The organism is Streptococcus australis (assembly GCF_040226615.1).
Lineage (GTDB): Bacteria > Bacillota > Bacilli > Lactobacillales > Streptococcaceae > Streptococcus > Streptococcus australis_E.
This window is the reverse complement of record NZ_JBCOAT010000004.1, coordinates 1-57,671: the sequence shown is the minus strand read 5'-3', so window position 1 is coordinate 57,671 and position 57,671 is coordinate 1. Positions and strand designations below refer to the sequence as shown.

At 43.8% G+C, this 57,671-nt stretch carries 44 protein-coding genes, 1 tRNA gene, 1 other RNA gene and 3 pseudogenes (1 of these 49 running past the window's edge); 8 read left to right on the top strand and 41 right to left on the bottom strand.

Features of this window, described 5'->3' with window-relative positions; genetic code table 11:
- The 21 genes and pseudogenes from dapD to ABT997_RS05030 form a co-directional block, all read right to left on the bottom strand.
- A protein-coding gene (gene dapD, locus ABT997_RS05130) for a 2,3,4,5-tetrahydropyridine-2,6-dicarboxylate N-acetyltransferase (RefSeq protein WP_350018898.1) crosses the window boundary here: on the bottom strand, positions 1-255 show its start. The gene continues 444 nt to the left of window position 1, outside the view; only the first 255 of its 699 coding nucleotides appear in the window; it begins with the start codon at positions 253-255; its stop codon lies beyond the left edge, outside the window.
- 209 nt (positions 256-464) lie between these two features.
- Positions 465-1,379, bottom strand: a complete 915-nt coding sequence (locus ABT997_RS05125; protein WP_129822539.1) for a hypothetical protein — start codon at positions 1,377-1,379, stop codon at positions 465-467.
- A gap of 69 nt (positions 1,380-1,448) precedes the next feature.
- Positions 1,449-2,117, bottom strand: coding sequence for a hypothetical protein (locus ABT997_RS05120; protein WP_129269862.1), 669 nt, complete (start codon positions 2,115-2,117; stop codon positions 1,449-1,451).
- 260 nt (positions 2,118-2,377) lie between these two features.
- Complete coding sequence (locus ABT997_RS05115) at positions 2,378-3,124, bottom strand: hypothetical protein (RefSeq protein WP_343093943.1); 747 nt, start codon at positions 3,122-3,124, stop codon at positions 2,378-2,380.
- Between the two features lie 10 nt (positions 3,125-3,134).
- The gene (locus tag ABT997_RS05110) at positions 3,135-3,866 is read right to left on the bottom strand and encodes a hypothetical protein (protein ID WP_343093944.1); all 732 of its coding nucleotides are present in this window, start codon (positions 3,864-3,866) and stop codon (positions 3,135-3,137) included.
- Positions 3,867-4,075: 209 nt separating this feature from the next.
- Positions 4,076-4,870, bottom strand: a complete 795-nt coding sequence (locus tag ABT997_RS05105; protein WP_343093945.1) for a hypothetical protein — start codon at positions 4,868-4,870, stop codon at positions 4,076-4,078.
- Positions 4,871-4,891: 21 nt separating this feature from the next.
- Positions 4,892-6,037: a hypothetical protein gene (locus tag ABT997_RS05100; protein WP_350018897.1), complete on the bottom strand. Its 1,146-nt coding sequence runs from the start codon at positions 6,035-6,037 to the stop codon at positions 4,892-4,894.
- Positions 6,038-6,219: 182 nt separating this feature from the next.
- A pseudogene (locus ABT997_RS05095) lies at positions 6,220-6,696 on the bottom strand (glucose-6-phosphate isomerase); the annotation flags it as partial.
- Between the two features lie 196 nt (positions 6,697-6,892).
- Positions 6,893-7,264, bottom strand: a complete 372-nt coding sequence (locus tag ABT997_RS05090; RefSeq protein ID WP_008808177.1) for a PTS glucitol/sorbitol transporter subunit IIA — start codon at positions 7,262-7,264, stop codon at positions 6,893-6,895.
- A 98-nt stretch (positions 7,265-7,362) separates the two neighbouring features.
- Positions 7,363-8,343 (bottom strand): PTS glucitol/sorbitol transporter subunit IIB, encoded by a 981-nt coding sequence (gene srlE, locus ABT997_RS05085; protein ID WP_038804194.1) that lies wholly within the window; start codon positions 8,341-8,343, stop codon positions 7,363-7,365.
- Positions 8,344-8,356: 13 nt separating this feature from the next.
- Positions 8,357-8,902, bottom strand: a complete 546-nt coding sequence (srlA, locus tag ABT997_RS05080) for a PTS glucitol/sorbitol transporter subunit IIC (RefSeq protein ID WP_001015684.1) — start codon at positions 8,900-8,902, stop codon at positions 8,357-8,359.
- Entirely contained in the window at positions 8,899-9,396 is a 498-nt protein-coding gene (locus tag ABT997_RS05075) for a transcriptional regulator GutM (protein WP_033585448.1), read from the bottom strand. The genes srlA and ABT997_RS05075 overlap by 4 nt, the downstream gene beginning before the upstream one ends.
- Positions 9,396-11,222, bottom strand: a complete 1,827-nt coding sequence (locus ABT997_RS05070) for a BglG family transcription antiterminator (RefSeq protein ID WP_080639548.1) — start codon at positions 11,220-11,222, stop codon at positions 9,396-9,398. Before ABT997_RS05070 ends, ABT997_RS05075 begins: the two co-directional genes overlap by 1 nt.
- 62 nt (positions 11,223-11,284) lie before the next feature.
- Entirely contained in the window at positions 11,285-12,085 is an 801-nt protein-coding gene (locus ABT997_RS05065) for an SDR family oxidoreductase (protein ID WP_001000838.1), read from the bottom strand.
- Between the two features lie 183 nt (positions 12,086-12,268).
- Positions 12,269-13,618 (bottom strand): glucose-6-phosphate isomerase, encoded by a 1,350-nt coding sequence (locus tag ABT997_RS05060; RefSeq protein ID WP_195412497.1) that lies wholly within the window; start codon positions 13,616-13,618, stop codon positions 12,269-12,271.
- A gap of 485 nt (positions 13,619-14,103) precedes the next feature.
- Positions 14,104-14,199, bottom strand: an RNA gene (gene ffs / locus ABT997_RS05055) — signal recognition particle sRNA small type.
- Positions 14,200-14,237: 38 nt separating this feature from the next.
- A complete protein-coding gene (gene tadA / locus ABT997_RS05050) occupies positions 14,238-14,747 on the bottom strand; it encodes a tRNA adenosine(34) deaminase TadA (protein ID WP_350018896.1) in 510 nt (169 codons plus the stop codon).
- A 302-nt stretch (positions 14,748-15,049) separates the two neighbouring features.
- Complete coding sequence (locus ABT997_RS05045; protein ID WP_003016812.1) at positions 15,050-16,627, bottom strand: ATP-binding cassette domain-containing protein; 1,578 nt, start codon at positions 16,625-16,627, stop codon at positions 15,050-15,052.
- 144 nt (positions 16,628-16,771) lie between these two features.
- Positions 16,772-17,050: a hypothetical protein gene (locus ABT997_RS05040; RefSeq protein WP_003009004.1), complete on the bottom strand. Its 279-nt coding sequence runs from the start codon at positions 17,048-17,050 to the stop codon at positions 16,772-16,774.
- Between the two features lie 118 nt (positions 17,051-17,168).
- The gene (locus tag ABT997_RS05035; RefSeq protein ID WP_031575622.1) at positions 17,169-17,813 is read right to left on the bottom strand and encodes an HAD family hydrolase; all 645 of its coding nucleotides are present in this window, start codon (positions 17,811-17,813) and stop codon (positions 17,169-17,171) included.
- Positions 17,814-18,027: 214 nt separating this feature from the next.
- Complete coding sequence (locus tag ABT997_RS05030; RefSeq protein ID WP_350018895.1) at positions 18,028-19,320, bottom strand: adenylosuccinate synthase; 1,293 nt, start codon at positions 19,318-19,320, stop codon at positions 18,028-18,030.
- Positions 19,321-19,616: 296 nt separating this feature from the next.
- Here ABT997_RS05030 and gshAB point away from each other — a divergent pair, with 296 nt between their 5' ends.
- On the top strand, positions 19,617-21,872 hold the full coding sequence (gshAB, locus tag ABT997_RS05025; RefSeq protein WP_003002066.1) for a bifunctional glutamate--cysteine ligase GshA/glutathione synthetase GshB: 2,256 nt from the start codon (positions 19,617-19,619) through the stop codon (positions 21,870-21,872).
- Between the two features lie 252 nt (positions 21,873-22,124).
- Here gshAB and ABT997_RS09820 read toward each other — a convergent pair whose 3' ends face one another.
- Positions 22,125-22,253 carry a hypothetical protein gene (locus ABT997_RS09820; protein ID WP_006595453.1) on the bottom strand — a complete coding sequence of 43 codons (129 nt, stop codon included), beginning with the start codon at positions 22,251-22,253 and terminating at the stop codon, positions 22,125-22,127.
- Between the two features lie 111 nt (positions 22,254-22,364).
- Between ABT997_RS09820 and hslO the strand changes: the two genes are divergently transcribed.
- Positions 22,365-23,237: an Hsp33 family molecular chaperone HslO gene (gene hslO, locus ABT997_RS05015; protein ID WP_006597306.1), complete on the top strand. Its 873-nt coding sequence runs from the start codon at positions 22,365-22,367 to the stop codon at positions 23,235-23,237.
- Positions 23,224-24,204: a tRNA dihydrouridine synthase DusB gene (dusB, locus tag ABT997_RS05010; protein WP_006595451.1), complete on the top strand. Its 981-nt coding sequence runs from the start codon at positions 23,224-23,226 to the stop codon at positions 24,202-24,204. The genes hslO and dusB overlap by 14 nt, the downstream gene beginning before the upstream one ends.
- A 366-nt stretch (positions 24,205-24,570) precedes the next feature.
- Here dusB and ABT997_RS05005 read toward each other — a convergent pair whose 3' ends face one another.
- The 10 genes from ABT997_RS05005 to ABT997_RS04960 all read right to left on the bottom strand — a co-directional run bounded on the left by ABT997_RS05005 (position 24,571) and on the right by ABT997_RS04960 (position 42,941).
- A complete protein-coding gene (locus tag ABT997_RS05005; protein WP_195324221.1) occupies positions 24,571-25,368 on the bottom strand; it encodes an NUDIX domain-containing protein in 798 nt (265 codons plus the stop codon).
- A complete protein-coding gene (pnuC, locus tag ABT997_RS05000; RefSeq protein WP_195324222.1) occupies positions 25,369-26,151 on the bottom strand; it encodes a nicotinamide riboside transporter PnuC in 783 nt (260 codons plus the stop codon).
- 12 nt (positions 26,152-26,163) lie between these two features.
- The gene (locus tag ABT997_RS04995) at positions 26,164-27,222 is read right to left on the bottom strand and encodes an AAA family ATPase (protein ID WP_023027352.1); all 1,059 of its coding nucleotides are present in this window, start codon (positions 27,220-27,222) and stop codon (positions 26,164-26,166) included.
- 203 nt (positions 27,223-27,425) lie between these two features.
- A complete protein-coding gene (locus ABT997_RS04990; RefSeq protein WP_023024639.1) occupies positions 27,426-28,160 on the bottom strand; it encodes a hypothetical protein in 735 nt (244 codons plus the stop codon).
- A gap of 162 nt (positions 28,161-28,322) precedes the next feature.
- A complete protein-coding gene (locus ABT997_RS04985) occupies positions 28,323-28,727 on the bottom strand; it encodes a DUF4430 domain-containing protein (RefSeq protein WP_350018894.1) in 405 nt (134 codons plus the stop codon).
- Positions 28,708-29,196 carry an ECF transporter S component gene (locus tag ABT997_RS04980; RefSeq protein ID WP_350018893.1) on the bottom strand — a complete coding sequence of 163 codons (489 nt, stop codon included), beginning with the start codon at positions 29,194-29,196 and terminating at the stop codon, positions 28,708-28,710. The genes ABT997_RS04985 and ABT997_RS04980 overlap by 20 nt, the downstream gene beginning before the upstream one ends.
- Before the next feature lie 11 nt (positions 29,197-29,207).
- Positions 29,208-31,637, bottom strand: coding sequence for an ATP-dependent Clp protease ATP-binding subunit (locus ABT997_RS04975; protein WP_350018892.1), 2,430 nt, complete (start codon positions 31,635-31,637; stop codon positions 29,208-29,210).
- Positions 31,638-31,644: 7 nt separating this feature from the next.
- On the bottom strand, positions 31,645-32,103 hold the full coding sequence (locus tag ABT997_RS04970) for a CtsR family transcriptional regulator (protein ID WP_006597009.1): 459 nt from the start codon (positions 32,101-32,103) through the stop codon (positions 31,645-31,647).
- A 229-nt stretch (positions 32,104-32,332) separates the two neighbouring features.
- Positions 32,333-36,028, bottom strand: coding sequence for an alpha-L-fucosidase (locus ABT997_RS04965; protein WP_350018891.1), 3,696 nt, complete (start codon positions 36,026-36,028; stop codon positions 32,333-32,335).
- Between the two features lie 106 nt (positions 36,029-36,134).
- Positions 36,135-42,941 carry an Ig-like domain-containing protein gene (locus ABT997_RS04960; RefSeq protein WP_350018890.1) on the bottom strand — a complete coding sequence of 2,269 codons (6,807 nt, stop codon included), beginning with the start codon at positions 42,939-42,941 and terminating at the stop codon, positions 36,135-36,137.
- Between the two features lie 393 nt (positions 42,942-43,334).
- Here ABT997_RS04960 and ABT997_RS04955 point away from each other — a divergent pair, with 393 nt between their 5' ends.
- Positions 43,335-43,805: a COG2426 family protein gene (locus ABT997_RS04955; RefSeq protein ID WP_350018889.1), complete on the top strand. Its 471-nt coding sequence runs from the start codon at positions 43,335-43,337 to the stop codon at positions 43,803-43,805.
- A 232-nt stretch (positions 43,806-44,037) separates the two neighbouring features.
- Here ABT997_RS04955 and tsf read toward each other — a convergent pair whose 3' ends face one another.
- The gene (tsf, locus tag ABT997_RS04950; RefSeq protein ID WP_350018888.1) at positions 44,038-45,078 is read right to left on the bottom strand and encodes a translation elongation factor Ts; all 1,041 of its coding nucleotides are present in this window, start codon (positions 45,076-45,078) and stop codon (positions 44,038-44,040) included.
- Positions 45,079-45,156: 78 nt separating this feature from the next.
- The gene (gene rpsB, locus ABT997_RS04945) at positions 45,157-45,939 is read right to left on the bottom strand and encodes a 30S ribosomal protein S2 (protein WP_042507486.1); all 783 of its coding nucleotides are present in this window, start codon (positions 45,937-45,939) and stop codon (positions 45,157-45,159) included.
- 312 nt (positions 45,940-46,251) lie between these two features.
- Between rpsB and ABT997_RS04940 the strand changes: the two genes are divergently transcribed.
- A tRNA-Cys gene (locus tag ABT997_RS04940) sits at positions 46,252-46,322 on the top strand.
- A gap of 119 nt (positions 46,323-46,441) precedes the next feature.
- Complete coding sequence (locus tag ABT997_RS04935) at positions 46,442-47,161, top strand: hypothetical protein (protein WP_350018887.1); 720 nt, start codon at positions 46,442-46,444, stop codon at positions 47,159-47,161.
- A gap of 88 nt (positions 47,162-47,249) precedes the next feature.
- Here ABT997_RS04935 and nusG read toward each other — a convergent pair whose 3' ends face one another.
- The 3 genes from nusG to rpmG all read right to left on the bottom strand — a co-directional run bounded on the left by nusG (position 47,250) and on the right by rpmG (position 48,310).
- The gene (nusG, locus tag ABT997_RS04930) at positions 47,250-47,786 is read right to left on the bottom strand and encodes a transcription termination/antitermination protein NusG (RefSeq protein WP_006595435.1); all 537 of its coding nucleotides are present in this window, start codon (positions 47,784-47,786) and stop codon (positions 47,250-47,252) included.
- A gap of 185 nt (positions 47,787-47,971) precedes the next feature.
- A complete protein-coding gene (secE, locus tag ABT997_RS04925; protein ID WP_006595434.1) occupies positions 47,972-48,148 on the bottom strand; it encodes a preprotein translocase subunit SecE in 177 nt (58 codons plus the stop codon).
- 9 nt (positions 48,149-48,157) lie between these two features.
- A complete protein-coding gene (rpmG, locus tag ABT997_RS04920) occupies positions 48,158-48,310 on the bottom strand; it encodes a 50S ribosomal protein L33 (RefSeq protein WP_006595433.1) in 153 nt (50 codons plus the stop codon).
- 126 nt (positions 48,311-48,436) lie between these two features.
- Here rpmG and ypfJ point away from each other — a divergent pair, with 126 nt between their 5' ends.
- A complete protein-coding gene (gene ypfJ / locus ABT997_RS04915; protein WP_350018886.1) occupies positions 48,437-49,357 on the top strand; it encodes a KPN_02809 family neutral zinc metallopeptidase in 921 nt (306 codons plus the stop codon).
- A gap of 331 nt (positions 49,358-49,688) precedes the next feature.
- Here ypfJ and pbp2a read toward each other — a convergent pair whose 3' ends face one another.
- Positions 49,689-51,920 carry a penicillin-binding protein PBP2A gene (gene pbp2a, locus ABT997_RS04910; protein WP_223363404.1) on the bottom strand — a complete coding sequence of 744 codons (2,232 nt, stop codon included), beginning with the start codon at positions 51,918-51,920 and terminating at the stop codon, positions 49,689-49,691.
- 184 nt (positions 51,921-52,104) lie between these two features.
- On the opposite strand from pbp2a, the gene ABT997_RS04905 reads away from it, so the two are divergent.
- Positions 52,105-52,980, top strand: a complete 876-nt coding sequence (locus tag ABT997_RS04905; protein WP_350018885.1) for an RluA family pseudouridine synthase — start codon at positions 52,105-52,107, stop codon at positions 52,978-52,980.
- A 478-nt stretch (positions 52,981-53,458) separates the two neighbouring features.
- Here the strand turns inward: ABT997_RS04905 and ABT997_RS04900 are convergent.
- The 3 genes and pseudogenes from ABT997_RS04900 to ABT997_RS04895 all read right to left on the bottom strand — a co-directional run.
- Positions 53,459-55,586: pseudogene (locus ABT997_RS04900) on the bottom strand (pneumococcal-type histidine triad protein); the annotation flags it as partial.
- A gap of 152 nt (positions 55,587-55,738) precedes the next feature.
- Positions 55,739-56,516 (bottom strand): annotated as a pseudogene (locus ABT997_RS09815) (pneumococcal-type histidine triad protein); the annotation flags it as partial.
- 8 nt (positions 56,517-56,524) lie between these two features.
- The gene (locus ABT997_RS04895) at positions 56,525-57,460 is read right to left on the bottom strand and encodes a metal ABC transporter solute-binding protein, Zn/Mn family (RefSeq protein ID WP_350018883.1); all 936 of its coding nucleotides are present in this window, start codon (positions 57,458-57,460) and stop codon (positions 56,525-56,527) included.
- Positions 57,461-57,671: the final 211 nt, after the last annotated feature.

Sequence of the window (57,671 nt, the reverse complement as noted above, 5' to 3'; positions counted from 1 at the left end):
ATAACGCTTGTCCAGCAAAGGTACCGCCGAATTGCGACCATCTTGCTCTACGATATAGTCTTTGTTTTCTGTTAAGTTGACAAGAAGGGGCTCAATCTCTTTCCAGTCTCCAAATAGGACATTGCCTAGCTTTACAACGGATGCTGGAAGCTCTCCTGCCAATTCCCCTTCAAAGGTCACTTTTACGTTGGTTTTCTTTTCTGCATTGCCTATAAAGGCGATAATTTCTTGTGCAGTCATTTTTTGTGCAGTCATGGCGATACCTCTTGTTCTATGTAGTCAGTCCTCTAGGAAAATAGGCTCCTTTTGAACTCTTAGATTTTACTATTATAGCATAATTTGCAAGAATTCTTTCTCATCTAAAGATTTCATCAAAGCAACACGTTCTGGACCAATAGAGACAAGTAGAGAGGCCAGGATTTTTTGACAACCCCTAAATAGGAATTCTCAGATGATCTTATCGATTATGATTTATCCTCAACACTCCTTATACTTTTCAAACGGAATCTCCCCCCAGTTTCATCAAAAGACATAAAGACACTCATCTTATCCTTTGTAGTATAGACGATTGTAATTCGTTTGACTCCCCCAATAGCATAATTATTATGCATAAAGTCAGGAGTTCCTAATTCTTTTACAGCTTCTGTCAACTCTAGACCTTCTTCAGATGAAGCTTGCAAAGCCTTATAGTCTTTACTTGTTTTCGTGACTTCTCCTCTAAAACTTTTCCTAGTATAATAGGTCACACTACTGAGTTCCATAGAATCTTGTTCTTTCAGAAAATTAAGAGACAAGCGCCCTGTATCCCCGACGAGCTCATATTCTAATCCGATTCTCTGGCTACCGTCGGAGCTAGAGGACAGGTGACCAGAGACCGCTTTCCCAATCTGATCGACAATCTGCTCTGGCGTTACATTAGGTTCATTCGCTTTTCTCACTAAAGAAATGAAATCCTCTATGGACAATTCAATTCTGTGGTCCTTGTCAATATAAGGAGAATCTTCTCCAAAAAATGTAAATTCAGTTTTTACGGATGAATCTGTTGGGAGCTTCTCAGTCTTTTTAGTGGTTGAATAGGAATCTCTTTGATGGGAAAGGTATCTTACATAGTGGAGAGCCCCACAAAAGAGACACACAATGACGACAAGACCTATCCCTAGCTTCAGGAGACCACTGCGACGAGAAAACCAGGATGCTTTGAACTGGCCCATTTGGGATGCGTATACTCGATCCGATCTCGAATATTTGTCTTCCTCAAATTGATCTTTGGATTCAAATACCTCTCCTTGTGGTTGACCTTCTGAAAACACCTCCGGTACTTTTTTATTCCCCCCTGGCACTTTTGACCATTCTCGTTGAATTTTTCTACCTTTTTGCATTTCACTCTCCCTTATTCTCGTTTCTCAGGATGGAAGAAAACGGAATGAGACTCCTCCTTCTCACTTTAGTTATTCTTTTTTATCCTTTAATTTCGTCATACTTCCCAAACGGAAAAAATCTCCATCTTGATCAAAATACAAGGTAACTCGCATCTCATCACTTGCTTTATAGGAGATAGCAATTTGAGCCTCCGTCCCAGGTAAAAAACTGGAATAGAGCCAATCTGGTACTCCCAATTCTTTGATAGCTTCCATCAACTCCACCCCCTCTTGACCTGGCTGAGGAATAAGAGCACTATAATCATCACTTGTTCTTTCAGTTGATTCTCTCTGGCTTTCTAGGGTAAAATACTGAATCGAATGCAGAAGGAGGCGATTCTCCTTTTCACTAAAATCAAAGTCCAGTGCTGCTTTATTATCGGTAAGGAGATACGTCAATACACTTCCTCGACTACCATCAGAGTCTATACTCACATATCCATCTCTTGCTTTTCCTAATTGGTTGAAAATATCATCCATAGTAAGGTTGGCATCATTAATTTTTCTAATGTATGCGACAACCTCCTCTATATTGATATCAATTTTATGATTTGGGTCTGTATAGCGAGAGTTTTTATTAAAAAGATTTTTAAATTCCTTATCTGATAAACGAGCCTCTGTCCCCTTGCTTAATTTTACAGAGTGAGAATCATGCGCAGGTGATTTCACATATCGAGACACAATGTTAAAAAGGAACAAGAGGAACAGACCTCCTAGCACTAGCTTGAAGAAAATAGAGAAATGAGCTAAGTAAGACTTCTTAAGCACACTTTTTTGAAGATTCTCTCCACCATTTCGCTTCCCTGTTTTTGCTTCTTTGACCCTGCTTGGTAGTTCCATCCTATCATTCTGCAGATTACTTTTTGAAGAGAGCTCTGAAGAGATTTTATTTCCACCTGGGACCTTAGTCCATTCTCTCTGAATCTTTCTACCTTTTTCCATTCAATTTCTCCCCTCTATCAGGTAAGACTTGTAATCCCTTGAGAGTCCACCTGGCTCTTTCGCAACAAATAGCAAGAACCATCCATTATTTCAATCTCTAATAAATAAGATTTCCCCTTCTCATCCTGATAGGATAGTTGAAAACCTTCCTGATCAGGCCCGATCTGGTGTCGAACGAAGGATTGTAAGCCCTGATAGCTACCTAGAAGTGCTTTCAGATCCATCTTTTCTCCAGGTTCTAAGCTCTGGTAAACTTTTTCTGAAAAAGCTTTGTTCCCCTCCCGGTCTAGATTGGCTAGACTGGCGTCGATCTCTTCTAGCAGATAGCTCCCATCAGCCCCCTTGCTAAAAAGCAAACGGATGGAGGCTCCCTTTCCCCTATCGTCCCATCGATAGAGCAGGGAGAGACTGGGTTGCTTACTTGCTGTAGATTGAAAGAGAACTTTCTCTTGGGGGTGCCCCATTTCCTTCAGAAGGGTCTCCAGGCGACTTCCAGTCTGCTTCAGGCTACCGTTTTGGTTCTTTATCGACAGAGGGAAGCGCTCGATCTGGTCCAAGGTCCATGGCGAATCCTTTTTTTCATTCGTTTCTTTTAAGAGTCGCTCCCCTTGAAATTCTTTCGCTTTAAAAGTTGATAAGTTCCTTATTTCACTTATCGCTGTAGAACTTTTCGGCGGATGACTAAGGACCTCTAACCCCATCCCTAGGAGGAGCGCTAGCAGCAGGAGACCAGGAATTGTTAACTTCTTGATGACTGTATCCATTTACTCCTCCTTATTCGACCTTGACTAGATGATAGCGAGCATCTTTTTGGGCTTGCAAAGTGAGAAAGACGAGCCCCTCTTGTGCACGGTAGGTTAGGACCAAAACTGTCTTTCCATCCTTACGATTCAAAAGCAATGATTGTGGCAAGCCAACCTTTTGTAAAATGTCTTCTAGTTTCATGCCTGTCTTCTCTTTCCCACTAGCAAGACTGGTCAAGGCTGCCTTTTTCAGCTGTTTACTTTCTATATTCTGCTTAGAGGTTGGTTGATAGCCCTGAATAGCTGTTAGATAGTAGCCATCCTTCATATGGGTAAATTCAAATTGGTATCTATCTCGACCATCTTGTGTCGTTCCATAGCTGAGACGAAGGAGCTGCGTTCTAGTTTTTGATTCAAGCCGAGCTTGCTTGGCTCCCCCTAATTTTTTGACCAGGGTCTCTGGTGTCGTCCCCTTGGTGCTTGGTCCACCAGTCCCATCTCCCATTTTAAATTCTAGCAATTCCTCCAAATGCACCCCAACTTCTGGTCGATCTGATTTCGCCAGGAAGGCCTGCAGATAAGCTTCTTCCTTACGAAAGGTCACTTGCTGGTCTGGATTTAGCTGGTCTTGTGGCCTTCCAGAAGCAACAAGGCCGTAGCCTACGCCCAGCATTGCGAGGACCCCGAAAATAATCCCTCTTTTTTGGATGAAAGCTAAGAGGGTCTTCAGATGTTTTCTTGTTGTTTCCTTTACATTATCCATTCTGCGATCGTATCTGTATCCCTTTCCGTCCAACTGTTCACACGTGTTTCCTTTGTCAACATATCCTACTATACCATAAATAGCCAGTCCTCGCTAGAACAGAAAAAGATCTGAAAATACTATTCCAGATCTTTTTAGGGTTTTAAGTGAATGGATTTTTCCTCCCTTACATCTTTCGAAAAGAATGAATGAAGAGCCCTTCTTCATCATCATTCTTTTTCAGATAAGAGGAAATCACCATCTGATTGTCTCACAAAAGTCAACCTATATTCAGAGGAACTTGAGGATTTAAAAGATACTCTCATTGTAGTCACAATATCATGAGTTTTGTAGTCCTCTTCTGCAGACATTGAAAGACTAGAAATAGTATGATCCTTAATCACTTCCTTGTAGGATACACCATCCTTACCAGTTTTGGCATCTCCCACTTTCAGTTTATCATAGTAAGATGAGGTCATAAAATCATCCTCAGCTTCTTTATAATTTCCTGAATAATAGAGGTCTTTTAAATAATAATTGTCTCCATTCTTCTGAAACGTAAGGCGCATTTCACGAACAGTACGATAAGAAGGCAGCGTATCATCCTGATCTTCGTCTAACTCGCCCCATTCTAAATCAATTTTATCTCTTCGAAACGTGCCTTTCAAAGCCTTGCCATGTGCATCCACGACATCTTCAATGCTTGTTCCTAAATCTGGAGTTTCGTATGTCCCAAACTCCAAATCAGCTAAATCATCAATGTTCCAAGAAAATTCTGCTTCTTCCGGATTAATATACTTCCCAGACTGATCACGTTTTGATTCCCCTGCGTCAGCTGTTGGGTGAAGGGCTGGTTCGCTACTTTTAGCATTTGTTGCACCAAAAGAACGGCCAAGAAATAGACCTGCAATGACTCCTAAGACTGCAAAAACACTAACACAAGCGATTAATAGACCTTTCCCTGGCTTCTTTTGATTACCAGTTTCTGGCACACCAAATGGTACCTGTGATTGATTCATATTCATCTTTCATCTATCTCCTCTATATTAAAAACGTTCTGGACCAATGTATAAGAAGTCCCCATCTGGTTGTGCTAAGAAGCGTAATGTCTTATAATCGTCACCGACCTTAAAGTTTACGGTTGCAATAACACGAGTAGAGTCATACTCTTCTCCATCTGCAGTAGTTTTTGTTTCTGTTCCAATTCGAACAGCACTTGATTTACGCTTTTTCAAAACTTCTGATAAAGAAGTTCCACCTTTACCAGTTTTCTTATCTCCTGTTTTCAGATTTTTAAATTCTTTTGTACTTAACTCATAATCTGCAGAAGTTTCTTTATCTTCATCTTCATCTTCTTCATCTGCATGGAATTCTTCTAAATCATAAGCTTCTACAGTTTTCAAATAATAATTGCCATCAACTTTTTCAAATCGGAAATAAACATTCTGATGTTCAGCATTCTTTGCGCGATCCCAATAAAGAGTGAGGCTATTCTTATCATACTCTACACTGGAAGCCAATCCATAGGTGTCAACAATCTGATCAGCAGTCAAACCATAACCATCCTTATTGGTATAACTCAAGGAACCAAGGTCTTTAAGAGTCCAGGTGAAAACAGTCTCCTTCTTTTCTGTAATGAAGCTGTTCTTTATCTTTTTTGCTTCTTCATTAGCGCGTTCTAAACGTTTTGTTCGATTAGCATCTGCTTGAGGCTTAGATGAATTTCCCCAGAAATAGCCAGCTCCACCACCAATTAATCCACCAAGAAGGAGTGCAAGAAGGGAAAAGACAACAAATTTCGTCCATCCACGCTTCGGTTTTGGTTGAACATTCCATTGCGATTGGAAGGCTTGAGGGTTCCCTTGTTGGTAGAACGGATTATTCTCTACCTGAGGCGCTTGATTTTGGAAAAATTGTTCCTGTCCTCCAGCTTGTGGTCCTTCTACTGGAGAAGCCTGTTGAAAGGCTTGCGCTCCTGGTGCCCCAAATGGCTCATAAGCTGTTTGGCCATTTTGTGCTCCAAAAGGTTCTTGGACGGTTTGACCAGTTTGAGCTTCAAGAGGTTGCTGAACAGTTTGTTCTTCTTGTGCTCCAAAAGGTTCTTGAACAGTTTGTCCCTCTTGTGTTCCAAAAGGCTCTTGAGAAACGTTCTCCTCTTGTGTTCCAAAAGGTGTCTTGTCTTCTGTTGTCATAATCTCTCCTTTACTAACAACCTGCGCCCGTCATTCTCCCCACTTTTTGTGGCCATAGTTTGACGTGCAAAGTATAAATATAGTAGTTCTACTATATCATAAAACAGTCTATTTTTCCACCTCATTCTGAGATATTGAAAGCGATTAAAAAACGACCTCTTTCGAGATCGTTTTGTTGTCTATTATAGACGAGCGTTGAGTTCTTTGCTCAATTCTTCAAATCCTGGTTTACCAAGAAGGGCAAACATGTTGCGTTTGTATGCTTCAACACCTGGTTGGTCAAATGGGTTGATAGCGTTCAAGTAACCTGAAAGGGCGATGGCCAATTCGAAGAAGTAGATAGTGTAACCAAGAGTGAAGGCATCTTGCTCAGGAAGAGTTACGTACATGTTTGGTACGTCACCGTCAGTGTGGGCAAGAAGAACACCGTCAGTTGCTTTTTTGTTTACGAAGTCAACGTCTTTTCCTTGGAGGTAACCAAGTCCATCAAGGTCTTCTTCCAATGTAGGGATGATCACGTTCTTACGTGGTTTATCCACACGGACAACTGTTTCAAACATGATACGAGTTCCTTCTTGGATAAATTGACCCAATGAGTGCAAGTCTGTTGAGAAGTTAGCTGAAGTTGGGTAAATACCTTTTTGGTCTTTTCCTTCTGTTCAGGCACCCCTTGTGGATCCATCTGCTGGGAATTCCCTTGCACTGACTGGCTAGTTTGATTGACTTGCCAATCAACCACTGCGTCATCTATTTTTTCTAATTTAGACCCAGAAGCCTGGACTTTTTGTCCAAGCTCTGAATCAATTTTTTAGACTTTTATTTTTCTAAATTGCTTGATTTTAAATTTTGTTATGGTCAAGCAGTTTCGAAAATCTGAATGGTAGAGTCCTTTTCAATTACTACTGCTTGGTCTGCTGCAACATGGAGAGTGCCCGGCAGGCTGCCCTCTTTTGAACCATCAAAAGAAATCGTGATATGGCCCAGTCCAGTTAAATTTTTTTCTACTACATTTCCTACGGCAGTAATCGAATATTCCTGACTATCTACCACCAGCTTTCCACCTTCTAGTATTGCACCTAGAAGATTTTTGTTATCGATTTTAAAACAATACTCTGCTAAGTCTTCCGGAGCTTCTTCTCCAAACAAAATGAGCATATTGGCATCTTGAATCATATTCTGAGCTTCAGGCCCCACTTGAATTACTTTAGCTTCAAAAATTTTCTTCATCTAATTCCTATTCATCCTTTCTCAAATCTGTCATAAACTTATGCTTATAGATAAGTTTAACATAATAGTTGCTATGTTTACGTGCATCTATCAAAAGTTTACTGATAAAGGCCAATACTAGCTATCCAAGCTACTAGCACCCGCGGAACACCATTGAGAAAGCGTGAATAAAGCACAGAAGGGACACCAACCTCAACTGTTTCAGCCTTGGCTTCAGATAGACCGAGTGCTACAGGAATGAAATCACAACCGTTTTGAGTGTTGATAGCAAATATAGCTGGCAGAGCCATTTGGGGCGGAATAGTCCCTTTGCCGATTTCAACTCCAATTAAGGTTCCAATAATCTGACTGATAACAGCTCCGGGACCTAACAAAGGAGATAGGAATGGCAAGGAACAGATAAAGCCAATCAAAATGAGTCCCCAGATGTTCCCAGCTAGGGGAACCATTAATTTTGCCAGCCAATTTCCAACACCTGAACCTTGAATAACCCCAATCAGCAAGGAAACAAAGGCCATGAAAGGAATGATCGTGTTGAGCATTGTTTGGATGGCTTCACGAGCAGCCTGGTTGAAAGTCGCAACGACCTTCCCAGCGCCCATCCCAATTCTTGCTACAATACTTGTTTCAGCTTTTTGCTCTGTAATTTTTTTACTAGTATCGTAAGTTGGCTTTTCTGTTACCACAGTTGTCGCTTTTTCGTCTTCATTAGCAGCAGAAATTTGATTAAGGCCAACTGCTGACACATAGATTTCCTCGGTTATATATTGAGCTAGAGGCCCACTTTTCCCTGTAGCGACAATATTTATTGTAGGGATCCCCTTTTTAGGATAAATACCACAGCGAAGAGTACCGCCACAATCCACGATTGCTAAAGCAATTTCCTCATCTGGGATAGAAGTTTTAAACCCATTAACAGCTTCCATACCGGTCAAATCAGCAATTTTATCTACAATATCTGGCTTTTCTCCTCCGCCAGTGATATAGATGAATTTATGCTTAGCTTCACTAGGTGTAATGACCAAAGGTCCTCCGAAACCGCCATTTCCTTTAACAACTTTTATACTCTTATATGACATAATTTCACTCTTTCTATAAATCAAATGTTTTACTCAAGGTAACACCTTGCTGTTTTGCTACATAAGCAGTTGTAAAATCGGTCACCCAACCGCCTACAAAGTTCATGACAAGCCCAACAAGCATGTAACGAATGGCTAAGTCCATTTGACTTAAACCTAAAGTTTGAATTCCTGTTGCAATTCCCATCCATACAAACAATTCCCCAGGATTGATATGCGGAAATACACCATTTGAAGTGTGGCAGAACTGCATCTGAGCTGCTACAAAACTAGGTTTATAATATTCTGGTAAGAAACGTCCCATACTGATTGCCATCGGATTCCCCAGCATAAAGGCAGAAATGAAAGGTAAAATCATATACCGGCTAACAGGATTTTTGGCAGAAATCTTAGCCAGGGAATTGACCTTCTCTTCTCCCAAGAAAGCGATAAGGGTATTCATTGCAATCAATAGCATTAAGACAAGCGGTACAATATTTGTCATCCAGCTAATAAAGGTTTCTCCACCTAATTGGAAGAGTTTCATAAAACTCTCTGCAAAATTTGTAATGTGATTCATAAGGAACTCCCTTTCTTATTTTTTTTAAATAACTGTTTAATAGATAATTGTAAGTAATTCGCATAAAAGCCGAATCCCAGAAAAGAATCAGATGAACTTGTCTCTTTCTCAATACCTGCCTCATTCCAAAGATAGACTTTTCTAGCATCTTCTATGGCTGATTGCATCAACTTATTTTCTTTTCTCACAAGAGGATTATACTTGTCAAAATAATGGATGTCTTCTCCAACATAATCGTCCATATTTTGAAAACGTGCTAAGATTGTGACTCCTTGCATTTTGCTAGCTTTAAGAACCCGACCGTTTTCATCAACCGCGAACATGACAATCGTACCGGATTTGATTCTTCCGGACTTCCTGCCAATCGCTACGCGCCCCAGTTTTCGGAGCATCGTATAGGTCTTATTGAAGTCTTTGAGTTGCTGCCAGCCGAGGAACATTTGAAATATATAAGCTGCCATGACAAATACAGCGAAAATTATTAGCGAATTCATTAAAATACTCCTTTGCTCTTAGAAAATGATAGAAACTCTGTCTCTGTTTCTACAGCCCTCAATGCTTCTTTTAGAGAAGGCTCTCCTGCAATTCGAAAAATGTCGTCATACAATTCCAGCAATTCACTCTCCATTTTGCTTTCAATTTCTGAGGGAATGGCGACTAGAAAGATAAATTCAATCCAATCATCTCCTTTTTGATAAGGCTCTTCTAGCTTTCCAAACATTAAAATAGTCTTTGCATAACCCTGGTTAATTGTATGGGGGAAGGCAATTCCTCCACCAAAAATGGTTGATTGTTTTTTATCCCTATCAATTATCCGATTTCTAAAACCTTCATCAATCATCTGAAGTTTCTCTAACTCTGCAACCATATTTAGCAAGTATTGCTGATAGGTTTTTTGGGGAGTCAAACGAAGAAAACGTAAGCTGACTGTTTCTAGATTTTTTTGATGAAAAGCATTGGCCCTCTGCCATTCTTCCTGCAGCCATTGATCATCAAAAAGATGATTAACTTGAATGACTGGAGATTTAGAATCTTTATATTTTAGAGGAACTGTCGTAAAAATCGCGAAATAGTCCTGATTCAAATCCAGATTAAAATCCTCTTCAGAATACTGAGTAATGTCTACATCATTTCCAAGAATTCGTCTGAGTTGCTGAATAATCATCGCAGCAGTTCCTCTTCCTGTTGTGCAAACTACAGCTATCTGCTTGCGAGAACCATTTACAACAGAGTTTTGCTTTCTTAAAATCATTTCAAAATACAAAGCCAGATATCCGATTTCAGATAATTCCAATTCAGAACCAAAAATTGCAGATAGTTCTTCTCCAGCAATTTTCGCCATTTCAAAAGCAAAAGGATATTGAGTTTGAACCTCGCCATGGAATATATCATTAGCTTGCACATGGAAAATCAGTCGATTGATTAAGGAGCCTAGATGAGACTTGATTTCTTCAAATAATTCTTCATCATCAAAGTTAACCAACATTGTTTCTTTGACTTTCTTGACAATCCCTTGAAAAATGTTTGCAAGCTGTTCAGATTGATAAGACGGCTTGCTTAAAGTGTCAATAAAACGGATATTAAACGGAAAACACAAAAAGTCTATCTCAAACTGACTGAGGGAAATCTTATAAGTCATCTCAATATGATAGATTAATTTTTCAACCAAAGGTGTCTCTGTTAAATCATTCCTATAGTAAGGAATAGGGCAACTCAACACCCTAGATGCATGAATACGCTCCACCATAATTGAAATGGTCTTTCGAAGGAGTTCCTTTGTTTCTTTCGGGATTTTATACTCCTGGAGTAGCGTCTCCAGAAAAGAAGATGTTGCCTCGGTGAGTGTCTTTCCTTCAAAGTAAGGGGCCACTTGGTGAATATAGAGCAAGCGCAAATTCAGCTCGGACCCCAAGACCTCCAGCCCACGGTTGGGCTTTCCTGAAATAGTGATAGAGTAACTCTCTGCCAAAGATTTTACTTGTTTTAAATCCTTATTAAGGGTACTTCTACTAACACCTGCTTCCTCAGCCAAGTCGTCAATAAGAAGAGGGGAGGTTGACTCAATTAAACGTTTTAGTAAATAGGCAATTCTTTTACTGGAAGAATTGAAGTCACTCTCCCGTTTTAAACTACCAGATAAAATCCTTTCCAACTCAGTATAGTCATACACCTCTAACATTAACTGATCATCTTGTGAGATAATCTGGATACTCGGAGCCAAAACATCATTTAATTGTTGGATACTCTTTTGCAAGGTTTGCATACTAATATCCAGCTCTGAGCGCATATCTACCAAGGAATAAGTTGGCTGTGAGACCATTTTTTCTAAAATATTATACCATCGATTTACTATGGTCAACTCTCTTCCTCACCTTCATTTTTTTAACCGCGAGTTTTCCCTCCGGCAATATTTGTAGTGACTCCAGTTATATAGCTAGAACGGTCTGAAATATAGAATGCTACAAGATCAGCTACTTCCCGTAGTTTACCACTTCGTCCCAAAGGAGTTGTTGAAGTTGAAGCATAACCAGCTCGAATATCTTCTACCGTCTTTCCACGGGTATAAGCAAGAGCTTCCTCATAAGAAAGAGTTCGAAGTCCCGTAGCTTCCATAATTCCTGGAGCAATTCCAACCACACGTACACCATGCTTACCCAGCTCTTTCGCCCATGAACGAGTGTAACTATAGACTGCTGCTTTTGTTGCAGCATAGGCACTTTGTCCTTCAGAACCTTCCAAACCTGCTTCTGAAGCCATGTTCACAATTACACCTTTTCTATTTTTCACTAAAATACGTCCTACTGCCTGACTAACCAAATACAAACCTTTTTGATTAATCATTGTTACTTTTTCAAACGTTTCATCGTCTAACTCGTAAGGACCTTTAGGATTTTCTGCATCAATTAATAATCTGGGAACATTAATCCCTGCATTATTGACTACCGCATCAATATTGCCAAATCTTTCAACTATTTTGGCAACACCCTCTTCTACTTCAGAGCGAGAAGTTACATCAACTTTTACAAATAATAGATTCGGGTGACGCAAATCGTTGTCGCTAAGATCAAAATTCGCTACATTGACTCCTAATTCCAGCAATTCTTCAACGATTGCCTTACCGATCCCAGATGACGCGCCAGTCACAAGAACTGTTTTGCCTTTTATGTTTAACCAATCATTCATTTTGATACCTCTCAAATTTTATTTACAAGGCAATTATACAGCGCTTTCATAAAAGAATTAAGACACTCTTTTTTACACTTTTAAAAAAAATAATAAACTAATTAAGAGGCTTGTACTAAAAATCCACAAGAAATGAACTTGTGGATCTTTTTATATTCTAAATGAACTCAAAGCATATGAGAATCAAAGGCGTGCATTCAACTCAGCACCCAGCTCTTCAAAGCCTGGTTTCCCAAGAAGAGCAAACATGTTTTTCTTATAAGCTTCAACTCCAGGCTGGTCAAATGGATTGATACCATTCAGGTAGCCAGAAAGAGCAATAGCCAACTCAAAGAAGTAAATAGTGTAGCCCAAAGTGAACTCATCTTGCTCAGGCAGTGTCACAAACATATTTGGAACTCCACCATCAGTGTGTGCTAACAGCACTCCATCTGTAGCTTTTTTATTGACAAAGTCAACATCTTTTCCTTGCAAGTAGCCAAGACCGTCCAAGTCTTCTGCCAATTCAGGAATCAGCACATTTTTGCGAGGTTTATCTACACGGATAACTGTTTCAAAGAGGATACGGGTACCTTCCTGGATAAATTGTCCCAGAGAGTGCAAGTCTGTTGAGAAGTTAGCTGAAGTTGGATAAATCCCTTTTTGGTCTTTCCCTTCTGACTCACCAGCCAGTTGCTTCCACCACTCAGAGAAGTATTGCAGAGATGGTTCATAGTTAGCTAGAACTTCTGTCAGATAACCTTTACGGTACAAGATATTGCGCACAACTGCATATTGATATGCTTCATTTTCAGCCAACTTATCAGAAGCATAAGCCTTGCGAGCAGCATTTGCTCCTTCCATTAACTTGCTGATATCAGCTCCTGCAGCTGCGATTGGCAAGAGCCCCACTGCTGTCAATACTGTAAAACGACCACCTACACTATCAGGCACTACAAAAGTATCCCAGCCATTAGCATCTGCTTCAACCTTAACTGCACCTTTAGCGCGGTCTGTAGTTGCATAAATCCGTTTATTTGCTTCTTCCTGACCATACTTCTTAACCAAGAGTTCTTTGAAGACACGGAAAGCAATAGCAGGCTCTGTAGTCGTTCCTGACTTAGAAATAACGTTGACAGAGAAATCTTTGTCTGATACATAGTCTACCAAATCAGCCAAATAGCTTGAAGAAATAGAATTTCCAGCATAGAGGATTTGAGGTGCCTTGCGTTCTTCCTTGCTTTGTAGATTTACAAAAGAATTATTCAAGAAATCAATAGCTGCACGAGCTCCTAAATAGGAACCACCAATACCGATTACGATCAATACCTCACTATCAGATTGGATTTTAGCAGCAGCCTTTTGAATACGAGCAAATTCATCTTTGTCATATTCTTCAGGCAAGTTCAACCAGCCAGTCATTTCTGCCCCAGGACCTGTACCATTTCGCAGAGCAGAATCTGCAGCAGTCACTTGAGGCTGCATATAATCTAGTTCATGTGGTGCTACAAATTTATCTAACACCTTTGAGTAGTCAAATTTAATATGTGACATGTTTATCCTCCAATTGTTCTTTTCTTTTATGATAACGCTTTAAGAAAAAATAAGCAAGTGCTTTCACTATTTTAAAACGTTTACATTTTATATTCTATACTATTTTTCTAAATAAGCTAACCTTAGGACATAACCGAGAGCACTCGTTTGCGTAAGACAACAAATTTTAGGCCTATTGAGAAGAACAATTTTGATTGACAAGAAAACAAATACGCTTCTTAAGATTGGATGTCAGCTGAATTCATTTCAGGTCCGTTCAAACTAGATTCGCTGCTCCAATATTCATCTGCACCTTTTAGGCTTGATTCATTATACTTCGGAACCTAGTTCTCACTTTGTTCGAACTGCGTCAATGCACCTAAGTTCATCCGCGTCCGTTGGACTTGATTCACTAAGGGCTATCATAGGTTTACAGCTTTTTCCCTAGCGGGAAAAACTGCATCCATTGCTCTAGGATTCTTCTGCGTCCCTTGGACTTGACTCATCAAGAGCAATAGAAAAGAGCACACAGTTCACTTCGCTTAGGGCTGCTGGATTCCTCCCCTGACCCGCTTCACGCAGAACTGTTGCTCCGATAGGTATTATATCATAATTTGTGGATTTTGCAAAGGTCCGGTTTTTATTCTTGTGTTTCGGCCTTGGCTGCGAGTTTGGCTTGTTTTTTTCGTTCTCGACCTTGGCGGAAGAAGGTCTGCATGATGGCTGCACATTCTGCTTCCAAGATTCCTGTTTCTACTTCGACTTGGTGATTGAGGCGTTCATCTGCCAAAATGTCGTAGAGACTACCTGCTCCACCGAACTTCTGATTGGTCGCCCCGTAAATCACCTGGGGAATCCGAGCTAGACCAATGGCACCACTACACATGACACAGGGCTCAATCGTGACAAAAAGCGTCGTATCCAGCAGGCGCCAGCTATTTTCACGCTGATTGGCCTCCTCGATCGCCATGATTTCCGCATGCATGACCGCCCGCTGCAGCTCCTCACGCGCATTATGTCCACGCCCGATAATCTGACCATCCTTGACCAAGACACAGCCAATCGGTATTTCATCATTGGCGAGGGCAATCTCCGCCTCCTTCAGGGCTTCCCTCATAAACATCGCTTTTTCCTCTATCGTGTAGTCCATCTCTTCCTTCTTCCTTTTAGTTTCTTTGTTCATTATACCATAGGCAGCTTACGACTCACAAAAAAAGCCGCCGATTGGGCGACTCTTATGGGAGATTATTATGAAAAAGTTTAGGAGGTTTAAACAAAGTTAGGAGGTCTTTGTTTATGCTTCTAGTATAGCTGGCCTATCTTAAATAAAGCTTAAGTTCTCTGAGTATTGATGATTTTGGAAATATCACCACTTAGAATCTCAAAAATATCTGACAAATTGCTGGCTTACTACTATCCGCTTTGTCGCAGAACCAACTATTGTGGCATCGCTCATCCTTTACGTAACTCAAGGATTTGGTCATAGCGCTCTTCTTCATCAATATGATGGGCTATTTCTAGTACCGTGATCGGCAAAGAAAAGATTAGGTCTCTAACCAGACGACTATTTTTTTCGTCCAAAGCTGATGTCACTTCGTCCGCTAATAAAATATCCTTCTCGCGTAAGAGAAAACGAGCCAACTCTAATCTGACACGCTGACCTCCTGAAATGTTTTCACCATTATTATGAATTTCTACATTCAAAATATCCTGAAATTCATCTATTAAGCCAACTCGGTCCAATACCTCCAATAATTCATGGTCCTGAAAAGGCTGACCAAAAGTTAGATTATAGCGGATAGTATCGTTAAACAGGAAGGGATGCTGGCTAATTAAACCGATATTCCCTTGGAAATGACTCGTTATTTGATTTCCATCATACTGAACGAAAATGTCACCCTCATCACATACTTCTTCTCCTAAAATCAAGCGAAAAAGAGTCGTCTTTCCAGACCCGCTCGGTCCTTTGATTAAGACCTTCTGACCTACTGAAATCGTCGCCGTCAAATCAGAAAAAAGCTGACGTTCAGCAAAACTTTTTGAAATATGATTTAAGCGCAACGATTCGAGATTTTCAACAAATTGATCCTTTGTCTCTTCGAAATCAGGTTCTTCCTCGATAATCTTAAACAGGCGGTTCGCAGTCGGCAAGGCACCTTGGAGATTGGCTGCACTGTACATCAGAGTTTGGATCGGTTCTACCAGCATCCCCGCAGCAACATACATAGAGATGAGGCTTGTAATAGAAATAGAATTTCCCTGTAAACTCAAATAAAAGCCTAAAGCAAGAGGAACAACCTGACTAAAAAAGACCATAAATCCATTAAAGAAAAAAATAATATTATGTGTGAAACAAAATCTTTGGATGGCTTTTTGATATTCTCCGTTTAAATCATTCACGCGCTCTTCATTCAGCCTCATGGCCTGATTAATCCGTAAGGTTTGGCTGCCTTGCATACTATCCGAGACAAGCCCATGTAATTTCGTTCTAAGCTTGGACCAGCTGTCTCCCGAATCTTGTAAACGACGATTCATGATGAACTGAGGAATAGGTCTCATAATCGTAAAAATGACAAAAATAAGTCCTAAGAGAAAATTTTGTGAAACAATATAAATGGCTGTAACAAGGGCGACAAATCCCCAACTCACCATAACATTTATATTTTCCAAATAATTATCGCCCACATATTCCATATCTTGAGTTAGCAGACTAACTTTTTCATCATTGGAAAATTTAGGATTCAATATGACTTTCTTAAATAAAAGGGCACGGACACTTTTGTTGATTTCTCTTCGGAATATATTGTGCGAATAGTTTGAAAACAGCATCAGACTATAAATAACAAGATAGACAGACAAACCAAATAAAACAAAATTGAGAATTTTTCCATAAGAAAGGCCGTCTTGATCTAACTTCAAGGCCTTCGTTAAAATCAGAGGTTGCGCCAACACCAAACCACTATTCACAATACGCCCTAAAAAAATAGGAAAAAGATACTTCTTATCAATGTACTTATAAATATTTCTCATAATTATCATCCATCAAAATAGAGGGCTAGCACAACCCTCTTCTCTAATTTATTTAAAATCGTGATTATTTACAATCACAATTATAGTTAAATACTCTAGGTTTAGCATTCATTTTGTCATCGAATTTGTTATTCACTTTAACCTTCACCGAAAATTACAATCTCCATGTGTCAAAATTGTTAGTTCCAATAATTCAGCATCTGTATCGCTTATTTTAGATAGATACTTTTCGACCTCATACTCACCCTCACTTAAATATTTATTTTTATCAAGATAAGCATGAAACTCTTTCCTAATCACATCATTGCTGTCGACTACTCTATTCAATTCATTCGTAAGAAAAAATGAATGATTGGTTTTAGTATTAAAATACAACGTACCATCATCAGTACTATATTTTAATATATATCGTGACAAATTCATATTATCACCTCTTAATCTGTGTGACTTAACCTACAGTAAGTATACACCGATAGAAATATTAAATAAAGCAATATTCAGCAGATTAGAAAAGTTCCAACTTTTAATATTTTGGAAAAGGTTATCCTATAAAAGCTGCAATTTCGCCAACTTCTTGAGCAATATAGGTGGCGCCGGCTTCTTCCAATTCTTCCCTGCTTCCAAAGCCATAAAGGACACCGATAGAATCAAACTTTTGCGCTTGAGCGCCAAGCACATCGTGCTCCCTGTCTCCAATCATGATGGTATGCGCCAAATCTGTAATCCCATTTTGCTCCAAGGCATACTGGATAACATCGCTTTTTTTACTACGTTTTCTATCCATGGTCGCACCAGCGACAAAGTCAAAATAATCATACAAACCAAAGTGTTTGAGAATTTGAATGGAAAATTCTTCAGGCTTTGACGTAGCTACAATCAACTGTTTGCCAGCCTGCTTGAGAGAAGCCAGCAAGTCAGGAACGCCTAGATAGACCTCATTTTCATAAAGGCCTTTTTCGGAAAAATACTCATGATAGTAGTCAATGGCCTTTAAACATTCTTCCTTAGAAAATCCATAAAAGCGCTCAAAAGACTCCTGCAAGGGCGGACCGATGAAAACTCTCAATGCTTTCTTGTCTGGCACTTGAATCCCATATTTTCCTAAGGCATAGGCCACCGAGTTGGTAATCCCTAGTTCTGAATTGGTCAAGGTGCCGTCTAGGTCAAATAAAATCGTTTGATACATTTTTTCCTCTTTCTGCTTTCAAAAAGAGGCTGGGACAAAAGTCCTAGCCTCTCAATTGTCTTTGGATTGTCGAGCAAGACGCAGTGGTTGAGTGGGCTCTACTACGCTGATTTCATCAGCTTTTACAGCCCTACTCAACTGTGCGGAGGTGGGACGATGAAATCGAATTCTAACGAATGACCGATTTCTGTCCCACTCTCTTATCTTCATTTGCTTATAAACTAGACCACACACTTTCAAGGATATTGGTTTGGTCACGATCTGGTCCGACTGAGAAGGTTGAAATGCGCACACCAACTAATTCACCGATCCGGCGAACATAATTGCGGGCATTTTCTGGAAGCTCATCCAAGTGACGGACACCGGTGATGTCTTCTGACCAACCTGGTAATTCTTCATAGATTGGTTTGCAACGTTTGAGTTGCTCCAAGCTTGCTGGGTAGTGGTCAATGCGTTCTCCATCCAAGTCGTAAGCCACACAGATCTTCACTGTATCCAAACCTGACAGAACGTCGATGGAGTTCAAGCTGAGGTTGGTAATTCCTGACACACGACGGCTATGGCGCATGACAACTGAGTCAAACCAACCGACACGACGTGGACGACCGGTTGTTGTCCCATACTCATGGCCGACTTCACGGATCCGATCACCCACTTCATCAAAGAGCTCCGTAGGGAATGGGCCATCTCCAACACGGCTGGTATAGGCTTTACATACACCGACAACCTTATCGATCTTACTTGGGCCGACACCTGATCCGATGGTCACCCCACCTGCAACAGGGTTTGAGGAAGTTACAAATGGATAGGTTCCTTGGTCGATATCCAACATAACCCCTTGGGCTCCTTCAAAGAGCACGCGCTTGCCGTTATCCAAAGCATCGTTCAAGATAACAGAAGTATCGGTTACATATTGTTTGATTTGTTGACCATATTCATAGTATTCTTCGAAGATATCGTCAAATGACAAAGCCTCTGCATCATAGAGTTTGGTAAATTGACGGTTCTTTTCTTCCAAATTGATGCGAAGGCGTTCCGCAAAGACGTCACGGTCCAAAAGATCCGCAATCCGAATTCCTACACGTGCAGCCTTGTCCATATAGGCTGGTCCAATCCCTTTGATGGTCGTTCCGATTTTGTTGTCCCCTTTAGACTCTTCTTGGAGACGGTCCAATTCGATGTGGTAAGGAAGGATGACATGGGCACGGTCAGAAATGCGAAGGCTGTCTGTTGATACCCCTTCTTCATGGAGATAAGCCAACTCTTTGACCAATGATTTCGGGTTGACCACCACCCCATTTCCAATCACAGAGATCTTTTCAGGGAAGAAGATACCAGAAGGAATCAAGTGCAACTTGAACTTTTTGCCGTCAATCACGATGGTGTGACCGGCATTGTCCCCACCTTGGTAGCGAGCAATGACTTCTGCATTGGCTGATAGGAAGTCTGTAATCTTCCCTTTTCCTTCATCTCCCCACTGGGTTCCTACAACAACTACTGATGTCATATCTTTGTCTGAGCTATATAGCTCGTCCTTTCTTGAAAAGCAGGCAGGAATCTCACCTGCGATTATGTTTTATACCTCATTATATGAAAAATTTGACAATTTTTCAAGGAGGGTTCATCATTTCATTTGTTTTTTCTCTTATGTAGACGAATTACATTTTTACAAAATATGTATTTTCTGAATTTTAGTACTTAATTTAAAATAAAAGTTCGGAATTTTTGTAAAATCGTAGCGGAAATTTGCTTTCTTTTTCCGTTTGTAATAGACTAAAATAACTACCATAGGACGGTGAAACGATGACGATTAATCAATTACTGCAGAAACTGGATACATCAAGCCCTATTCTCCAAGCGACCTTTGGTCTGGAGAGGGAAAATCTGCGAGTGACAACTGATGGACACTTAGCTCAAACTGCTCATCCGAGTCAGCTTGGTTCCCGCAATTTCCACCCGACCATCCAAACAGACTTCAGCGAACAACAACTGGAACTAATTACACCTATTGCTCACTCTACTAAGGAAGCGCGGCGCTTACTGGGAGCTATCAGCGATGTGGCAGGCCGCTCAATTGACCAGAGTGAATGCCTGTGGCCTCTGTCCATGCCACCGCAGCTGACTGAAGAAGATATTATCATCGCCCGTCTGGAAAACGAATACGAACGCCACTACCGAGAGGGTTTAGCGAAAAAATATGGCAAAAAACTACAGGCCATCTCTGGTATCCACTACAACATGGAGCTAGGGAAAGATCTGGTCGCTGCTCTCTTTCAAGTCAGCTCCTATCATTTACTCAAGGACTTTAAAAATGACCTCTATCTCAAACTGGCTCGAAACTTTCTGCGTTTCCGATGGCTCTTAACCTATCTCTACGGTGCTGCTCCTCTGGCAGAAGCCGGCTTCTACAGTCAGGAATACCCGCAGCCTATCCGCTCTTTTCGCAACAGCAACTATGGCTATGTCAATGACGAGAATATTCAGGTGTCCTACACTTCTTTGGAGCAATATGTAACCGATATTGACAACTACGTTCAGTCTGGCGAGCTCAGTGCTGAAAAAGAATTTTACTCAGCCGTTCGCTTCCGTGGACAGAAGCACAATCGCGCCTATCTGGAGCAGGGTATCACCTATCTGGAATTCCGCTGCTTCGATCTCAATCCTTTTGACCATTTGGGCATTAGCCAAGAGACCTTAGATACTGTCCATCTCTTTTTACTGGGCCTGCTCTGGCTAGATGATGTAGAAAATGTTGATGCAGTATTAAAAGATGCTCATGATTTGAACCAGAAAATTGCTTGTAGCCACCCGCTGACTGCCCTGCCAGATGAGGCAGACAGCTCAGCCATTCTCCAAGCCATGGAAGGGCTCATCCAGCATTTTGAACTGCCAACTTACTATCAAACTTTGCTTGACCAGATGAGAGAGGCTCTCTTACATCCTCAGCTGACACTGTCAGGACAGCTCCTGCCCCATATCCAGCAAGATTCCTTAACAGCTTTTGGTCTAGAAAAAGCAGAAGAATACCACCGCTATGCCTGGACTGCTCCTTATGCCCTCAAAGGCTACGAAAATATGGAACTGTCCACCCAGATGCTACTCTTTGATGCTATTCAAAAGGGGCTAAATGTCGAAATTTTAGATGAAAAGGACCAATTTCTCAAGCTTTGGCATGGTAGTCATGTAGAATATGTCAAGAACGGCAATATGACCTCCAAGGATAACTATGTCATCCCTTTGGCCATGGCCAATAAAACAGTCACCAAAAAGATTTTGGCAGCAGCTGACTTTCCCGTTCCGGCTGGAGCAGAATTTTCTTCTCTAGAAGAGGGACTGGCCTACTACCCTTTGATTAAGAACCGAGAAATTGTTGTCAAACCCAAGTCAACTAACTTCGGACTGGGCATCTCTATCTTCCAAGAGCCAGCTAGCCTGGAAGCTTATCACAAGGCTCTGGAGATTGCTTTTTCAGAAGATGTCGCCGTCTTAGTGGAGGAATTTATCGCTGGAACGGAGTACCGCTTCTTTGTCTTAGACGGACAATGCCAAGCAGTCCTCTTGCGAGTGGCGGCCAATGTCGTCGGAGACGGTCAGCATACCGTGAGAGAATTGATTGCCATCAAAAATGACAATCCTCTGCGGGGCCGAGATCATCGTTCACCGCTTGAAATCATTGAACTGGGGGACATTGAACTGCTCATGCTGGACCAGCAAGGCTATGGACCAGATGATATCCTGCCTGCTGGAGTCAAGGTTGACTTGCGGCGCAATTCCAACATTTCTACTGGCGGAGACTCGATTGATGTCACAGACAGCATGCACCCATCTTATAAGGAACTCGCTGCGGACATGGCAAAGGCTATGGGAGCCTGGGCCTGTGGCGTTGATCTCATCATCCCTGACAGCTCTGCTATTTCCACAAAGGAAAATCCCAACTGTACCTGCATCGAGCTCAACTTCAATCCTTCTATGTATATGCACACCTATTGTGCTGAGGGGCCGGGACAAAGCATTACTCCGAAAATACTAGCTAAACTTTTCCCAGAAATGGACCTATAAAGTAAGAAAACGCAGAAGATGTCTCTGCGTTTTTGTTTTGTAACCGAGGTAGAGTTTTAGATGATAACCTAAAAAGATTAAGCATGGTCCTCCTACAAGTTTAAAATAGCAAGTCATTTGCTGTAAAATCATCCTCTAACAAGCAAATTTCAAACCTCTCCTGCATATAGCAGAGGAAATCTTCCCTTTTTCATAAAAAGAATCATAGGTCGCGAATACAAGGCTAGTATCATCTGAACAATTTCCAGCCAGTTACTGTTGGCTTCCATAGCCCACCATCTCAACCGCTTTAAAACTGCCTCGGGTTAAAAATTCATACGGAACCCCTAATGCATCAGCTACCGCCAAACCATAGACTGCCGTTTTCAAAGATTGGTTCATGCTAGCCTCCTTTGTTTTATTATACTATTTTTGGTCTTAAAATTCTTCCTAACCCCAAAAAACAAGCGCAGGCCTGCGCCTGTTTTTCTATTTTGTGTTAAAATAAAAGGTATGGACAAAATTATCAAAACTATCTCAGAAAGTGGCTCTTTCCGTGCCTTTGTACTAGACAGTACAGAGACCGTGCGAGCAGCCCAAGAATACCATCAGACACAAGCAAGTTCAACAGTGGCCCTTGGGCGCACCCTGATCGCTAGTCAAATTCTCGCAGCCAATGAAAAGGGAAACACCAAGATAACAGTGAAAATCCTGGGCACTAGCTCACTTGGTGCTATCATCACTGTGGCAGATACTCAAGGAAACGTCAAAGGCTACGTGCAAAATCCTGGTGTGGATATCAAGAAAACAGCGACCGGTGAAGTCGTGGTCGGACCATTTGTCGGAAACGGGGAATTCCTAGTGATTACCGACTACGGCACAGGCAATCCTTATCATTCCATGACACCTCTCGTCACTGGAGAAATCGGTGAAGACCTAGCTTATTACTTGACTGAAAGCCAACAAACTCCATCTGCAGTGGGGCTCAATGTCCTTCTTGATGAAGAAGACAAGGTCAAGGTTGCCGGTGGTTTCTTGGTGCAGGTCTTGCCAAATGCCAAGGAAGAAGAAATTGCCCGCTTTGAAAAACGGATCCAAGAAATGCCGGCCATTTCTACCCTTTTAGCCTCTGACGACCATATTGAAGCCCTTCTTACTGCCATCTATGGCGAAGATCACTACAAACGTCTCTCTGAAGAAGAGATCCGCTTCCAATGTGACTGTAGCAAGGAACGCTTCATGGATGCCTTGGCTAGCTTGCCAGCCAAAGACCTTCAAGAAATGAAGGACGAGGACCAGGGAGCAGAAATTGTTTGCCAATTCTGTCAGACGGCTTATCACTTTGATAAAAACGACTTGGAGGAACTCATTCGTGACAAATCTTAATACACCTTTTATGATTGGGAATGTCGAGATCCCAAACCGGACGGTCCTTGCACCTATGGCCGGTGTGACCAACTCAGCCTTCCGCACGATTGCTAAAGAACTCGGGGCAGGGCTTGTAGTCATGGAAATGGTCTCTGATAAAGGAATCCAATACAATAACGAAAAGACCCTGCATATGCTCCATATTGATGAAGGTGAAAATCCTGTATCGATTCAGCTCTTTGGTAGCGATGAGGACAGCCTGGCACGCGCAGCTGAATTTATCCAAGAAAATACCAAGACCGATATCGTCGATATCAACATGGGCTGCCCAGTTAATAAAATCGTCAAGAACGAGGCGGGTGCCATGTGGCTCAAGGACCCAGACAAGATCTACTCTATCATTAACAAGGTTCAATCCGTCCTTGATATCCCCCTCACTGTTAAAATGCGGACAGGTTGGTCTGACCCTTCTCTAGCAGTTGAGAATGCCCTTGCTGCAGAAGCTGCAGGTGTCTCCGCCCTTGCCATGCACGGACGGACCCGGGAGCAAATGTATACGGGTCATGCGGATCTTGAGACCCTTCACAAGGTTGCACAAGCACTGACCAAGATTCCATTTATCGCCAACGGAGATATCCGGACGGTGCAAGACGCCAAACAACGGATCGAAGAAGTCGGTGCCGATGCGGTCATGATCGGCCGTGCTGCTATGGGGAATCCTTACCTCTTCAATCAAATCAATCACTACTTTGAAACAGGAGAAATCCTGCCTGATTTGACCTTTGAAGACAAGATGAAGATTGCTTATGAGCACTTGAAGCGCTTGATCAATCTCAAGGGTGAGCACATTGCCGTTCGCGAATTCCGCGGCTTAGCTCCTCACTACCTCCGAGGAACCTCAGGCGCAGCCAAACTCCGCGGAGCCATCTCGCAAGCTAGCACTCTGGCTGAGATTGAAGAACTTCTTCAATTAGAAAAAGCTTAATGACAAAAAAACAGCATCGAAATATTGATGCTGTTTAAAATATGTACTAACTATTTTTAACATAAAATAGCTAGCTGGTTTTTCAAAAAAACTGACATATTTTTTTAGTCAGTTATGTAAATCTAAAACTTTCCGCTGTGAGAAAAGTGCCTGAAACACAAATGTTTCAGGCACTCGGAATTATTGAGAGTAAAACAGTTTGGGGAACTGTTTTAGCCTGAGCCCAGAAATTAAAGAGCGAAGGGCTCAATAATTAGTCATGGAACTTCGAAGAAGTTCGCTGACGTCCGTACTCACTTAAGGAAAGTTTTTAGAAGAACTTATCTTCATTTGACAGCATCAACTTTTTGATGCTGTTTTTGTATCTTATTGATCCGCTTGAGATTCGCTTTCTTTCCAGCGATAGGTCTTGCGTGGTTTTTTCTTAGGTACCCGCTTAACCCCCACTTCTTCAACGTAAGAGCCATAGGTCACAAGGAAATTATTGGTCAAAATTTCTTTATCTGGATGGATCAGATTCACCAACTCGGTTGCTTCGTATACGGTGAAAGGCTCTTCTAGGAGATGGAGGAAGGTTGGGTTCCAGGCCAAGCGCCCTTGGATCCGCTTGATGGATTCTTGGACAATCTCATAGTGGTCAAAGGCAAAATCTTCAGCCGTCAAGACACGGCCGTCTAGGGAACATTCCCCATGTTTGAAGTCCACATCGAGAAAGAGAACTTCTTTGGCATCATCTCCAGCTCGGACCATATCTACTGCTTCAGCTGGCAAATAAACCAAGTGAGCAATGGTAATGACCCAACCCCGAGGGTCCCGACCAGGAGTAGAAACTGTCATTAGTTGCTCGACCTTTTGAGGGGTCAATTCTAGTCCAACTTCTTCCTGGACTTCACGGATACAAGCCTGGATAGCATCTTCGTGCTTTTGCAAGAATCCTCCAACCAAGGCGACCCGATGCTGACAAGGATGCGTTTTGCGGCGAATCACCAAGAGCTTCAAACGCCCCTCCACAAAGCAGTAGGCCACCATATCGGCAGTTACGCTTGGATTTTCATAGGTAGGATGATCCTGCTCCTTATACCAACGGAGGAATTCTTCCTCGCTGACGACCGTCTCGTAGTATTCCTTTTCGTTCATCCCTTCCGGAATGCTGATTGTTGCCATCTAAGCAACCTCCTTTTTCACTGCTTTACTCCACTGATACCAACCGACAAGACTGTTAAGGGTATAGACCCAGTACATGCCTTGAATATGGATGCTCTTTCCCCACCAGAGATAGATACTGAAGAGGTTGGTCGCAATCCAAAAAATCCATTGTTCGCGATAGAGACCGGTCATGAGAAGCTGTCCGACACCATTGGTCGCATCTGTTATACTATCACGGAAAGGGCGAGCACTGTGGATGCTTTTATAGGCGTAGCCCATCCCGATCCAAATCAGAGCTGTTAGAACCAAATACTTGATCCATTCCATTAAGGTTAATTTCTTGGACTCAAAGTGAGATTCTTCTGCATCCCCCTGGTCATTGATCCGATTTGACAACCAAACATAGAGACCAATTGGTTGCATCACGAAGAAGTACAGGGTCGTCAAAACTTCTCCATAGAAGTTTTTGTTCAGGGCTAGGACGAGGTAAATCGCTGAGTTTACTGCTCCAAAGAGATAGTTACTAGCCCGACCTTCTGCTACTAGTATAACACAAACGATTCCTGTCCAGGAGGCAAAGAGCCCTAACCAATCGTGACTTGCTTCCTGATTGGTAAACTCTAGGACAAAGGGCACGCTAGATAAAGCAAGCAAATAAAGCCATTGTGTCAGAGTGCGACCTGCAAATAGGTCTTTCCAAAGGAGTTTCATAATCCCTACGAAGCCACGTTTGCCAGCTTCTCGATGGACATTTTTTAAATGCTCCCCAAATGTTTGAATTTTTTCTTGTAGTCGTTTCATGCTGCATCTCCTTTAATCAGCTTGATAAATCGTATCGATGACACGCTTTGCTTCTTCGTAATTCCCCAAGTAGTCCTGCCCGAGATAGGCTGTAGGAATATCTGCGAGATATTGGTGGCGGAGGTGATCCAGGTGATTTGAAAAACTGTTGCGAATTTCGTCATCTGCCATGGTCATATCACGGAAGCCATCATTGACATAGGATCCAATGGGTTGGACAAATAAGATCAGATCCCATTTTTCCTTAGCGAGGATACTAACGAATAAGTTATCAAAGGTATCCGTCATACTGGTCTCTTGGCCTTCTACTTCCATATAGTAGTCGTAATAGCCCTTGGTCACCAGCGAATTCGTATCCGCAATGACCAGGCCTCGATTGGCACTACTGTCGATTAATTTTGAGGTTTGATCGTATTGTCCAAGTAGGAGATAATAATAGTCCTTGGGGGTCAGCTCATCATCCCGTACATTGTTTCTGATCTGGTACTCCCGGGCATATTCTAAGCTCACTGGCGCATCATAGAAGCGGGCCAAATCTTTTGCCAAGGTCGTCTTCCCGTTACTAGCACTCCCCATAATGAGGACCTTTTTCGTAAACTGACGACGGAAGGGTTGCGCAATGTATTTCCAATACTTGCTGGGATTTTCCCGGATGAGGGTCCCTGAGATCCCAAACTGACGCTCCTGTAGGTGCGCTTGAAAGCCTCTCGCTTCAAGCTCCTCTTGGTAAGCTTTCTCTCCAACGAAGAAGATAAGCTCCTCTCTCTCAGCATCATATTGAATGGTTTCTAAGGCTGTTTTCAACCAAGGCTCCCATCCTAAGGGATAGCGAGGAAGTTCTGTCTCGTCTAATTTATAAATTTGGGTGAGTTCATCATTTGAAAAACCTTCTCGAATATAGCGAAAACGTTTCTGCAAAGGAAGGCCAACTTCTTCTCCTCGGTCACCTTTGTAACCAGAGACAATCACACAAACGCGGTCGCATTGGCGTTTTGCCCGTTGAATTAAATCAATATGACCTTGATGAAGGGGGGCAAACGTTCCAAATACTACTGCCACTTTTTCTTTCATCTAACTGGCTCCTTTATCATAATGTCAAAACATGTTTTGCTTATGATTTTATTATAAACTATAATTTCAATCTGTCAATACTTTTTTATAAAAAAATATATTTTTATAAAACAAAAATTAAAAAAGATTCAACTCTGTATGTTATTATACAGAATTGAATCTCTGATTTCAATCATTTTTTTAATTTTCTCAGTGGCGAGCCATTATTCCCGAACCAAGGCATGCGCATGGCCATTTTCTGTCACTTGAACACTTGCCACTTGACCATCTTGACCGACAACTATATCCAGGCTAGCTGCAGATCCATCTTGGGTGGAAATCAAGCCAGCATGGTAATGACCTTGATCCAAGTTGTATTCATAGCTTCCAATTGTATAGCCCACTGCATCGCCACCAGGAGTTTGAATGGTTACTTGTCCACCTTGTCCGATGCTTACGCCTGTATCTCGACCGTCGGTCCAACTACCTGCTGCTCCTGAATAATCCCCTGAGGCATAACTCAAGACACCTTTATAGCGTGGGTTCTCTGTCTTAGAGGCTTGTTCTTTGGCAGTCGTGCGACCTTCTTCCAAGCTAGGACGTTTTTGTTTTTCTGGTGCTGAGTTCACTGCTGGTTTTGTTTCTTTGGAAGGAGTTGGAACCAGGCCTTGACTGGCTTCTGGAACTCTTGGTGTCACTGGAGTTGATGGATTTTCTTGGCTCGCTTGTGTTTCGCTCGAAGCCATGGCAGGTGATTGTGCAACTTCTGTGCTTTGTGTGGTTTTGCTTGCGGTCTTTTTCTCTTCTTTTTTACTAGTAGAGCTTTGTTTCACTTGCGCAATTTTACTAGTTGAAGATGGACTGGTTTCCTTTTTCTTTTCTGATCCACATCCGCTTAAGAGAAGAGCAGCTGTTAGAGCAAGGGTAAATAGACTAAAGAAGGTTCCTTTCATTTTCATGGCAATACCTCTCTTTTGTAACATTTGTTACATTTTGTAATATAATTGTAACATTCATCTATAGGGAAGTCAAGAGGATTTGCAAGTCTTATAAAAAATAGAAACTAGTTTCAAAAAAAGAGTGAACAAATGGAGCCCTACTCCAAGCATTCACTCTTTTTCTTATTGATAAACTTCTTGATAAAATTCGATAGTATCTCCATCTTGGACAGTTGTTTCTGCTGCCCCTTTTGGTGCCATCTCTCCATTGATCTTGTACATCCAATAGAGTCCCTTGCTTTCGTCCTGGGCTACGCCATCGATCGAGGTGATGAGGCCACTCTTCTCCTCAATCTTGTAGTTAGCTTTCAAGACTTCCATCAGGTTTGCTTTTTCTGCAACCTTCAAGGTCTTGCTTTGAGCTTCTTGCCCTTCAGGGGCGATACTGACCGTAATGGTAATTTGTTTTTCTTTGGCTACTTGTGAGCTATCAGCTGAGTTTTTCGTGGTCGATGGTGTGCTTTGTCCGCAGCTGACCAATACAAGAGCTGCTAGGACAGCAAAGAAGCTATAAAGTGTTTTTTTCATGATACAATCTCCTAAATATGACATACAGTAGAGGGTAAAAACAGGCGGTGGAAAGGGCGTGGGCTAGGTTAAAGCTAAAGCCATTCACCAGGGCATAGGTCCACCAGGGCATGTGATAGAGGACAGCATAAAGACTGTCAATCAGCACCCCGTAGAGAAAGGATAAGATACCGACCACTAGGGTTTGGACTTCCAAAGACAAGTGGCGGTAAAGTCCCCGCCAAAGAGTCAAGAGGAGGCCAAAGGCCAATATCTGAGCGAGCACCACTGGGCTCATCCCCAAGAGAAAAGCCGAGGTAAACATGGTGACCGCCATCACCAAACAGGCGAATTGCCAGTCTTCAAATAGCACCAGTAAAAAGAAAATGGCACTAATCGGTTGGACATTGGGCAAGAAGGCAAAGGCTTGTCTCAGCACCACACAGAGGGCTGCTAAGAGGGTGATTCGGGTCAAGCGTTTTAGAGGCACTGCATATCCTCCTAGTCAATCGTGAAGTTAAGCTGACCAGACTTGACACCTACCTTGAGGGTTTGACCTTCTGAAACTTCTCCTCTCAAGAGGATTTCTGCCAAGTAGTCTTCCACCTGGGTCTGGATGGTCCGACGCAAAGGACGCGCTCCCATCTCTGGATCATATCCATGAGTTGCCAGCCATTTAAGAGCAGACGCTTGGAATTTCAGAGTAATGCCTTTCTCTGCTAGGGATTGAACCAACGGTTTCACCATAATCTTAACAATCTCATGCATTTGGTCACTAGTCAAGCTATGGAAGACAACCTTTTCATCAATCCGGTTGATAAACTCTGGTCGATAGGTCTTCTTCAACTCTTCAAAGATGCGTTTCTCCATATTGGCTTGGTCAAAGCGAATATCCTTAGCTCCAAAGCCAACCGTCTTATCATCTCGTAAAGCGGTAGCACCCAAGTTTGACGTCATGATAATAATCGTATTGGAGAAATCTACCTTGCGTCCCTTGCTGTCGGTCAAGACACCGTCATCCAAGACTTGCAAGAGAACGTTAAAGATATCTGGATGGGCTTTTTCCACCTCATCAAACAAGAGGACAGAATAAGGTTTGTTGCGGACTTTTTCCGTCAACTCGCCCCCTTCTTCGTAGCCCACATAGCCTGGAGGGGCTCCGTTGAGACGACTAGCCGCGAATTTTTCCATGTACTCACTCATGTCAAAGCGGATCAAGGCGGACTCGTCATCAAAGAGAACTTCTGCAAGGGCCTTGGCTAGCTCAGTTTTCCCGACTCCTGTAGGACCGAGGAAGAGGAAGGAACCGATTGGTCGCTTGTGAGACCGGATTCCAGACTGATTGCGGCGAATTGCTCGGCTGATGCTTGAGACGGCCTGATCCTGACCGATCACGCGCTTATGAAGTTCCGCTTCTAATTCCATGTATTTCTTAGCAGCTGTTTGCGTTAGTTTCTCCACAGGAATGCCAGAAAGCTGACTGAGAGTCTTCAGGATATCCTCTTCTTTGACTTCCAACTGGTAGCCTTTTGGACTGGCCTCTTCTTTTAGTAACTGAGCAACTTTCTTCCACTGTCCCTTGAGCAAGGCCTGGTCGGCAGCTGTCAAATCAGACTGAAGACCCGCTTGAGGTCCCTTGTTTTGCACGGTCGCTGCCGCCTCATCCAAAAGATCAATGGCTGAGTCTGGCAAGAGGCGACTGGTCAAATACCGATTGGCATAGACAACAGCTGTCTCAATGGCTGCATCCGTGATATGGACGCGGTGGTGACGTTCATAGTTGCCCTTGAGCCCTTGTAAAATCGCGATGCTATCTGCAACAGAGGGTTGCTCAATCAAGACCTTAGCAAAGCGGCGTGACAAAGCGGCATCTTTTTCAATGTGTTTCTGGTATTCTTCTTGCGTAGTCGCTCCTACGGTCCGTAGTGTTCCGCGAGCCAAGGCAGGCTTCAAGATATTGGCTGCATCCAAGGTGGAGTCAATCCCAGAACCAGAGCCCATAATGGTATGGAGCTCATCGATGAAGAGAATGACATGGCCATCTTCTTCAATATCATTGATGATGTTGTTCATCCGCTCTTCAAAATCTCCACGGAACCGCGTCCCTGCGACAACATTCATCAAGTCCAACTCTAAGACACGCATCTTAGCCAGCTCCGTTGGAACATCGCCGCTGGCAATCCGTTGGGCCAAGCCCAAAGCCAGAGCAGTCTTTCCGACACCCGCATCTCCAACGAGGACCGGATTGTTTTTTGTTTTGCGACTCAAAATCTGAATCATCCGCGAGATTTCTTGCCCCCGGCCAATCACCGGTTCCAAACTGCCATTGCGAGCCATTTCTGTCAGATCTCGGGTGTAGTCTTCCAAACCACCACTGGTAGAGGCAGGCATGCCCATCATATTTCCCATGGTTTGACGGTTTGGTTGCTGAGACCGATAGAGCGAACGGATAGCCTTGACAGCTTCCTTGTCCCAACCTGCTCGCTGTTCCAAACTCTTACGAAGTTCGACGATTTTTATGCCATCTTCCTGATCATCATAGCGGAAGCCGACATACTCCAATACTTGAGAAGCTAGGGTTCCCCGCTCTAGTAAAAGCGCCAAGAGGACATGCTCTGTTCCCAGACTTTTAGCATGGACTGCCTGGGCAATCTCTTGGGAACGGTTCATGATTTCTTCTACACGGAAAGAAAAAGGAAATACCTCATAGCGGCCATCCCGTTGGTAGACTTGACCCGTAATGTGCTCTGCTGCATCTTGAAAATCATCAATCTGCATGGGATAGTCACTTAAGACGGAACCAGCTACACTATAGGGGTTATTTGCTAGAGCCACTAGGATATGCCAGGTATCTAGTGTTTGGGAATCAAAATGACCCGCCAAGATTTGAGCGGCTTCAATCGTTTCTAATAGGGCTTTTGAATAGTTCATAAGGAGATTACATTCCCTTTCTATCGACTTGTTGGATAATTTTTCGTAGGATATTGGCTCGTAAGCGATGGGCTTCACTTCCCAGAACCTCGTCTGTTGTCGTCACTGACAAGAGCTCTGCTTCTCTATTTGTAAGGAGTTTTTCTTCAAATAGCATCTGGAGGATATCGCAAAAGACAGTCTGACTGATTTGTTCTCCGATACTTGCGCCAAGCTCTTTTAGCATCTGGTGTTGGTCTGAAAATTGAATCTTGCCAATCCGGATATATCCCCCACCTCCACGCTTGCTCTCTACGATGTAGCCTCGACTTTCGGTGAAGCGGGTCTTGATCACATAATTGATTTGACTAGGAACAACTTGGAAAACATCCGCTAATTCGCTTCTCTTGAGCTCTGCGATTCCTGCTTGGGCCAGTAGCGACTTGATATAGGCCTCAATGCTATCTGATGTATTTTTACTTGCCATGATGCTCCTTTCTGACGTCTTCATTCTAGATGAGCTCTCTGCTCTTCAGAGGGTAAAAAATGGTCTCATCATCCACGATGTCATTATTGACCTTATCTGACTATTATACAATTTTTACGCCTGTAAATAAAGCAAAGACTACGTCGAGATAGAATCTGAAGCCCCCTTACTGATAGTTAGAAGGAACAAAAAAGAGGCTAGCGATTGCTAACCTCTTATAGAAGGGGCATTAGGATTTCCGACGAGCGAATTTTGCTCTTCCGCCTAAGAAACCTAAGCCGAGAAGTCCGATCCAAGCTAAGAAACTTGCCTTCTCTGATCCTGTCTGTGGCAGTTTTTCTTTCGACTGCACAGTGTCTGGATTTACGGCTTCTGATGTAGACACAGGAGAAAGAGGAGTCGCATTTAGCGCCGTCGGTGTCAATATCCGAGAAATTCCACTTTCTTTTTTGTCTTCTAGCGGAAGCAACGGTTTCGTTTCTTGTGAGTCTTCACTTGGACTTGTTGGTAGTGGCACATCCGGAGTAATTGGATTTTCTTCTACCACTCCTGTTCCGACTTCTGTTATCTGGTCCTGGGCTTCTACTTCGACAAAGGCATCGACTTCTGTCCGAATTTCTTTGCCTTCTTCTTGTCGAACCTCGATTAACTTCAACCGGCGTCCAACCTTCCCTGCTTGAAGGATCCGGCTTTCGCCCTTGGCCAAGTCCTTGTTTTCACGCGTTTGACTCTCAAATGGAATCTCCTCCGCTTCGATGAGCAGTTCTGGCTTTTCAAGAATCAAATCCCGAACACCTTCGTCTGGGCGTGTCTGCGTCAACGGTTCATAATTGTGAGCATCTTCTAAGATGGTTTTAAGGGCTTCCACTTGATTCGCTGCAGCAACCAAATCTGGTCGCTCTTGATTCAACAACTGAGTCAATTCAGTCAATTGATGTTGAATAGTCGGTTTGAAGGCTGCTTTCAAGCGATCGAGAGAAGTAGCCTTGATCTTTTCTACTCCTTCTTTGATAATCTGTTGTAGCTCTTCTTGACTGAGCAACTGACTATCTTTTCCTGATAGGACAAACCGGTCTACCTGGATAGCTCTAGATGACTGAAGATCATTGAGGGCTGGATCCAGGTGCAAGCGTAGCTGGTGGTAGCCTTTTGCTAGGCCTTGCAGATTGACCAAACTCTGATCGAGTTTGCGTTGATCTCCGTAGCCACTGAAGTAATGATCGCCTTCGATCTCATAATCATGCCCCCGCCCTTCTTCAAAGGCGATTTCTTTTCCGTCCAGGGTGACGCTGTAGAGACCATGGCTTGGATCAACCACGCCTCGAACCTCCACACCAGTTCCCTTAAAGGTGATGGTCACATCAATGTGTTTCTTTCCTTCTTCATCAGTTACTTGGTTAAAACTCGACCAAGATTCTGTGCCATTTGAGAAGTTTTGATTGTCTGTCTCGTGGTGCCAACCCTCACTGTAATGCAGTTTTGGATCCTGGTCATCCACTTCTTTACGATTTTCCGGAAGCAGGTCCTCATTCATCACTTGGACTGTCAGCTCTGGAATAAAGCCGACCAGACTTCCTTGATCCGGATGCAACAATTTGACCTTAAAGTCATAGACATCTGTCGCCTTGCCTGCAAAATCAAGGGTTGGGACTTGGACTGTTTTTTCTGTCTCTCCATCTGCAAACTCGAGAGTGACATTGGTATCTTTATAAACCTTGCCATGAACCCCTGTTCCTGGTTCTGTGATTAATTTAAGACTAGCACTTCCTTTAGAGCCACCTTTTCTCTTGACGACGACTTGCGCTGGGTCGCCTTTCTTAACAGCTAGGGTTGGCTGGGCAAACTCAAAGAGACCCTTTTCTTGGTTATTGAGGGCATAAATCCCTTCCGTTGCGATCGCATCTCCCTTGCTATTGACTAAGGTCAAAGTATGGGCTCCTGCTTTCAAATCCGGTGTTTCATAGACCTTTTGGCTGCGTTTGCGGGTTGGACTTTGGGTATTAACCGTCGCTAGTTTTTGGCCATCGACATAGACATCCATTTCCCCATGACCAGGGTCTACGGTTGCGACGACATAGGCTTTGGTGCCTTCGAACTGATAGGTTACCGAAGCTCCCTTTTCCTTGGTCCACATAGAGGTGCCTCGGACACCTTCTCCCTCTTCATTCCATTGGCTATTGGCCCGGTCAGCAGTCCGGTCAGAATGATAGGCCAAGCCAAGTGGGTAGCCATCGGTTTCTTCGATGCTAGCTGGTGTCTTATAGACAGAGACGCCGTTCAAGATTGGAGTGGCTTGGGCATCGGTGATGGACACTCGGAGGTAGCGACTATCAACTGGTTGCCCTTTGATCAAACGGCGGTATCCAACGGTTGACCCAGCCCCAAAAGGAACCCATTGCCCATTCACCGCTACATCGATGGTGAAACCGGAAATCCGTTGGCCTTTCTCGATGGTTTCTTTGAGCTCTACCACATCAAAATGTTGCTCTTTTCCAAGATCGAGGACAAAAGATCCGGTCTTGGCATCATCGGCAGGTGCCCAACTGGTCTTCTCATCTCTATCCGTCAAATGGCTGGCTGAGTAATGAGAATTGCGCCGTGTCGAGTCAGCTTCTACCAAAGCGCCCGCCGCATAGTCCACGCTGTAGAGTTGATCCAAGGTCTGGCGGAATTCTTTCAAACGGGCTACATCGGCATCCGCAAATTTCCCATCTTGATTCGGTGGAATATTGAGCAAAAGCGGGGTTCCACGGCCGACCGATTTGAAGTAAATATCCATCAATTCGCGCAAGGACTTAGGCTCTTGATTGTCATGGTAGAACCAGCCGGAGCGAATGGAAACATCGGCTTCTCCCACTGAGTATTGCTTCCCTTCTGGATCCCCGTGATTGAGGTAACTGTTGGATGGATTGTTGCGAATCTTATCCGGATTGACCTTATGCCAAACTGGATCTCCGGCAATCCCCTTTTCATTTCCAATCCAACGAACATTGGTGGGCTCAGCTGAGAAGATGGCAATATCTCCTTGGGCCTTACGAATGGCATCAAACCACTTATCAAAGGTATAGGTGACTTTTTGAGCCCCATCGCCACGCGCTCCATCCATCCAGACTTCCACGAACTTGCCCTTGTTTCCATATTTTGGATCTTCAAGGATTTCTTTGAGCTGGTTGAGATAGTATTCGTTGTATTGGTCCTCTGTATCCACATGGTAGAGCGGGCTGTGAGCATCCCAAGGGGAGAGGTAGACCCCCATATCCATGTCATACTTGCTGGCAGAAGCAGAAACTTCGGCTAGGACATCGCCTTTTCCTTCCTTCCAACCACTTTTGGCAATGGTATGGTCGGTGTATGTAGAAGGGTACAAGAGGAAGCCATCGTGGTGCTTGACGACCATGATGGTCCGTTTGAAGCCAGCATCTTTCAGGGTTTTGATCCACTGATCGGTATCCAGATGTTCTGGATAGAAATAATAAGGATCTTCTTGCCCATCTCCCCACTCACGATCGTAGTAGGTATTCATCCCAAAGTGGATGAAGGCTGCTAGTTCTTCGCGGTGGTATTGCATTTGGGCCTTGCTTGGAAGCGGTCCGTAATCCGCAATCTCAGGCTCCTCATCTAGAGAAGTGGCTGGTTGGGCTGCTTCTATCCCTTGGCTGACTGCTCGGCTTTCTTTCTCACTCGTTACGGTTGAGGAATGTTCTGATTCTTCTTGGTGATCTTTCACAATTTTTTCCTCCTCCCTTTGATGCTCGACATCACTTGTGTCGATTCGTTCTTCACGAGTCTCACTCCTCTCAGCTTGTTCCTCTGCATAACTGGTAGTGACTCCTAAAAAACAAGTCGCTACGACTACGGAGCAAACCCCTACTGAGAGTTTGCGAATGCCAAATCGATTTCTCTTATCAAATAATCTTTTTCCCATATTCCATTCCTTTATGTCATCAGGTAAAGAGGGTGGAGACTCCCCCCATCCTCTTTCTGTTACCTGTGAACTTTTCACCGTATATTTACTGGTTTATCCAGTTTTTTTACTTGGCCTTATCGGCTCTTTTTTTCTTATCATCCAGCACAGCACCGGCAAGTCCTGCTGCTAGGAGACCTGCAACGAGGCTTGCGACGCTTTCTTCTGATCCTGTATTTGGTAATGTATCTTCGGAAACTAGAGCAGACGAAACTGCTGGCGCCTGAGCTATTTTCTCAACTGCCTTCCCTTCTGAAACGATTCCTTTCTGACTGACAGGTTCCACTCCAACAGATGACTTAGAAGTTTCTGCTAGCTCTGGTCTTTCTGAGACATGAGGACGTTCTGGGCTCGGAAGCGGTTGTGGCTCTGGTTGTGGTTGTGGCTGTGGCGTTGGCTTGTCACTTGGATTTTCCGTTGGAACTTCCTTGGTGCCGACTTCTGTGATCTCTGCTACTGGTTCCACCTCGACAAAAGCATCGACTTCCTTACGTGTTTCCACACCGTTTTCTTGTGATACTTCTACAAGATGGAGCTTGCGTCCTGCTTGGCCTTCTTGCACAAGCTTCTTCTCACCTTTCGGTAAGCTATCATTTGGACGTTCTTCACGCGCAAAATCAAGTTCCTCTGCCTCAATGATAAGTTCTGGCTTCGTATGAACCAGATTCTTAACCCCTTCTTCAGGAATGGCCGAGCCTGTAGGTGCTTTTGCGGATAGAGAAAGTTGATATACTTTTTCGAGCTTGCCATCTTCTGAGACAACCTTGACAAGAGCAGGTGTATCAGAACCTTTAGCATCAACAACTGTAACAGCTGCCCCATTCTTACCAAGTGCTGAAACGATTGGACGTTCTCCCTCATACTCTAGATGATAATCCGTCACATCTGGGTTAAATCCTTCTAGGTCTTTGCCATTCACTTGAATGGTGACGTCTGTTGTCGCCTGAGCCTCTTCCGTTGGGGCATAGGCGCTCAATTCAATGATTCCGATACCTTTAAGATTTTCATCACGAACCATTCTTAAACGGATGGCTTTGGTTCTGGTTTCATTGAAGCTGAGGTTAGAGATATAACCAGGCTCAAAGGCATAATCCAATCTGTAAGGAATTTCTTCCCAGTTAGAGGCTTGGTTAAATGGATGATCTGGAAGGTTTTTCAGATTGCCATAATCATCCGGAACATCAAAGTCTGGTCCGATGTAGCGTTCAAGAACCGTCTTGGTTGGCAGACCTGTTTCCTGATCTGCAAAGAAATCGACTGCTACTTTATTGACTAAGCGCTCTGTTACTTGACCATTTTTCTTGAAAATGAGACCGGCAAACACTTCGGTTTGATCCGGCTCTCTCTTCCAGTTGGTCCAACGGTAGTACTCGTTGTAGCCACCATCATTGATGTAATCGATATAGTCGATTTGATTTGGATCGAGATCGTTGGTTTCACTAGCAAATGCTCTGGTATCCTCTGCATTGTAGTCACGGTTCACAGAGAGGATTTCTCCTGTCTTTTCGGACACCCGGACGATCAGCTGTGCTGTCAGATCATAGCCGAGGACTTTTCCTTCTAACGTGAAGCTGCCTTCATGAGAAAGTGCACCAGCTGGGATAGCCTGCCAGTCCACCGTCAGTTCCTTGCGTTCATAGCCTGTAGCCCCTTTGAAGTAGACACCTACGGTAGATGGTAGAGCTAGATCTTGACCGACTTTCACAAAACGTCTGCCTGCTTCTACTGCTACTGGGGCAGCTTGTTGCAGTTTTTCTGCATCACTTGTGAGATGGAGGCGGTATTCTTGTAAGATAGTACCATCTTCCGCTTTATGGACGACACGGATTGGCTCACCTTCATGGACGCTTGGCACAACCGTTGCAAGACCGTGATGGCTAGCTGTCGCTTCCACTTGTGGATAAGCCCGATCACGCGCATCGATGTAGTAATCGGTCACACTTGGATTAACTCCTGGTAAAACTTCACCGTTGACACGAATGGTCACCTGGCTCTTTTCTTCTGCTGCGACCTTATTGGCAAATACCTGAATCTCTGAAATAGAGCTTCCACGTTTGCCTTCTGGTGTCTTCATTCGGATCCGAACGGCATAGGTGTCGACTTTATCAAAACTAAAATGATTCATCTTGCCAGCTGTCACTGCTTCGTCAACGCTTAGGTTGCTGACTTCTTTCCAGTTAGATGGGTTGTTAAATGGATGGTCTGTTTCGTCTTTGACGTGATTTGGATTGCTTGGTACTGCTGGGATTTGCTCACCCACATAGTATTCAATCACATATTCACTTGGAGCCCCAACACCGTGGTCTTCGTGGAAACCAACATGGAGGTTATCCACTGCACGCTTGGTCAAGATACCAGAGTCCCCAAACAAGATACCGACAGAATCTTCCGCATTGTCACGGCCCCAGTTGGTCCAACGGTTAGCTGGAGCATCGGTAAAGGAGATGACCTTATCATTGACCTTAGCAACTGGATCTGCATCATTAGAGTCACTTGCAAAGGCAAGTGGCAAGACTGAGCCTGTCCATTGTTCTGCTACGTTGGCTCCCTTGACTGTGTTTGCGGAAACACGGATATGAAGACGGGTTGGAAGGTTGGTTCCTTCTACACGACCGGAGATAACAACTTCTCCTTCTTGGGCCAAGAGTTGTGGATCGACCGCATCCCAGGCTACCTTAGCAGCATAGGTCTTGCCATTAGAGTGATAGGTCCGCACGCTTTCTGGAAGTGCTGGTTTTTCACCGACTGGAGTTGTGGTGCTGACTTCTTCTACAGCGATAATGCCTTCAACTGTGACTTGGGCTTGGGCTTCTTTCTCCACCCCCTCTACCTGACCTGTGACTGTAAAGTTATGGTAATCCTTGACTTGATCTGCTGTTACGGCATCCCAGGTCACGCGTTTTTCTTTCGGGAATCCCTTATCATACTCGACCAAGACTGTCTCTGGAAGAGCTGGCAAAACGTTTCGATCGGTGCTGATCCGTACAGGACGCACCTTGACAACTGTCTTTTCTTCTGGATTTGGCGTGATGGTAAAGGTTAATTCCCCTGTTTTTCCTTGGAAGTTAGCTTGTAAATGAACCAATCCTGCTTCCCGCAGTTCCAAACCTTTCTTGCTTGCGACTGCTTTTCCTTGACTACCGGCTGCTGTTGCCACATCGATTTGATCTGCTTGGAGGCTAGCTACACTGCCATCTTGGTAATGAGCCAAGACATCAAGCGTTACCGTTTGGTCTTCCTTGAGTTCTTGCCCTTCTGGCAGACGCAATTCTAAACGCTGGATTTGTGGACTTTCTTCTTGGAATTGCACAGCATAGGTCTGTACAGCTCCCGTATCCTTAGCAGTGACAAAGATTTGAGCTCTCAAACCATTTTCGCGATTAGCTTGTAGGACCGTGACTTGGGCATTTTCTGCACTCGCTGTGACCTGACCAGGCTCTTGACCATAAGCCAGCGGACGGAAAATAGTATGGTTGCCACTGCCAAATTTTGGAAGGGCTACCCCATCTAGCTGTACTGTTGGTTTCTTAGCCTTGCTGACTGTTCCACCAGCAACCACCAGAGTCGCTTGGACTGCTTCCCCATTGCCTAGGAGTCCTGTAGCTTTCAAGCGAGCACCTGGTGTAGACAATTGCTCCTCTTGACCAGCTTCCAAGGTCCATTGATCAACTTCATAGCTAACTGTTCGGCCATCTGTGAAGACCAATTGCACAGTCTTATCCACTGTCGCTAGGTCTGCTCCCTGCGGGATTTGTTTGATAACTGGAAGGACTTGCTCCACGCCGATCACATCAACCAGAGCTTCGACCGTGCGTCCTTGAACATGACCTGTCACACGAACTTGGCCAGTCCGACTATAGTCTGCTCTTTCCCATTCAACGGCTTCTTCTTGGGCCTTGCCATCACTATAGACGACAGATACGTGACTTGGAAGCTCAGGTACCTCACCTAGGTAAACTTGTGTCCGAACCGGTTCTACTCCCAAGATAGAGCGTTCTTTCTGGTCCTTCTTGCCTGTAAAGAGGCTGACTTGGTCTGATTGCAAGCGATCTGAGTCTGCATAAAGAGTAAAGGATCCTGCTTGCTCAGTTGATTTGACAATCACCACCCCTTTGCCGTTAAAGGCCCGACGTTGCCATGAGCCATCTTCCTGTGCTTTGTAACGTTCACGGCTGGCTTGTTCCCCGTTGTCGACGCCGACAATTTGACCTTGTCCATGCAGATGGAAATTCACCAAATTATTGGCAGTTGGCACGACACGGCCTGCTTCATCAACGATTTCATAGGTAATATAGGTCAAATCTTTACCGTCTGCCGCAATGGCGTGTTCTTCTTTTAGCAGACGAACACCTGCTGGCTTCCCAGCCGTTTCGATTTGATCGCGGGCAATCACTTCCCCTGCTTCGTTGCGGGCAATGGCTTCCACTTTACCTGGTACATAAGGAACCAACCACTCTAGATAGAGTTCATCCGGATTTGCCCCTTCCTGATAGGTCCGGCCATCAGCAGTGGTCTTCTTGGTAAAGGTCTTCACCCCTTGTGATTCCCCATTGACAATCAATTCCACACTGTGGGCATTAGAGAAGGAACGAACAGGTATCCGACCTTCTTCATCCATGACACGATTGGCCAATTCTGGATTTTCCCAGTTCCAATGTGGTAAGAGATGGACCATTGGATGTTTCTCAGCTGACAACCATTGACTTTGGTAAAGGTAAAAATCATTCTTCGGAAGGCCGGCAGTATCCACGATACCGAAATAAGAACTTTTCACAGGTGTATCATTTTGGTTGTGCCATGGTGTTGGCTCACCAATATAGTCTGTACCTGTCCAGATAAATTGACCTGCATAGCCGGCATGATCGCGGTCAAAGGTCCAAGAGGCTGTCGCTGTCCGACCCCAACCAACCCGGTCATTGCCGTAGTCTGATTGTTCATAGTGGCGATCTTCTTGGTTGCTTCCGACCCATTCTCTTTCAGGGTGGTAGTAAGAGCCCCGTGTCCGCGTCGCAGAAGAGGTTTCAGAACCATAAATGAGCCAGTTTGGGTGTTTAGCTCGTAGGCTTTCATAGTTGGCCTCTGAATAGTTAAATCCAACTGCATCGAGCTCTGCCGCTACCTTTTCATGCCCTCCTGATCCATCACCAAAGCGGAATTTATCAGCTCCCATGGTGACATAGCGAGTTGCGTCCACTTCCTTGATGGTCTTGACGAGACGACGAACGGTTGCGACAGACTTATCAGATCCATCTGCCTCACCGATTTCGTTACCGATTGACCACATCACAATAGAAGGATTGTTCTTGCCTCGCTCTACCATGGTTCGAAGGTCATAGTCAGACCACTTATCCCCTTTACGAGCTTCTGGATGCGTTGCATCCTTTTCAAAGAATCGACCGTAATCGTATTGTTTCTTACCACCATACCAAGTATCAAAGGCTTCTTCTTGGACCATCAAGCCCAACTCGGCCGCAATTTGCAAGGTTTGTTCACTGGCTGGGTTGTGGGTCGTCCGGATGGCATTGACTCCCATGTCCTTCATCTGTTTGAGGCGGCGGTATTCAGCCTTGTAATTTTCCTCAGCTCCGAGAGCCCCATGGTCATGGTGAAGGGAAACACCGTGGAATTTCGTAGCCACTCCGTTAAGGAAGAAGCCCCCTTCTGGTGTCCAATTCAGATAGCGGTAGCCAAAGCGTTCCTTTTGCACATCGACCAACTGCGAATCCCGATAGACCCGCGTATACAGCGTATAGAGGGCTGGGTTATTGGTCTTCACATCCCAGAGGGTCGGTTTTTCAACATGAAGAGTATGAGACAAGTTGATCTCTTGACCAGCCAAAATGGATTGAACTTCACTACGTACCTTTTCACTGACCACTTGACCATTTTGATCGACGATTTCGTATTCTGCATAAATACTGTGGGCTTGATCATCTTGGTTGACAATACGACTCTTCACAAGAGTATCGACTGCCCCATTCTGTTGTTCTTCTAATTTTGAACTCGTGATGGTGGTCCCATACTTAGCCACATGAACCTTGTCCGTCACACTGAGTTTAACATCACGATAGATCCCACTTCCAGAATACCAACGACTACTTGGTTGTTGGTTGACTACATGAACCGCGATGGTGTTTTCACTTCCATCCGCATTCAAATAAGGAGTAATATCATAAGAAAAAGCATTGTAGCCATTTGGATAATGACCAACAAATTGCCCATTTACATAGACTTTCGAATCCATGTATACTCCACCAAATTCCAAACGCACCTTCTTATCGAGGTCCTTGTCTTCCAAACGGAAGGTCTTGCGATACCAAGCATCCCCACCGTTTAATTGTCCCCCTTCATTTTGAGCTGGAGAGTTGTGATCGAAGTCAAAGAAGATTGACCAATCGTGGGGTAAATCTAATTTTTTCCAGTTTTTAACATCCACCTGGCGACCTTCTGCACCAGGAGCTGCATTTAATTTGAAATACCAGTCCTTGTTAAAGTCTCGTTCGCGATCTTGCACCATGTCCTCCGCTACCTGTTTTTGATCTTTCGTAGCCTCTTCAGTAGCCCCAGCAGAACGTTCACTTGTTTGAGGTTCCACCTGTGGCTGTTCGACTTCGCTCTCATTTCTTTCAGGAGTAATGACAGCAGGCGCCTCTAAGGTTGTTGAAGCTTTATCACTTGTCACAACCTCTCCATTCGTTACCTCTGACGCTTCCCTTGTGGACGTCATCTCCTCTTCTGTTACAGCTCTTCCTTCTTCTTCTGCCAATACTGATGGAGCTCCAAAAAAAGATACACCGATTAAAACAGAACAAGCTCCAACCGCGAGCTTGCGAATACTAAATACACTGCGCTTTTCAAAAAAAGACTTTCCCATATTTAACCTCCTATTGGGATTTTTTAAAATGTAAGCGCTTTCTAAAATGCGTTTGCAAATAAAGAAACTCTACATTTTAACTATACCAAAAGTTGAGCCTTTAACAAGAGAACAGGCAAAGAATATATAGTTTGTACTAAAAGAACTATACTTTGTCGAACTGATTCTTATAAGCATAAAATAGGATTGTGCAGAGAATAAATCTCTTTCATATACAAGAAATTGATAAAGAAGATAGTGCTGACGACCATCATTCAGTATAAAAGATTCAAGACCTCCTCTATATCCTGTTTGATTTTTTCTATGCCCTAAAAAGGGATTCTCCTGTCTGAAATAGTTGTCATTCCAGCGGAGATAAGGTAGAATGAAAAGGATGAATTGAAAGGATACCACATGAACTACATTATTACTTTTTTAATCTCTATGATCCCTCTGGTAGAACTTCGTGGAGCTGTTCCCTATGCTATCTCTAGCGGAATTCCTCTCTGGCAAGCTCTTTTGATTGGGGTGATTGGAAACATGCTTCCTGTCCCTATTATCTTCTTTTTCGCTCGCCATATCCTGGAGTGGGGAAAAGAAAAACCTGTGATTGGGAATTTCTTTACTTGGTGTCTCAACAAGGGCCATCGTGGAGGTCAAAAATTGGAAGAAGCTGCAGGAGATAAGGGAATCTTTTGGGCCCTACTCCTCTTCGTCGGCATTCCCTTGCCAGGAACTGGAGCCTGGACTGGTACCCTCGCCGCCTCTATTCTAGACTGGGACTTCAAACGGAGCGTCCTAGCAGTCATGCTGGGAGTCATTCTAGCAGGGCTTATCATGGGAACCCTCTCGCTCCTCTTTGGACTCGATACCTTTGCGCATTAATACCCAAAGAGGCTGGGACAAAAGTCCTAGCCTCTCAATTGTCTTTGGATTGTCAAGCAAGACGCAGTGTTTGAGTGGGCTCTACTACGCTGATTTCATCAGCTTTTACAGCCCTACTCAACTGTGAGGAGGTGGGACGACGAAATCGAATTCTAACGAATGACCGATTTCTGTCCCACTCTCTTTTCTTCTTGCAAAAAAGAGGTTTCCATCGAAACCTCTTTTTTTATTCTTAGTTGTTAAGAGCTGCTGCCATTGTTGCTGCAACTTCTGCTTCAAAATCATTTGAAGCTTTTTCAATACCTTCACCAACTTCAAAGCGAACGAATTCAACAACTGAAGCATTTACTGATTCAAGGTAAGCTTCCACTGTCTTGCTGTCATCCATGATGTAAACTTGTGCAAGAAGAGTATAGGCTTGGTCAACTTTCGTGTTGTCCAAGAAGAAGCGATCCATTTTACCTGGGATGATTTTATCCCAGATTTTTTCTGGTTTACCTTCAGCTGCCAATTCAGCTTTGATATCTTCTTCAGCTTGAGCAACCACTTCGTCAGTCAATTGAGCTTTAGAACCATACTTCAAGTGTGGAAGAGCTGGTTTACCAACCATTGCACGGCTTTCGTTGTCTTGGTCGATCACGTGGTTCAATTGTGCCAACTCATCTTTCACGAATTGCTCATCCAATTCTTTGTATGAAAGAACAGTTGGTTTCATTGCAGCGATGTGCATTGAAATTTGTTTAGCAAGTGCTTCGTCTCCACCTTCGACAACAGAGATAACACCGATACGTCCACCGTTGTGTTGGTATGCACCGAAGTGTTGTGCATCTGTTTTTTCAAGCAAAGCAAAACGACGGAATGAGATTTTTTCTCCGATTGTAGCTGTTGCAGATACGTACGCTGCTTCAAGAGTTTCACCTGAAGGCATTGTCAAAGCAAGAGCTTCTTCGTTGTTAGCTGGTTTACCTTCAGCGATGACTTTCGCTGTTTCGTTTACCAATTCAACGAACTGAGCGTTTTTCGCAACGAAGTCAGTTTCAGCATTTACTTCAACTACTGCTGCAACGTTACCGTTCACATAAACACCAGTCAAACCTTCAGCGGCAACACGGTCAGCTTTCTTAGCTGCCTTAGCCATACCTTTTTCGCGAAGCAATTCGATTGCTTTTTCGATGTCACCCTCAACCTCAACCAAGGCTTTCTTAGCGTCCATGACACCAGCACCAGATTTTTCACGCAACTCTTTAACAAGTTTAGCTGTAATTTCTGCCATTTTGATTCTCCTATATTTTTTTAAAAATAGGAGAGCCGGGCTAAGCCCCGCCCTCCTAGGTAATTACGATTGTGATAATTAAGCGTTGTCGCCTTCTACAACTTCAACGATTTCTTCGATTGAATCTGCTTGAGTTTCAGTTGCTGCCAATTCAGCTTCAACTGATGCAACTGCATCTTCACCTTGACGTCCTTCGATAACAGCGTCAGCCATTTTCGCAGTGATCAATTTAACAGCGCGGATAGCATCATCGTTTGCTGGGATGATTACATCGATATCGTCTGGATCAGTGTTTGTGTCGACCATCGCTACAACTGGGATACCCAATTTCTTAGCTTCTTTAACAGCGATTTGCTCTTTGTGTGGGTCAACAACGTACATTACGTCTGGGATACGAGGCATATCTTCGATACCACCCAAGAATTTTTCAAGACGAGCGCGTTGTTTGTTAAGAAGTGCAACTTCTTTCTTAGGAAGAACGTCGAAGATTCCTTCTTCTTCCATGCGTTTGATTTCTTTCAAACGAGCGATACGTTTTTGGATTGTTCCCCAGTTAGTAAGGGTACCACCCAACCAACGGTGGTTGATGTAGTATTGACCTGAACGAACAGCTTCTTCAGCAACAGCTTCAGCAGCTTGTTTCTTAGTACCAACAAACAATACAACTGCGTCGTTTGCAGCAGCATCACGCATGAAGTCATATGCTTGGTCAGCGTATTTTACTGTTTGTTGCAAGTCGATAACGTGGATTCCGTTACGCTCAGTGAAGATGTACTTAGCCATCTTAGGGTTCCAGCGACGAGTTTGGTGACCAAAGTGTACACCAGCCTCAAGAAGTTGTTTCATTGAAATTACTGCCATGAGTAAATTCTCCTTTTTGTTTTTTTCTCCTCTCCCAGACGTCAGCTTGCAACACGACCACAAGGGCAACGGTGCCACAATGGTTCCGAGATGAGTATTTATTGCTTTACGCAACTTTATCAGTATAGCAGATTTAGAAGCTTTTTGCAAGTCATTTGAGAGAAATTCCTAGACTTTTCCTGCTTTTCTTCAGGACCTTCCTCCTTCCCTTATTTTTTCTCCACGATTCTCATTCTTTCCCTTTCATTGGCCTTTTGTCTGAAATTTTTTCTTGACCTTATCTGATTTTTAAGATAAAATAGAATATGTTGTGGCGGTATAGCCAAGTGGTAAGGCACGGCTCTGCAAAAGCTTGATCGTCGGTTCAAATCCGTCTACCGCCTTCACAAACAAATATCAATGAGCCCAGCAATGGGCTTTTTTGATACATCAGCTTGATGGAATCTCACTTTCGCCGCTTTGTCAGTGATCGTGTTTTCCATTCATGAAAGGAAACGATATTATGAAAAAAGTTACCTTATATGCTCTCAGCATCCTCTCTTTGGCCATGCTCGCTGCTTGCCAACCAGCACAAGAAGAGACTCACCAAAGAAAACCTCTTGTGAGCAGCTCTAAAAAAACCTCTAAAAGCTCTAAGAGTTCTAGAAGTTCATACTCTAAAAAGTCATCCAGCAAAAAGGATTTTTCATCAGGCTTCGACGATGATCATTCTCATAGTTCTTCAGACTCTAACACGCGCGAGGATCCTAACTATACAATGAGCTTGATGGACCAAGGAGAATCACTGGAAGCTATCGGGGATATCCCTGAAATGCCAAAATGGGCTGCCTTCAAAGAGATTAAAGTGGAAATCCTCGTCGGGAATGAAGCCCTTGCTCCTACTACAAAAGATGAAGCCATCAGCAAGTTAGGCCCTACTGATTCCACTTCTGATAATAGTGGTTACTGGCATGGGGAGGGCAGTGGTATCATGATTAGTTTTAATGAAAAAGGCCAAGCTACTAACAAAATTGCCACCTTGCCTAACTCTAAAAAGGTTACGAATCTCAAGGATATTCAACCTGGAATGACAGCTAAAGAAGTCATTGAAAAACACGGCCGTCCAGAAACTGTTTTCGTCTTTGGCTACGCGACTATCTTTACTTGGAAAGGTGAAGACGGGAAGGACTACTCTGTCGGTTTTGACAAAGAAACAGTCTTCCAAGTCTCTGAGCCTGCATAAGAATCCCTTCTCAACAAACACAAATCCTCCAAGACCAGCGTCTTGGAGGATTTCTTTGTATCAAGGGGGAAGGCCCCTTTTTCATTCCTTACAATTCTGCAATTTGATTGAGGTTGACTTCTGCCACAGTGTCATTTCCAAACATGGTGATAATCATTTTCACCTTGTTGTTATCGATTTCTGTGATCTTACCAGTGTAGTCTGCAAAGGCACCATCGATGATGCGTACAGTATCTCCCACCTTCACATCAATGTTGAAATCTTGAACTGTTTGTCCCATCGAAATCAAGATGTTACGAATCTCGTCTTCCAAAAGTGGAGTTGGTTTTGAACGGTTCCCGTGTGATCCAACAAATCCTGTTACGTTTGGTGTATTCCGAACAACAAACCAAGCTTCATCAGTCATGACCATTTCTACTAAGACATAACCAGGGAAGCGATTTTCTTCGATTTCTTTTGTTTTCCCGTTCTTCTCGATTTGCACAGTTTGAGTAGGGATTTCTACACGCAAGATGTTTTCCAACATGTTATATGTTTGTGCGCGTTGAAGAAGGTTTTCCTTCACTTTGTTTTCATATCCTGAGTAGGTCTGTAGGACAAACCAGCCTTTGTCAAAACTATCCATTTTTGTTTCCTTTCTTATCTACCAGAGGTCCATCGTTTCATCACGATACTAAAAAAAGCCTTCTGGCTCTTGTTTTCCTAGCTCCATTATAACATAAAACCGGAGAAAGCAAAGCAGTTTCTCTTGTTTTTCTTCAGCAAGATAAGAAAAAAAGCATCCACTGAGGACGCAAATTTGTTTCTTTTTTAGAACATATCGATTAGCTTCAAAATACCTTTAGCCACTACTTGGTCAAATAAATAAATCAAAGCTACAAAAAAAGCGGTGTACTCAATCACGGAGATAAAGTTTTTCCATCTTTCCTTGCGATTTGGCCAAGTCGTGTTTTTTAGCAAGACAAAAATATCTTTAAAAAATTTCACAACATTCTCCTATCTGGTTTCTTTATGAATTGTATATTTGCTACAATGTTTACAAAACTTGTTAACTTCTAGACGTTTTGGTTTTGGCGTCGCACTCAACTTGATTGAGTAGTTGCGTGACCCACAAACCGTACACGCTAGACTTGCTTTTTTTAATGCCATAACGCCTCCATTCATACCATTATAGCAAGTTTTCTACTATTTGACAAGTTCTTCTGCTCTCTGGAAGCGCATTTTGTTTGGCTTTTCTCTACGATTTGGTACAATATAGGAGATAAAGGAGAAATTATGAAAAGCGATCATCTGAAAGAAAGTAAAAACATTGAAGACCGTCGCGGGCAAAGTGGCGGAAGCTACTCATCTGGCCGCTCTGGTGGGAATTTAGGGGGTGGTATTTTACAAATCCTCCTCTCACCTGGAAGCTTCAAGAGTAAACTAATCTTGATCCTGGTCCTCATCTTTTTGAGCGGCGGAGCTGGATTAAGCGGGCTCTTTGACCAAGGTCAAAGTACGCAGAACTATAACTCAGGACAAGTCACGCGCCAAAGCAATACCCAGGTGAGTGACGGAGATAGCAAATTCGTCAGTCAAGTCCTTGGAACTACTGAGGATTTCTGGGGGCAAACCTTCCAAAATGAAGGCCGAACCTATCATAAGCCAACCTTGGTTTTCTATACGGGTCAAACTCGAACTGGCTGTGGCGTAGGCCAAGCATCTGCCGGCCCCTTCTACTGTCCGACAGACCAAAAGATCTATTTGGACATCAGTTTCTACAAAGAGTTGACCACCAAATACAAGGCTAGTGGAGATTTTGCTATGGCTTATGTCATCGCTCACGAAGTCGGCCACCACATCCAAAACGAATTGGGGACTCTTCAGAGTTACCAGAAAGCCATCCGAGGGAAAAGCGAGACAGAAAAAAATGCCCTCAATGTCCGTTTGGAACTTCAAGCTGACTACTATGCAGGTATGTGGGCTCGCTACATTGAAGAACAAGGCCTCATGGAGACAGGAGATATCGAAGAAGCGCTCAATGCTGCCCATGCCGTGGGAGATGATACCCTTCAAGAACAAGCCTATGGCTACTCCGTCCCTGATAGCTTCACCCACGGGACTTCTGAACAACGCATGCGCTGGTTCAAACGTGGTTACCAATATGGTGATTTTGAGCACGGAGATACCTTCAGCGTCTCTGACGAAGACTTGTAACAACCCTAAAACCAAAAGCCTTTCAGGTCATCATCTGAAGGCTTTTTTGTTACTTTATCTACAGCGATCTAAGCTTTATAATGGCTGGGAGTGTTCAATAAATAAAGATGATTTCTATTTTATGAAATTATTCAACTCAATCTCGAAACTTTCCGCCTTGAGAAAAGTGCTTGAAACATTACGTTTCAAGCACTCGGAATTATTGAGACCTTAGGCTCAATAATTAGTCATGGAACTTCTTCGAAGTTCGCTGACGTCCGTACTCACCTAAGGAAAGTTTCTAAGAAGACTGTGAATGGAAAGAATCTTCCCATCTTTTAAGCATCTATTTTTAGAATCCAAACCAACCTTTGAAAGTATCCCAGGCATTTTGTGCTTTTCCAGGAATATCTGCTTCATCGATGGCTTTTTTGGCATCGTCTACGATACCTGCAGCGCGTTCTTTGACCGTATCAAAGAAGCCCTTGTCCTCTTCTGGACTCTCTGTTTCTGTTTCTTGACCGACAGGGGCAATGCCATTTTCCTGGTAAGAATTTTTCTCATTGTCAAAGCTAGTTCCTTCTGTATAAGGAAGGACGCTATTGGCTACATTTCGGAAGATCACTGAGGCTGTCTCTGCACTGGTCCCTGTCAAATAGTGGGTTTCATCCGTCTTAGGGAAGCCTAGCCACTGACTAATGACCACATCTGGCGTGTAGCCGATGACCCACTGGTCTCCGGAAAGATCGGGGTTGAAGTCCGTTTCAGTCGTTCCTGTTTTACCAGCCATGGTATAACCATATGGTGCTGCATTGACACCCGTTCCATTGGTAAAGGTTCCTAACATCATATTAGTCATCTTCTTATTAGCTGAACTGCTGAGCACTCGTTTCGATTTCTGGCTGTGACTTTTCACCACCTGACCGCTAGCATTTTCAATCTTCGTAATGAGATGGGCATCGTTCATCACTCCATCGTTGGCAAAGGTTCCATAGGCCTGAGCCATCTGAAGGGGATTGGTCGTCACACCAGATCCGAGGGCAACTCCGAGAGATCTGTCCACCTTGTCCATATTGAGACCAAATTTTGTCCCGTAATCAAAGACCGTATTAAGCCCTAACTCATTGGCTGTAGCGACTGCTGGAAGATTGAGAGATTCTGCCAAGGCTTGGTACATAGGGACAGTCGGGCTACCTTGAATGCCGCCGTAGTTATCGACTGTATAACTACCGTAGACCTTAGTCGTATTGTCCAATTCTTTGTTGGTCGACCAGCCGTTGGCAACAGCTGGACTATACACGACGAGAGGTTTAATGGTAGAACCAGGACTTCTCGCAGATTGAGTCGCATAGTTATAGCTTCGGAAGCCAACATCTTGGTCACTAGCCACGCGCCCAACGATCGCCCGCACTCCTCCGGTCTTAGGATCCAGGGCTACACTACCAGATTCTGCCCGCGTGCCATCTTCGGCAACTGGGAAGAGATCTACATTGTCGTAGATGACCTGCATGCTGGCTTGGTAATTCTGGTCCATCTCTGTGTAGATCCGGTAACCATTCTTGATGATATCTTCTTCTGTTAGACCATATTCGTTGACAGCCTCATTGATAACCGCATCAAAATAGGACGGGTAGCGATAATCTTCTGACTTGCCTTCATAGGCATCAATCAGTTGGCCATGAATGTCGACTGCGGCGGATTGATCTGCTGTGGCTTGATCGATATAACCAGCTGCGACCATATTTTGTAGGACCGTATTACGACGATTGGTCGCATTCTCGACAGAATAAAGTGGATTATAAATTTCTGGCCCCTTGAGCATACCGGCAAGGACAGCTGACTGATCCAAAGTCAACTCACTAGCGGATACACCGAAATACTTCTTAGAAGCATCTTCAATCCCCCAAATCCCATTCCCAAAATAGGCATTATTGAGGTACATGGTCAGGATTTCTTTCTTACTATATTTTTTGTTAATCTCGAGGGCTAGGAAGAACTCCTTGGCCTTCCGCTCAACCGTCTGATCCTGAGAAAGATAGGCATTTTTGGCTAACTGTTGGGTAATCGTCGATCCCCCACCAGAGCGACCGGCAGTCAAAATCGCCAGGAAGAAACGACCGTAGTTAATCCCACTATTTTTGTAGAAACTCCGGTCTTCCGTCGCAACAACTGCATTTTGCAAGTTTTCGCTAATGGCATCTAACTCAACGTAGGTCCCTTTTTGCCCCGTTAGGCTACCTGCTTGGTTCCCATCTTTATCATAGATGATCGTAGTCGCCTTGAGGGCATTTTGCAGATCTGCTACATTGGTTGTCTTGGCTATGTAAAAAAGATAACCTCCAACAATGAGACTAAAGGTCAGGCCAATCAGTAGGAAGATCTTGGTCAAGTGATACTTGCGCCAAAAGCGTCTGATTGGATGTTGGGAGTGAGATTTTCTCCGTGACTTGTCCGAGCGGCTATAGGTCGGAGCTTGCTCCTCCCCGTCCGTTGATAACTCAACCTCTTCCGCAATCTTCCTTGGGTTTTTTTCTCGTTGGAAATGACGAATCATTCCCTCCATTAATTCTTTTAATTTGTTCATAGTCCCTATTTTATCACCTTCCTAACGTCTAGACAAGAAAGACCTTCGCAAGAAAGAATACTTTTAGCTTTCTTTAAGGTTGCTATCTAGTCTACTCTAGGGCGGGTTTCAGCGTCTCGTTCCCCCCCTTCCCCTTCCTCCTTCTCACCTTTTCTTTCCTCTTGCTTTCTGATACAATAACACTATGCATTATACGATAACGATACCAAGCGCCTTACCCACGATGACGGTCAAAGAGGCCCTTGAAGATTATTTTCTCATCCCACGAAAGATTCGTCATTTTTTGCGAACAAAAAAACATGTCCAAGTCAATGGGGAGACTGTCCATTGGCAATCGATGCTTCAGGCTGGTGACCAACTCACCCTCACCTTTGATCCGGAAGATTATGAAGAAAAGGAGCTCCTAGCAGGGGATGCTAGCCTGGTCGAAACCCTCTATGAAGATGAGCACCTCATCATCGTAAACAAGCCCGAAGGCATGAAAACGCACGCCAATCAACCAGATGAAATCGCCCTTCTCAACCATGTCTCTACTTATGTCGGAAAGACCTGTTATGTGGTTCATCGCTTGGACAAGGAGACCAGTGGGGCTCTTGTCTTTGCCAAGAATCCTTTTGTTTTACCCGTCCTGAATCGACTGCTAGAAGACAAGAAAATCCAACGAGACTATTGGGCCTTAATCCTAGGCAACTTACCCAAAAAGCAGCTGGTTTATAAGGACAAATTAGGACGAGATCGCCACGATCGACGCAAACGCATTGTTGATCCTCGAAAGGGCCTCTATGCGGAAACCCATGTGACCGGCTTAAAGACTTTCAAACGTACCAGCTTGGTCAACTGCCAGCTCCAGACAGGTCGCACCCACCAGATCCGCGTCCACCTCTCTCACCATGGCCATCCAATCGTGGGAGACCCTCTCTACAACCCAGAAAGAGCTCCTCGTCTCATGCTCCATGCCCACCGCTTGCGACTCACCCACCCCTTTACCTTAGAAAAAATCCAAGTTGAGGCTCCTTCTGCAAGTTTTGAAAAAGGATTAAAAGAGCAGACATCTCCATAGAGCCAAGCGAGTGGTGCTCCTAATCGATTACCTTACAGAGTAATCAAAAAACAGCTAGTTGATTTTCAAAAAATGACTTATTTTGCCATTTAAGAAGATTAAAAACTTTCCGCTGTGAGAAAAGTGCTAGAAACAATAGTGTATCTAGCACTCGGAATTATTGAGACCTTAGGCTCAATAATTAGTCATGGAACTTCTTAGAAGTTCGCTGACGTCCGTACTCACCTAAGGAAAGTTTTTCGGAAGATTTTATCTACATCTAAAAACACAGAATCAAATTGATTCTGTGTTTTTTTGCTATTTCTACATAGGTCCTAGTCCGTCGTTTCTTCACTTGCGGCTGGGCTAACTTCTGTGTTTTCTGACTCTGGAGATGGAGTCTGAGCAGGATCTGAAGTTTCTTCCTTATTCAGATTAGAATCGCTCGTGGCAGGACTTTGAGGGGCTGGGGTTGCTTCGTCTGCTTCCACTGTCACTGCTGTCGATGGAGCCGCTAGCAAATCATCTCGAAGGGCTTGGATCGCCTGTAACAAGGCTTTCTTGTCGCTCTTCGGATCAGCTAGTTGATCAAAGAGGGCTTCTAAGCGTTCAAACTGAGCATCACTGGCTCCTTTTTCGGCCAATTGTTGGTGGAGAGCGATCAACTGGTTATAAATCTCTTGATAGAGAGCTACGTCTCCAAGTTGAGGTTCTTCTGTTTTCTTTTGCTTTTGTTGTTCAATCGTTTCACCAACTTCACGCAAAAGAGTTTTCCCAGTTGTCAAAGCCTTATCAGCATCTGGCTCTTGGCGCACCTGTTCCAAACGTTCTTCAAAAGCAGGACGTTTGCTTTCTTCTACTTGTGGCAAAAGAGAGGAGATTTGATCGATAAGGGCTGTCAGGAGATTAGAGCGTTGACGAGACTCTGTCTTTTCATCCAGGTCGCCATAGACCCCCTTGAGGAAGTCGTAAACAGCTAGGTTATAGGACGGAGCATCTGCTCCCTTTTGATCCAGAACTGTTTTTTCAATTGGATAGGTTGGAGCATTTTCCTGAGACACTAGTTGGTCAATGGCTTTCTTGGCTTGGTAGAGTTCCATGAAATGGGCTTTTGAGTCCCAAGCTTCTTCAAAGGCTTGAGCCCGGTAAAGCTTCAAAGCAAGGTCCGCTGCTGTCGCCCGCAATTCTGGTGTCAAGCGCGCATCACTTAAACTTTGGTAGAAATACTTGAGGTAGTCCACCGAAGTCACACCGGTCCGATCTTGCATCTCTTGAATGGCCTGCAACAATTTTCCTTCTTGCTCCAATCGTTGGCTATCCTTGGCCGTATAGGCTTCCTGCAACTGAGAAACCAGGCTTTCTTTCTTGAGTTGGAAGGCTTCGGTATCTAGCAAGCGAACCTGCTCCAATAATTCCTGGTAGCGACGGTCCAAGGCCGTTTCTTCTTTCGGTTTGACTTCCTGGGTCGCGTGGATATATTCCTTGTCAACTTGGTCAAGACTAGCCAAGTAGCCTGCTGTTGAATTGCTTGGGAAGTTTTTAACAGTTTCTAAGAATTGACCCAAGTTCAACTCAATCCGTCTTTGTTGCAGAGGATCGGATGCGTACAAAGTCCGACTTTCTGCCAGGAGTTGGTTGACCTTGTCCTCTACAGCTTTCTGGTCCAAGTCACCTTTCTGGTAAGCTGATTGGATGGTCGGTAGACGGTGAGCCAGATAGTCCGCCAAGCCTGCTGAGCGCACCTTGATATAGTGGTTATGGTCTCCATGCGGAATGACAAATTGACCATTCTCGATTTGCATCGTATATGGTGAAATACCAGAGCGAAGTGCTGTTGCATAAAGCTCATTGATAAAGTCTAGCTCAGGATTTCCTGTTTCAAGCGGAATCCGAACATGCTCCTTCCGTACTGCATAAGGGTGGATATGGGTTGGATCGTATTCTTGGTCTGGATTGTTAAAGACAAAGAAACCATTGGAAATCTTGATAGCTTCCCGAGGGACGCCGTAAGTCTGGCTAATGTACTGAATTTTTTCTTCATCCGAAGCATCGCGCGAATAGGTAGCCACATCATCTGTCAGTGGTTGACCCTTGTCCTCTTCCTTCTTACCAGCCAACACTGCCTCTGCAGCTGCGATTTCTTGTGGAGAGAGATCCTTCTTGTAGAAGTAATGAGCATGGTCTCCGTGAGCGACCATATAGCCCTCGGCATCCTTGCTGATGACATGATCTGCATGGAATCCATGATCGTGCTCATGGGCCTGTTCGCCTTCATGATGATGGTCATGATCAGCTTCATGGTCCTCATGGTCATGCTTGTGATGAGGATCCTCCTTCTCATGGTCGTGGTCCTGATCGACTGGTTTTGTGTCTGGGCTTGAAGGTTGAGTTGGACTCTCTTCTTTTGCGATATTTCCACCTTGTGTACGGGATAGTTGGAACTGTCGTGCCAACTCCCGCTCTAAAGGCGAAAGGAGACTATAAGGGATGAAATGGAAATGATCCCCATGAGGATAAACTACCCCTTGATCTGTCCATTTGGTAATCTTACTTGGATCAAAAACAGAACCATCCGACTCAACATGGCGCTCTGAAAGCGGAGTTTTTTGCAACTCTTCCAAAAGGCTCGGCAAGCTCCCCCCCTTATTAGTTGCTGTTGGATGAGGCACAGAAGCTGTAATCGTTGGAGTGACCGGGTCTGAGATTGGCTGATTCGGATTAACCGATGAAGCTAGCTGGCTAGAAGGTGGAGCAATAGGATTTACTTCATTTTTTCCTCCTCCATTTAAAACCGCTAAGGCAGCATATAATTCTCCAGCTGATAAGGCACTCTTCGGAATATAGTGGTAGTGTCCCCCATGAGGCACGATAAAGCCATCTCCTGTATCAGAAATTACATCCCCAGGATGGAAGACATAGCCGTCATCTGTCCGGTAGCCACCTTGGCTAGGCTTGACTCCTGCTGTTAGACTAGCTACTGTTTTCCCTTCTCGTAAAGCCTGACTTGGCTGACTAAAATCACGAGTTTGCCCAGCTTTTTGGACACTATCTTTCGAAGCTGAAACCAGCTCTCCTTTTTTCTGTTGGGCAATTTCCTCCACTGAACGAACATTCAGTGTATGTTGCGGATCGGTTAGATAAAGGTAGTAGGTCCCATCCTTCTTGATAATATAGCCATCTCGCACCTGTGTGACAATATCCGATTGCTGCAGTTGGTAAGTGGGATCACGTAATATCAGTTCCTCACTAAATATCGCATCGTAAGGGACCTTGCCATTGTAGTAATGGAAATGATCTCCATGGGAAGTCACAAAGCCCTCGTCAGTAATCTTGACCACAATCTGCTCTGCCTGGGTCTTTTCCTTCGAGTTGACGGTTTCAATGCTTTCTTCCTGCTTGTTTGAGCTGCTAGCTGACTTTTTCTTGTCTCCTTGTAAATACTGCACCTGGTTCTGATTCTTTTTGTCTTCCTTGACTGGTGCTTGCTGACTTAAAGCGTAGGCACATAAACCCAGACCTAGGGTTGCTACTAATCCGATTGTTCCTTTTTTCTTCATTCTTCTACTTACTCCTGTAATTCTTTGGCTAGGCTAGCCATATTTTCTTCTAGATTCTCCAAGAAATCTTTGTTATCTTCTGGATCTGCTTCGAGAGGATCCAAAACCTTCACTTTTGCCCCTGTCGCCTTGGCAATGCTATCAGCCACCTTGGAAGAGGTATGCTTCTCAACAAAGATGGTATGAACTTGGTAGTCCTTGACAAACTGCTGAATCTCCGCTAATTGACGGGCTGTTGGTTCCTGCTCAGGTGAAATCCCTGCGATTCCTAATTGTTTCAAGCCAAAGCGCTTGGCTAGATAAGAAAAGGCTGTATGCTGGGTCACGAAGGTTTTTTGTGTCACTTTTTCAAAGAGAGGCTGGTATTTTGCCACCAAATCCTCACAGCGTTTTTCAAGCTTTTGGGCATTGGCCTCATAATAACTTTTGTTATCTGGGTCAATGTTTCCCAACTCTTGGGCGATGATCTTACCTTCTTCGGCAATTTTCAGTGGATCCATCCAAGTATGAGGGTCATACAAGTGTTTTGTATCCTTCCCTTCCGTATCCTCAATATCCTCTAATCCAGCAACCTTATCCAATTCCATTCCTTTGCTGGCTTCGATGACCCGCAGTTTCGAGTCTTGCAAGCTAGGATCTAGACGTCCGGCCCAAGATTCGAGTGTTTGAGAATGGTAGACGAAGACATCCGCATCATAGATCTGGGCTGTCTCCTTGGCCGAAGGTTCGTAATCATGAATCCCCGCACCTGACTGAACCATCCAGACCTCGTTTCGATCACCTGAGATTTCCTTCACCAAGGAATAGACAGGATAAAAACTCGTCACAATTTTGAGCCCCTTTTTAGTTGAGCCAGCTCCCGAACTCCTCTGACTCCCACAAGCCACTAGCAACAAAAGGAAGACGAATCCAATTCCTAATGCCCTTAGTTTCCTCCAAAACATCTATAATCCCTTCTCTTTTCTTAATCGGTTTATTAAATAGTTAATTAACTAGTTAATGATAACGTTAATTTTTTAGTTTGTCAAGAATTTTTTTGTATTTTTTATCACACAGAAAAAAGAGGCCCCTAAGGGCCTCTCAGAACGTAGACAAACGTCATTTTTGGCGTTTGTCTTTTTGTTGTATTTTTAAAATTATTTGCTTTATCATCTG

What these genes read in the sequence shown, in the direction of transcription:
- pnuC (WP_195324222.1), bottom strand. Translation starts at nt 26,151, where the DNA reads ATGAAACGACTACAAGAAAAAATTCAAACATTTGGGGAGCATTTAAAA.
- gshAB (WP_003002066.1), top strand. Translation starts at nt 19,617, where the DNA reads ATGACGATTAATCAATTACTGCAGAAACTGGATACATCAAGCCCTATT.
- ABT997_RS04985 (WP_350018894.1), bottom strand. Translation starts at nt 28,727, where the DNA reads ATGAAAAAAACACTTTATAGCTTCTTTGCTGTCCTAGCAGCTCTTGTA.
- hslO (WP_006597306.1), top strand. Translation starts at nt 22,365, where the DNA reads ATGGACAAAATTATCAAAACTATCTCAGAAAGTGGCTCTTTCCGTGCC.
- ABT997_RS04955 (WP_350018889.1), top strand. Translation starts at nt 43,335, where the DNA reads ATGAACTACATTATTACTTTTTTAATCTCTATGATCCCTCTGGTAGAA.
- ABT997_RS05040 (WP_003009004.1), bottom strand. Translation starts at nt 17,050, where the DNA reads ATGAATTTGTCACGATATATATTAAAATATAGTACTGATGATGGTACG.
- ABT997_RS04965 (WP_350018891.1), bottom strand. Translation starts at nt 36,028, where the DNA reads ATGGGAAAAAGATTATTTGATAAGAGAAATCGATTTGGCATTCGCAAA.
- ABT997_RS04960 (WP_350018890.1), bottom strand. Translation starts at nt 42,941, where the DNA reads ATGGGAAAGTCTTTTTTTGAAAAGCGCAGTGTATTTAGTATTCGCAAG.
- ABT997_RS04895 (WP_350018883.1), bottom strand. Translation starts at nt 57,460, where the DNA reads ATGTTTTGGAGGAAACTAAGGGCATTAGGAATTGGATTCGTCTTCCTT.
- rpsB (WP_042507486.1), bottom strand. Translation starts at nt 45,939, where the DNA reads ATGGCAGTAATTTCAATGAAACAACTTCTTGAGGCTGGTGTACACTTT.
- rpmG (WP_006595433.1), bottom strand. Translation starts at nt 48,310, where the DNA reads ATGGCATTAAAAAAAGCAAGTCTAGCGTGTACGGTTTGTGGGTCACGC.
- ABT997_RS05115 (WP_343093943.1), bottom strand. Translation starts at nt 3,124, where the DNA reads ATGGATACAGTCATCAAGAAGTTAACAATTCCTGGTCTCCTGCTGCTA.
- ABT997_RS05035 (WP_031575622.1), bottom strand. Translation starts at nt 17,813, where the DNA reads ATGTATCAAACGATTTTATTTGACCTAGACGGCACCTTGACCAATTCA.
- ABT997_RS05030 (WP_350018895.1), bottom strand. Translation starts at nt 19,320, where the DNA reads ATGACATCAGTAGTTGTTGTAGGAACCCAGTGGGGAGATGAAGGAAAA.
- tsf (WP_350018888.1), bottom strand. Translation starts at nt 45,078, where the DNA reads ATGGCAGAAATTACAGCTAAACTTGTTAAAGAGTTGCGTGAAAAATCT.
- ABT997_RS05125 (WP_129822539.1), bottom strand. Translation starts at nt 1,379, where the DNA reads ATGCAAAAAGGTAGAAAAATTCAACGAGAATGGTCAAAAGTGCCAGGG.
- ABT997_RS05090 (WP_008808177.1), bottom strand. Translation starts at nt 7,264, where the DNA reads ATGAAGAAAATTTTTGAAGCTAAAGTAATTCAAGTGGGGCCTGAAGCT.
- ABT997_RS05105 (WP_343093945.1), bottom strand. Translation starts at nt 4,870, where the DNA reads ATGAATATGAATCAATCACAGGTACCATTTGGTGTGCCAGAAACTGGT.
- srlA (WP_001015684.1), bottom strand. Translation starts at nt 8,902, where the DNA reads ATGAATCACATTACAAATTTTGCAGAGAGTTTTATGAAACTCTTCCAA.
- ABT997_RS05100 (WP_350018897.1), bottom strand. Translation starts at nt 6,037, where the DNA reads ATGACAACAGAAGACAAGACACCTTTTGGAACACAAGAGGAGAACGTT.
- ABT997_RS04975 (WP_350018892.1), bottom strand. Translation starts at nt 31,637, where the DNA reads ATGAACTATTCAAAAGCCCTATTAGAAACGATTGAAGCCGCTCAAATC.
- nusG (WP_006595435.1), bottom strand. Translation starts at nt 47,786, where the DNA reads ATGGATAGTTTTGACAAAGGCTGGTTTGTCCTACAGACCTACTCAGGA.
- tadA (WP_350018896.1), bottom strand. Translation starts at nt 14,747, where the DNA reads ATGGACTACACGATAGAGGAAAAAGCGATGTTTATGAGGGAAGCCCTG.
- pbp2a (WP_223363404.1), bottom strand. Translation starts at nt 51,920, where the DNA reads ATGAACAAATTAAAAGAATTAATGGAGGGAATGATTCGTCATTTCCAA.
- srlE (WP_038804194.1), bottom strand. Translation starts at nt 8,343, where the DNA reads ATGTCATATAAGAGTATAAAAGTTGTTAAAGGAAATGGCGGTTTCGGA.
- ABT997_RS05070 (WP_080639548.1), bottom strand. Translation starts at nt 11,222, where the DNA reads ATGGTCTCACAGCCAACTTATTCCTTGGTAGATATGCGCTCAGAGCTG.
- ABT997_RS04995 (WP_023027352.1), bottom strand. Translation starts at nt 27,222, where the DNA reads ATGAAAGAAAAAGTGGCAGTAGTATTTGGAACGTTTGCCCCCCTTCAT.
- ypfJ (WP_350018886.1), top strand. Translation starts at nt 48,437, where the DNA reads ATGAAAAGCGATCATCTGAAAGAAAGTAAAAACATTGAAGACCGTCGC.
- ABT997_RS05060 (WP_195412497.1), bottom strand. Translation starts at nt 13,618, where the DNA reads ATGTCACATATTAAATTTGACTACTCAAAGGTGTTAGATAAATTTGTA.
- ABT997_RS05110 (WP_343093944.1), bottom strand. Translation starts at nt 3,866, where the DNA reads ATGGATAATGTAAAGGAAACAACAAGAAAACATCTGAAGACCCTCTTA.
- ABT997_RS09820 (WP_006595453.1), bottom strand. Translation starts at nt 22,253, where the DNA reads ATGAACCAATCTTTGAAAACGGCAGTCTATGGTTTGGCGGTAGCTGAT.
- ABT997_RS05065 (WP_001000838.1), bottom strand. Translation starts at nt 12,085, where the DNA reads ATGAATGATTGGTTAAACATAAAAGGCAAAACAGTTCTTGTGACTGGC.
- ABT997_RS05045 (WP_003016812.1), bottom strand. Translation starts at nt 16,627, where the DNA reads ATGAGAAATATTTATAAGTACATTGATAAGAAGTATCTTTTTCCTATT.
- ABT997_RS04970 (WP_006597009.1), bottom strand. Translation starts at nt 32,103, where the DNA reads ATGGCAAGTAAAAATACATCAGATAGCATTGAGGCCTATATCAAGTCG.
- ABT997_RS04990 (WP_023024639.1), bottom strand. Translation starts at nt 28,160, where the DNA reads ATGAAAATGAAAGGAACCTTCTTTAGTCTATTTACCCTTGCTCTAACA.
- ABT997_RS04935 (WP_350018887.1), top strand. Translation starts at nt 46,442, where the DNA reads ATGAAAAAAGTTACCTTATATGCTCTCAGCATCCTCTCTTTGGCCATG.
- ABT997_RS05005 (WP_195324221.1), bottom strand. Translation starts at nt 25,368, where the DNA reads ATGGCAACAATCAGCATTCCGGAAGGGATGAACGAAAAGGAATACTAC.
- ABT997_RS05075 (WP_033585448.1), bottom strand. Translation starts at nt 9,396, where the DNA reads ATGAATTCGCTAATAATTTTCGCTGTATTTGTCATGGCAGCTTATATA.
- ABT997_RS04905 (WP_350018885.1), top strand. Translation starts at nt 52,105, where the DNA reads ATGCATTATACGATAACGATACCAAGCGCCTTACCCACGATGACGGTC.